50 protein-coding genes and 1 pseudogene (1 of these 51 only partly in view) are annotated in these 57,671 nt (G+C 70.1%); 22 read left to right on the top strand and 29 right to left on the bottom strand.

The annotated features are described in order from the left end of the window. Both mobF and E4P40_RS01115 read right to left on the bottom strand, forming a co-directional pair. Positions 1-2,495: the 5' portion of a MobF family relaxase gene (mobF, locus tag E4P40_RS01120; RefSeq protein WP_135156784.1), read on the bottom strand. The gene continues 1,135 nt to the left of window position 1, outside the view; the window shows 2,495 of its 3,630 coding nt (coding positions 1-2,495); its start codon is at positions 2,493-2,495; the stop codon falls past the left edge of the window. Between the two features lie 270 nt (positions 2,496-2,765). After that, entirely contained in the window at positions 2,766-3,293 is a 528-nt protein-coding gene (locus tag E4P40_RS01115) for a MarR family transcriptional regulator (protein ID WP_135156782.1), read from the bottom strand. Between the two features lie 101 nt (positions 3,294-3,394). On the opposite strand from E4P40_RS01115, the gene E4P40_RS01110 reads away from it, so the two are divergent. The 4 genes from E4P40_RS01110 (at position 3,395) to E4P40_RS01095 (ending at position 7,166) form a co-directional block, all read left to right on the top strand. Further along, entirely contained in the window at positions 3,395-3,964 is a 570-nt protein-coding gene (locus E4P40_RS01110; RefSeq protein WP_209305155.1) for an NADPH-dependent F420 reductase, read from the top strand. 186 nt (positions 3,965-4,150) lie between these two features. Next, on the top strand, positions 4,151-5,062 hold the full coding sequence (locus E4P40_RS01105; RefSeq protein ID WP_135156778.1) for a class III extradiol ring-cleavage dioxygenase: 912 nt from the start codon (positions 4,151-4,153) through the stop codon (positions 5,060-5,062). A 79-nt stretch (positions 5,063-5,141) separates the two neighbouring features. Beyond that, a complete protein-coding gene (locus E4P40_RS01100; RefSeq protein ID WP_135156776.1) occupies positions 5,142-6,005 on the top strand; it encodes an SDR family oxidoreductase in 864 nt (287 codons plus the stop codon). Between the two features lie 60 nt (positions 6,006-6,065). Further along, positions 6,066-7,166 carry an LLM class flavin-dependent oxidoreductase gene (locus tag E4P40_RS01095; protein WP_135156774.1) on the top strand — a complete coding sequence of 367 codons (1,101 nt, stop codon included), beginning with the start codon at positions 6,066-6,068 and terminating at the stop codon, positions 7,164-7,166. Between the two features lie 418 nt (positions 7,167-7,584). Here E4P40_RS01095 and E4P40_RS01090 read toward each other — a convergent pair whose 3' ends face one another. From E4P40_RS01090 to E4P40_RS01035, 12 genes are all read right to left on the bottom strand, one after another. Beyond that, complete coding sequence (locus tag E4P40_RS01090) at positions 7,585-8,376, bottom strand: alpha/beta fold hydrolase (protein ID WP_166486488.1); 792 nt, start codon at positions 8,374-8,376, stop codon at positions 7,585-7,587. 110 nt (positions 8,377-8,486) lie between these two features. Further along, a complete protein-coding gene (locus E4P40_RS01085) occupies positions 8,487-9,704 on the bottom strand; it encodes an alpha/beta hydrolase (RefSeq protein WP_135156772.1) in 1,218 nt (405 codons plus the stop codon). Next, positions 9,697-10,221: a flavin reductase family protein gene (locus E4P40_RS01080; RefSeq protein WP_135156770.1), complete on the bottom strand. Its 525-nt coding sequence runs from the start codon at positions 10,219-10,221 to the stop codon at positions 9,697-9,699. Before E4P40_RS01080 ends, E4P40_RS01085 begins: the two co-directional genes overlap by 8 nt. Positions 10,222-10,296: 75 nt before the next feature. After that, complete coding sequence (locus tag E4P40_RS01075; protein ID WP_014375241.1) at positions 10,297-11,376, bottom strand: LLM class flavin-dependent oxidoreductase; 1,080 nt, start codon at positions 11,374-11,376, stop codon at positions 10,297-10,299. A gap of 137 nt (positions 11,377-11,513) precedes the next feature. Further along, a complete protein-coding gene (locus E4P40_RS01070) occupies positions 11,514-12,824 on the bottom strand; it encodes an enolase C-terminal domain-like protein (protein WP_014375240.1) in 1,311 nt (436 codons plus the stop codon). After that, positions 12,803-13,684, bottom strand: a complete 882-nt coding sequence (locus E4P40_RS01065) for a fumarylacetoacetate hydrolase family protein (protein ID WP_245160077.1) — start codon at positions 13,682-13,684, stop codon at positions 12,803-12,805. The genes E4P40_RS01070 and E4P40_RS01065 overlap by 22 nt, the downstream gene beginning before the upstream one ends. Before the next feature lie 67 nt (positions 13,685-13,751). Further along, entirely contained in the window at positions 13,752-14,192 is a 441-nt protein-coding gene (locus tag E4P40_RS01060; protein WP_135156765.1) for a heme-binding protein, read from the bottom strand. A gap of 8 nt (positions 14,193-14,200) precedes the next feature. Continuing rightward, positions 14,201-15,289, bottom strand: coding sequence for an ABC transporter permease (locus E4P40_RS01055; RefSeq protein ID WP_167762070.1), 1,089 nt, complete (start codon positions 15,287-15,289; stop codon positions 14,201-14,203). Further along, complete coding sequence (locus E4P40_RS01050; protein ID WP_209305154.1) at positions 15,286-16,809, bottom strand: sugar ABC transporter ATP-binding protein; 1,524 nt, start codon at positions 16,807-16,809, stop codon at positions 15,286-15,288. The genes E4P40_RS01055 and E4P40_RS01050 overlap by 4 nt, the downstream gene beginning before the upstream one ends. Before the next feature lie 10 nt (positions 16,810-16,819). Further along, on the bottom strand, positions 16,820-18,481 hold the full coding sequence (locus E4P40_RS01045; RefSeq protein WP_135156759.1) for a GMC family oxidoreductase: 1,662 nt from the start codon (positions 18,479-18,481) through the stop codon (positions 16,820-16,822). Then, positions 18,481-19,041 (bottom strand): gluconate 2-dehydrogenase subunit 3 family protein, encoded by a 561-nt coding sequence (locus E4P40_RS01040; protein ID WP_135156757.1) that lies wholly within the window; start codon positions 19,039-19,041, stop codon positions 18,481-18,483. Before E4P40_RS01040 ends, E4P40_RS01045 begins: the two co-directional genes overlap by 1 nt. A gap of 110 nt (positions 19,042-19,151) precedes the next feature. After that, entirely contained in the window at positions 19,152-20,471 is a 1,320-nt protein-coding gene (locus E4P40_RS01035) for a substrate-binding domain-containing protein (protein WP_135156755.1), read from the bottom strand. Positions 20,472-20,589: 118 nt separating this feature from the next. On the opposite strand from E4P40_RS01035, the gene E4P40_RS01030 reads away from it, so the two are divergent. The 5 genes from E4P40_RS01030 (at position 20,590) to lhgO (ending at position 27,897) form a co-directional block, all read left to right on the top strand. After that, positions 20,590-22,395 carry a helix-turn-helix domain-containing protein gene (locus tag E4P40_RS01030; protein ID WP_135156753.1) on the top strand — a complete coding sequence of 602 codons (1,806 nt, stop codon included), beginning with the start codon at positions 20,590-20,592 and terminating at the stop codon, positions 22,393-22,395. Between the two features lie 281 nt (positions 22,396-22,676). Continuing rightward, positions 22,677-23,960: a bifunctional 3,4-dihydroxy-2-butanone-4-phosphate synthase/GTP cyclohydrolase II gene (locus E4P40_RS01025; RefSeq protein WP_014375231.1), complete on the top strand. Its 1,284-nt coding sequence runs from the start codon at positions 22,677-22,679 to the stop codon at positions 23,958-23,960. Between the two features lie 28 nt (positions 23,961-23,988). Next, on the top strand, positions 23,989-25,203 hold the full coding sequence (locus tag E4P40_RS01020; protein ID WP_014375230.1) for an iron-containing alcohol dehydrogenase: 1,215 nt from the start codon (positions 23,989-23,991) through the stop codon (positions 25,201-25,203). Beyond that, positions 25,200-26,660, top strand: coding sequence for an aldehyde dehydrogenase family protein (locus E4P40_RS01015; protein ID WP_014375229.1), 1,461 nt, complete (start codon positions 25,200-25,202; stop codon positions 26,658-26,660). Before E4P40_RS01020 ends, E4P40_RS01015 begins: the two co-directional genes overlap by 4 nt. 40 nt (positions 26,661-26,700) lie before the next feature. Then, the gene (gene lhgO, locus E4P40_RS01010; RefSeq protein WP_014375228.1) at positions 26,701-27,897 is read left to right on the top strand and encodes an L-2-hydroxyglutarate oxidase; all 1,197 of its coding nucleotides are present in this window, start codon (positions 26,701-26,703) and stop codon (positions 27,895-27,897) included. Positions 27,898-28,151: 254 nt separating this feature from the next. On the opposite strand, the pseudogene E4P40_RS01005 reads toward lhgO, so the two are convergent. After that, positions 28,152-28,528, bottom strand: a pseudogene (locus E4P40_RS01005) (transposase); the annotation flags it as partial. Between the two features lie 411 nt (positions 28,529-28,939). Between E4P40_RS01005 and E4P40_RS01000 the strand changes: the two are divergent. Continuing rightward, entirely contained in the window at positions 28,940-29,917 is a 978-nt protein-coding gene (locus E4P40_RS01000) for an MBL fold metallo-hydrolase (protein WP_135156751.1), read from the top strand. 10 nt (positions 29,918-29,927) lie between these two features. After that, a complete protein-coding gene (locus E4P40_RS00995; protein ID WP_135156749.1) occupies positions 29,928-31,049 on the top strand; it encodes an NAD(P)-dependent alcohol dehydrogenase in 1,122 nt (373 codons plus the stop codon). A gap of 37 nt (positions 31,050-31,086) precedes the next feature. Here the strand turns inward: E4P40_RS00995 and ygiD are convergent, their stop codons facing one another. From ygiD to E4P40_RS00950, 7 genes are all read right to left on the bottom strand, one after another. Beyond that, a complete protein-coding gene (gene ygiD, locus E4P40_RS00990) occupies positions 31,087-31,974 on the bottom strand; it encodes a 4,5-DOPA dioxygenase extradiol (protein ID WP_209305153.1) in 888 nt (295 codons plus the stop codon). 210 nt (positions 31,975-32,184) lie between these two features. Beyond that, positions 32,185-33,264, bottom strand: a complete 1,080-nt coding sequence (locus E4P40_RS00985) for a GMC family oxidoreductase (protein WP_135156747.1) — start codon at positions 33,262-33,264, stop codon at positions 32,185-32,187. 1,279 nt (positions 33,265-34,543) lie between these two features. Continuing rightward, a complete protein-coding gene (locus E4P40_RS00975; RefSeq protein ID WP_135156743.1) occupies positions 34,544-35,020 on the bottom strand; it encodes a hypothetical protein in 477 nt (158 codons plus the stop codon). A gap of 175 nt (positions 35,021-35,195) precedes the next feature. Beyond that, a complete protein-coding gene (locus E4P40_RS00970; RefSeq protein ID WP_135156741.1) occupies positions 35,196-35,444 on the bottom strand; it encodes a helix-turn-helix domain-containing protein in 249 nt (82 codons plus the stop codon). Positions 35,445-36,661: 1,217 nt separating this feature from the next. Further along, positions 36,662-37,294: a nucleotidyl transferase AbiEii/AbiGii toxin family protein gene (locus tag E4P40_RS00960; protein ID WP_135156739.1), complete on the bottom strand. Its 633-nt coding sequence runs from the start codon at positions 37,292-37,294 to the stop codon at positions 36,662-36,664. Further along, positions 37,291-37,644 (bottom strand): helix-turn-helix transcriptional regulator, encoded by a 354-nt coding sequence (locus tag E4P40_RS00955; protein WP_135156737.1) that lies wholly within the window; start codon positions 37,642-37,644, stop codon positions 37,291-37,293. The genes E4P40_RS00960 and E4P40_RS00955 overlap by 4 nt, the downstream gene beginning before the upstream one ends. Positions 37,645-38,002: 358 nt before the next feature. Further along, positions 38,003-38,491 carry a hypothetical protein gene (locus E4P40_RS00950; RefSeq protein ID WP_167762069.1) on the bottom strand — a complete coding sequence of 163 codons (489 nt, stop codon included), beginning with the start codon at positions 38,489-38,491 and terminating at the stop codon, positions 38,003-38,005. Positions 38,492-38,683: 192 nt separating this feature from the next. Between E4P40_RS00950 and E4P40_RS00945 the strand changes: the two genes are divergently transcribed. Then, positions 38,684-40,138, top strand: coding sequence for an Nramp family divalent metal transporter (locus E4P40_RS00945; RefSeq protein WP_245160076.1), 1,455 nt, complete (start codon positions 38,684-38,686; stop codon positions 40,136-40,138). Positions 40,139-40,302: 164 nt separating this feature from the next. Further along, positions 40,303-40,749 carry a hypothetical protein gene (locus tag E4P40_RS00940; protein ID WP_135156733.1) on the top strand — a complete coding sequence of 149 codons (447 nt, stop codon included), beginning with the start codon at positions 40,303-40,305 and terminating at the stop codon, positions 40,747-40,749. 298 nt (positions 40,750-41,047) lie between these two features. On the opposite strand, the gene E4P40_RS28735 is transcribed toward E4P40_RS00940, so the two are convergent. Next, entirely contained in the window at positions 41,048-41,404 is a 357-nt protein-coding gene (locus E4P40_RS28735) for a hypothetical protein (RefSeq protein WP_245160075.1), read from the bottom strand. Between the two features lie 878 nt (positions 41,405-42,282). On the opposite strand from E4P40_RS28735, the gene E4P40_RS00930 reads away from it, so the two are divergent. After that, positions 42,283-44,535: a LuxR C-terminal-related transcriptional regulator gene (locus E4P40_RS00930; RefSeq protein WP_167762068.1), complete on the top strand. Its 2,253-nt coding sequence runs from the start codon at positions 42,283-42,285 to the stop codon at positions 44,533-44,535. A gap of 104 nt (positions 44,536-44,639) precedes the next feature. On the opposite strand, the gene E4P40_RS00925 is transcribed toward E4P40_RS00930, so the two are convergent. Together E4P40_RS00925 and E4P40_RS00920 are read right to left on the bottom strand one after the other, a co-directional pair. After that, the gene (locus E4P40_RS00925; protein ID WP_135156729.1) at positions 44,640-44,867 is read right to left on the bottom strand and encodes a hypothetical protein; all 228 of its coding nucleotides are present in this window, start codon (positions 44,865-44,867) and stop codon (positions 44,640-44,642) included. Beyond that, positions 44,860-45,048: a hypothetical protein gene (locus E4P40_RS00920; protein ID WP_135156724.1), complete on the bottom strand. Its 189-nt coding sequence runs from the start codon at positions 45,046-45,048 to the stop codon at positions 44,860-44,862. The genes E4P40_RS00925 and E4P40_RS00920 overlap by 8 nt, the downstream gene beginning before the upstream one ends. A gap of 305 nt (positions 45,049-45,353) precedes the next feature. Here E4P40_RS00920 and E4P40_RS00915 point away from each other — a divergent pair, with 305 nt between their 5' ends. From E4P40_RS00915 to E4P40_RS00905, 3 genes are all read left to right on the top strand, one after another. Continuing rightward, a complete protein-coding gene (locus tag E4P40_RS00915) occupies positions 45,354-45,836 on the top strand; it encodes a DUF6325 family protein (protein ID WP_135156722.1) in 483 nt (160 codons plus the stop codon). Between the two features lies 1 nt (position 45,837). Continuing rightward, positions 45,838-46,107, top strand: coding sequence for an SHOCT domain-containing protein (locus tag E4P40_RS00910; RefSeq protein WP_135156720.1), 270 nt, complete (start codon positions 45,838-45,840; stop codon positions 46,105-46,107). 116 nt (positions 46,108-46,223) lie between these two features. Further along, positions 46,224-46,703: a DUF6069 family protein gene (locus E4P40_RS00905; RefSeq protein WP_135156718.1), complete on the top strand. Its 480-nt coding sequence runs from the start codon at positions 46,224-46,226 to the stop codon at positions 46,701-46,703. A 57-nt stretch (positions 46,704-46,760) separates the two neighbouring features. Here the strand turns inward: E4P40_RS00905 and E4P40_RS27865 are convergent, their stop codons facing one another. Further along, positions 46,761-46,928: a hypothetical protein gene (locus E4P40_RS27865; RefSeq protein ID WP_167762067.1), complete on the bottom strand. Its 168-nt coding sequence runs from the start codon at positions 46,926-46,928 to the stop codon at positions 46,761-46,763. Positions 46,929-47,138: 210 nt separating this feature from the next. Continuing rightward, the gene (locus E4P40_RS00900; RefSeq protein WP_209305151.1) at positions 47,139-48,359 is read right to left on the bottom strand and encodes an AI-2E family transporter; all 1,221 of its coding nucleotides are present in this window, start codon (positions 48,357-48,359) and stop codon (positions 47,139-47,141) included. 373 nt (positions 48,360-48,732) lie between these two features. Here E4P40_RS00900 and E4P40_RS00895 point away from each other — a divergent pair, with 373 nt between their 5' ends. From E4P40_RS00895 to E4P40_RS00880, 4 genes are all read left to right on the top strand, one after another. Beyond that, the gene (locus E4P40_RS00895; protein ID WP_167762066.1) at positions 48,733-51,330 is read left to right on the top strand and encodes a LuxR C-terminal-related transcriptional regulator; all 2,598 of its coding nucleotides are present in this window, start codon (positions 48,733-48,735) and stop codon (positions 51,328-51,330) included. Further along, on the top strand, positions 51,327-53,996 hold the full coding sequence (locus E4P40_RS00890) for a LuxR C-terminal-related transcriptional regulator (RefSeq protein WP_135156714.1): 2,670 nt from the start codon (positions 51,327-51,329) through the stop codon (positions 53,994-53,996). The genes E4P40_RS00895 and E4P40_RS00890 overlap by 4 nt, the downstream gene beginning before the upstream one ends. Positions 53,997-54,095: 99 nt before the next feature. Further along, positions 54,096-54,302, top strand: coding sequence for a hypothetical protein (locus tag E4P40_RS00885; protein WP_135156712.1), 207 nt, complete (start codon positions 54,096-54,098; stop codon positions 54,300-54,302). A 377-nt stretch (positions 54,303-54,679) separates the two neighbouring features. Beyond that, on the top strand, positions 54,680-54,925 hold the full coding sequence (locus E4P40_RS00880) for a hypothetical protein (RefSeq protein WP_135156710.1): 246 nt from the start codon (positions 54,680-54,682) through the stop codon (positions 54,923-54,925). A 31-nt stretch (positions 54,926-54,956) separates the two neighbouring features. Here E4P40_RS00880 and E4P40_RS00875 read toward each other — a convergent pair whose 3' ends face one another. Then, the gene (locus tag E4P40_RS00875) at positions 54,957-55,448 is read right to left on the bottom strand and encodes a hypothetical protein (protein ID WP_135156708.1); all 492 of its coding nucleotides are present in this window, start codon (positions 55,446-55,448) and stop codon (positions 54,957-54,959) included. 402 nt (positions 55,449-55,850) lie between these two features. On the opposite strand from E4P40_RS00875, the gene E4P40_RS00865 reads away from it, so the two are divergent. Continuing rightward, positions 55,851-56,801 carry an HAD family hydrolase gene (locus E4P40_RS00865; RefSeq protein ID WP_135156704.1) on the top strand — a complete coding sequence of 317 codons (951 nt, stop codon included), beginning with the start codon at positions 55,851-55,853 and terminating at the stop codon, positions 56,799-56,801. 203 nt (positions 56,802-57,004) lie between these two features. Here the strand turns inward: E4P40_RS00865 and E4P40_RS00860 are convergent, their stop codons facing one another. Then, positions 57,005-57,574: a dihydrofolate reductase family protein gene (locus E4P40_RS00860; RefSeq protein ID WP_135156702.1), complete on the bottom strand. Its 570-nt coding sequence runs from the start codon at positions 57,572-57,574 to the stop codon at positions 57,005-57,007. Between the last annotated feature and the right edge of the window lie 97 nt (positions 57,575-57,671).

Raw genomic sequence — 57,671 nt, 5'->3', positions numbered from 1 at the left:
GAGGAGGCGCCGGTCTGCTCACCTATCACCACGTGCGACGCCGTAACAGTGTCGCCCTGCACGCCGTACGCGGTGGTGGCGTAGGCGAGCTCGACGTGTTCGGTGACGTAGTCCGCGGGCAGTACCCGGATCCCTGGGCCGGCCGGGGTGACACCGCCGGACCCGTTCCCGGGGACGGTCCCGGTGGGGGTGACGGCAGGGGTGACGAGCAGCCCGCCGCGGCGGCCGACCGCGGTGACGACCCAGACGTCGCGATTGGCGACGTCGAGGTGGCGGTCGTTGCGGCGGGTGGCGATCCGGTCCCCGGCGCCGATCCGCTCGCCGGCGCCGGTGACGGCCAGCGTCCGGTCATCGACCCGGCCGGCGGTGACCAGCCGTTCGCGGATGGCGTTGTTGAGTTCGGCGGCCTGGTCGCGGGTGTCCACCACCACGGCCACCCGGCGGCCTGCGGCATATGACGAGGCGGCGGCGGCGGTGGCCAGCGTGTCCTGCCGCGCGGCGGCGTCGGGGTGCAGCTTGATCTCGCCGCGGGCGAGGAGGGCGTCGAAGACGGTGCCGGGGTCCTCGCCGGTGCGCATGGCCAGGGTCAGCTCGGCGTAGCCGGTGTCGGGTGTTGTGCGGCCCTCCTGTTCGGTTCGGGTGAAGCGGTGCACCCCGTCGAGGGTCAGGTGCGCCGCAGGGTCGACTGCGTCGGCGGCGAGGTCCAGGACGCCGCCGCGGCCGACCGCGGACAGCTGGTGCCGGTCGCCGAGCAGCGCCACCCGGACCTGGCACTCGTCGGCGACAGTCAGCAGGGCGCGGGCGGTGTCCTGATCGACCATGCCGGCCTCATCCACCAGCAGCAGATCGCCGGACCGCAGCCGCGCGGCCTCGCTCGGCCCGGCGTAGACCCGGCCGGTCGCCGGATCGTCCTCGCCGACGGCGAGCCGGGTCCAACGCCCCTCGTCGTTCCAGCGCCAGCCGTGCCCGAAGGCCAGGGACGCGGCCGATCCGGCGGCCGTCCCCAGCTCGCCGGCGGCCACCTTGGCCGCCTTCCGTGTGGGGGTCACCACCACCAGCCGGCGGCCCCGCGCCTCGAGCAGGTCGCGGGTGGCGGCCAGCGTGGTGGTCTTGCCCGCCCCGGCGGCGCCCTCGACCACCACCAGGGGCCGGTCGCCGGCGAGCGAGGCGACCGCCGCGGCTTGGCCGGCATCCAGCCGGCCGGCGGCGGCCGCGCGCTCGACCGGGAGTACCAGGTCGGTGTCCGATACGGCACGCGCGGCGAGCCGGGTGGTCAGGTCCGCTTCGACGTCGAGCACCGTCTGCGAGGTCCAGGCGCGGATGTGCTCGGGCACCCCGTCGCGGTCCAGCAAGGGCAGGCAGCGCTGCAGGGCGCGGGCGGTGAGGTCTTCGGCCAGCTCGATGCGCACCCCGGCGTCGGCGACGACCCCGCCCGCGGCGATCAGCCGCTCGGCCTCACCGCGGACGTCGGCGGCGTTCCACGCCGACCGCCCGGCCGCGAGCCGGGCCAGCGCGCGCTGCACCAGCTGTTCTCGATCGAGGGCCCCGACCGGGGTGGGAGCCAGGTCGACCGGCCTGCCCGGGTCGCGGTAGCCGAGGGCGGACAGCTCGGCCCGCCAGCGTTCCTCCAACCCGACCCCAGGCTGGGCAGTAACCTTGTCCGGGCGGCCGTCCGCCCACGCCCGGGCATCCCAGGCCCGCCGCAACGCAGGGCCGGGGGATTCACCAGGATGTGCTGCGGTCCATTCCCGTTCGTAGCGGTCCACATTCCGGGCGATCTGCGCGTGCCGCGCGCTGAACGGCCCCGTGTACTCGACAAGCTCCAGTATTTCTCCAGTACCGTCCTTTCGGTAGCCGTTCCGGGCGAAGGCGGCGTTCAATTCCGGGTCACACGCCATCGCGGCGTGCCCGATCCCGTTGATCGCGCCCAGGAAGTCGCGGACCCCAACGGTGTGCAGCCCGCGCCATTTCCCGGCGGCGAACACCCGGGACAGCAGCTGCAGGTGCAGATGCCAGTGGGGATCGTTCGCCCGGGAGGTGTAGTGCCGCACCGTCGCCGCCTCCAGCACCTCCAGCGCTACCTGCACCTGCCCGCCCCGCGGTCCCACGCGGGTGGTGGCGTGCTGCGAGAGCCAGCCGATGATCTGCCCGGCGGCGCGGTCCTGAGCCGCCTCGTACGCGAGGGCGATGTCCGGGTGCAACGCGGCGGCCAGTGACCAGGTCTTCGGGCCGTTGACCACCACCTCGACGAACCGAACGGCGTGCTCGTCGCCGCGCAGCTGCCCCCGCGGCTCGCCCGTCTCCGAGTCTCGGCCGGCCACCCAGGTCTCGTAGGTGTCCCCGGTCAGCGGCGCCAACTCGGCCACCCGACCGTCGGTGACGGTGTAGCGGCGGGCGAGGCCGGTGCCCTCGGAGAGGTAGTAGTCATCCGCCCGGCCGCGGTCGGCCTCCACGTAGTGCCGGGCAGCCGCAGGTGCGCCGGCATAGATCTTCATTCCGCCGTGCATATTCAACGCCACCCGACAATGACCAATGAGTCACCCCTAGAAACGCCGGCGGGGCCCCGCGAAGCGGGGCCCCAACTACCTCTGAAGGTAGCATTCGTGCCGTTCTTTAGTAAGCGCTTGAGAGCAGACGATAGGTGCTTTCGGCCCTCGGCCGCATGATCGAGAATGGCTGAACTCCAGCTCCGGCTGCACGTGCGGGTCGGCGGAGACGATCCGCAAATGACCGCGCGCGTCCTCGCGCTCGACTCCCTCCAGCCGTCAGCCGGCGGCAGCCTGCCCCTCGACCCCGTCTTCGGGATGGTCGTAACGGGTGTAGGTCGCGGCCATCGACCCGGTGGGGTCGAGCCGGGCGAGCAGCGCGTCGCCGATGGTGGCGAGCTGGTCGATCTGCTCGTCGGTGAGCGCGTCGATGACGTGCTGCCGAACGTTGATCACGTGGCCGGGGGCCGCCTCCTGCAGCTTGGCCCATCCCGCCTCGGTGAGGCGTGCGTTGGTCGCCCGCCGGTCCTCCGGACAGGCGCAGCGCGCCAGGAGTTCCCGGGCCTCCAGGCGGCTCACCACGTGGGAGAGCCGGGGCAGCGTGGCGTTGGTCTGCCGGGCCAGCTCCGTCATCCGCAGGGTCCGGCCGGGCGCCTCGGAGAGCATCGCCAGGACGTGATACTCGAATTCGGTCAGGTCGGCGTCCCGGCGCAGCTGCGCGTCGAGAACGGCGGGCAGCAGCTCCAGCACGCCACGAAGACGGATCCAGGAGCGCAGCTGGCGCCGGTCGAGCCACGGGGTGTCCACGGTCACATCGTTGGTCGGAATGGTTGTCGCAACAAGTTCGCTCTACCCAGCACGAACGTTGTAGCAACAACCAATCATCCCTGGAGGACGTTATGGCACGCGTGAGCATCATCGGTACCGGCAACATGGGACAGGCCATCGCCGGCATCGTCAGCAAGAGCGGCAACCAGCTCGAGGTGATCGGGGAGAACGACACCGAGAAGTCGGTCACCGGCGACGTCGTCGTCCTCGCCGTCCCCTACGGCGCGGTCACCGACATCGTTGCTACGCGCGGCGAGCAGTTGGCCGGCAAGGTCGTCGTCGACATCACCAACCCGCTGGACTTCGCGACCTTCGACTCCCTGGTCGTCCCGGCCGACGGCTCCGCCGCCGCCGAGATCGCTGGCGCACTGCCGCAGTCGCGCGTGGTCAAGGCGTTCAACACCACCTTCGCCGCCACTCTGGCCTCCGGCAGCGTCGGAGGGCAGCAGCCCACGACCGTGCTGATCGCCGGGGACGACGCCGACGCCAAGTCGCTGCTGGCCGGGATCGTCACCGCCGGCGGCCTGCGCGCGATCGACGCCGGCTCGCTGCGTCGCGCCCGGGAGCTCGAGGCGCTCGGCTTCCTGCAGCTGACCCTGGCTGCCGGCGAGAAGATCGCCTGGACCGGCGGGTTCGCGGTCATCTCCTGACGACCGCCCCCTCACGGGGTCACCACAGCGGGTGGGGCGGCGCGGGCCGGCCAGGTCCTCGCCGCCCCAGCCCGTCGGCGCCTGACACAAGGGCCGCCCGGAAGCCCGCACCATGCGATGGCTCCACACCGGTCGCTCCCCTGACCCCCAACTCGACCCACCCGCCACGGCCACCGAGGAGCCCGCATGAGCGCGCCCGTTCCCACCACGACCGCCGTCGCCGACGCCCGGATCCCGGCCGCGCACCCCTTCGCCGTCCACCTGCGCCGCGCCGAGTCCCTCGAGGCCGAGCAGCCGCACCGGCTCTGGACGCCGGCAGACGGGCCGCTGCCCAGCCTCTACCTGAGCCACGGCGGCGGACCGCTGCCCTTCGAGGACGACCAGTGGCTCTCCCCGCTGCACACCTGGGCCCGCGACCTGCCCAAGCCGAAGGCGATCGTGGTCGTCTCGGCGCACTGGGAGTCCGCGCCGCTGTCGGTCAGCGCCGCCCGGCCCGACGAACTCGTCTACGACTTCGGCGGGTTCTACCCGCTCTACTACACGTTCCGCTACGACACCCCCGACGCCGGCGACCTGGCCCGTCAGGTGACCGGCCTGATGCCGGACACCGAGCACGTGCACGAGCACACCCGGCGCGGCCTCGACCACGGCGCCTGGGTACCGCTGAAGATCATGTACCCCGGTGCCGACGTCCCGGTACTGCAGCTGAGCCTGCCCACCGACGACCCCGACGCCCTCCTCTCCCTCGGCGAGCGGCTGCGCCCGCTGCGCGAACAGGGCGTGCTCGTCGTCGGCTCGGGCCACATGACCCACGGCCTGCCGTTCCTCACCCGGGAGATGTTCACCGAGAACACGGTGCCCGGCTGGTCGGCCGACTTCGACACCTGGGCGGCCGACGCCCTGGCCCGCGGCGCGGTCGACGAGCTGGCCCGCTTCCGCACCGCCGCGCCGGGCATGCCCTACGCCCACCCCACGGTGGAGCACTTCACCCCGCTGTTCGTCACCCTGGGCGCCTCCACCGATCCCACCGCCCCGGTGGTGACGACCGTCGACGGCTACTCCGTCGGCTTCTCCCGGCGCTCCTTCCAGGCCGCGTGAGCGGCCCGGACTCCACCAGCACGCCGCCGCCCAGCAGGTCCCACGGCGGCCCCACACCCCCACCGAAGGAGCACACCCCATGTCCATCATCGTCACCGGCGCCACCGGCCACCTCGGCCGCCTGGCCGTGGAGGGCCTGCTGGCCCGCGGCGTCCCCGCCGAGCAGATCGTCGCCACCGGTCGCCGCATCGACACCCTCACCGACCTCCAGCAGCGCGGCGTCACCGTCCGGCGCGCCGACTACACCGACCCGGCCTCGCTCCGCGCCGCATTCGCCGGAGCGAAGCAGGTGCTGCTGGTCAGCAGCAGCGAGGTCGGCCAGCGCCTGCCGCAGCACCGCAACGCGATCACCGCCGCGAAGGACACCGGCGTGGGCCTGATCGCCTACACCAGCCTCACCCGCGCCGACACCTCGACCCTGCTGCTCGCGGACGAGCACCGCGGCACCGAGCAGGCCCTCGCCGAGTCCGGCGTGCCGCACGTGCTGCTGCGCAACGGCTGGTACACCGACAACTACACCGACCAGCTGCCCACCTACCTGCAGCACGGCATCGTCGGCTCCGCCGGCACCGGCCAGGTCAGCGCCGCCACCCGTGCCGACTACGCCGAGGCCGCCGCCGCCGTGCTCACCACCGACGGGCACGAGGGCGCGGTGTACGAGCTCGGCGGCGAGCCGTTTGCCATGCCCGAGCTCGCGGCGGCGGTGTCCGCGGCCACCGGGCAGGACGTGACCTACACCGACGTGCCGGTCGAGCAGTACACCCGCATCCTGGTCGACGCCGGCCTGCCCGAGCCGGTCGCCGCGGTCTACGCCGACGGCGACCGCGGTGCGGCCGACGGCGAGCTCTACGTCGAGGGCAACGACTTGGACAAGCTCATTGGCCGCGCTCCGACCTCGCTGACCGACGCCGTCACGGCGGCCGTCGCCCGCCTGCGCGCCTGATCCCGCCCGCTCCAGGGTTCCGATACCGGAGCCCTGGAGCCCGTCCGCCACGGAGCTCCCATGACGTCGCCTTTCGAGATCGGGTTGTTCACCTTCGGCGAGATCACCGCCGATCCCGCCACCGGCCGCCCGCTGGACCCGGCCGTGCGGCTGCGCGAGTTCATCGACCTCGCCGTCCTCGCCGACCAGGCAGGGCTCGACGTGTTCGGTGTCGGGGAGCACCACCGCCCCGACTTCGCCATCGCCTCACCGCCCGTCGTGCTCGCCGCGATCGCGCAGGCCACGTCACACATCCGACTCACGAGCACCGTCACCGTGCTGTCCACGGCCGATCCGGTGAAGGTGTTCGAGGACTTCACCGCCCTCGACCTCCTCTCCGGCGGCCGCGCCGAGATCGCCGCCGGCCGCGGCGCCTACACCGAGTCCTTCCCGCTGTTCGGCCACGACCTCGCCGACTACGACTCCCTGTTCGACGAGAAGCTCGAACTGCTCCTGCAGCTCAACCGGCACGAGAAAGCGACCTGGTCCGGGCGGCACCGCCCTCCGCTGCAGGACGCCGGGGTCTACCCGCGGCCGGTCCAGAAGCAGCTGCCCGTGTGGGTCGCCGTCGGCGGGACGCCGGCCAGCGTCGTCCGGACCGGCCGCCACGGTCTGCCGCTGTACCTGGCCATCCTCGGCGCGCCGGCCCGGTTCGCACCGCTCGCCGAGCTCTACCGGCGCACAGCCACCCAGCACGGCGTCGACCCGGGCAGCACCCGCATCGGCGTGACCAGTCACTTCTACGCCGAGCCGACCTCCCAAGGGGCGCGGGAGACCTTCTACCCGTACTACTCCAGCTACATCAGCGACAACATGCCCAGCGCCCGCGGGCACGCGTTGCCGCGGGAGGCGTTCGAGGAGTGGGCCGGACCGCGCGGCGCGCTGTTCGCCGGCAGCCCGGCCGAGATCGTGGACAAGATCCTCTGGGAGCACGAACTCCTCGGCCACGACCGCTTCCTCGCCCAGATCGGCCTCGGTGGCCTGCCCTTCGCCGCCACGGCGCAGTCGATCGAGCTGCTGGCCACCGAGGTCCTCCCCGCTGTCCGGCAGGCCCTCGCTCGGCCCGCCGCGACCGGACGAACTGCCCGCGAGACGACCGAAGGCCCAGGCGGAGCCCCGTAAGCGTCCACTACGACCAAGTGCCCTCTCGCCGCCGCCAGAGCGCCGGCGCTGAGGCAATCGGAAGGCACGGCCTCGACCTGATTCCCCATCGACCAGCGGAAACACTGCTCAAGGAACCCACCCTTCCAAGCTGACTGTGCGGGTTCGATTCCCGTCACCCGCTCCACCGCGGTGTCGCGGGACACTTTCCCAACCGCGGCGCTGCAGCGCCTGGCCGGCGCGGTCTTGGTCGACGCCCACGACAAATAGCAAGGCTCCGACCGGGCCTGATGCATCCGAACGGCGCCTCGGCCCAGTTCACGGTCGGTGCGCTGGTCCGTCAAGCGGTCGATGACGGATCCGGCGACGGCCAGAGACGATTGAGTTACGGCGTGAGGGCGTTGGGCCGACGCCGCCCCTGGCGGATGCCGCTGGCCGGTCAGCCCGCCGCAATCGACGTCGTAACGAATTCCCGAAAATGCATCAGCACCGCGGCCGGTTGCTGTTCAGGGATCCAGTGCCCACTGGGCTGGACACGCAGAACTCGCGGCCGGACCGCGATCCGGCTCGCCTGGCGCGACATCTCCGCGTGTGTAGCTGCATCCGCGAGGGCGAGGTACGGAATCGTGAGCGGGCCACTCGCGAAGAACCGCTCGTTGTCCACCATGTCGATGGGGAACTGCCGGTACCACTCCAAGGTGGCGGTCAGTGCGCCGGGTGCGGCATAGGCCCGCACGTAGACACCACGGTCGAACGCGCCGATGGAGGAGGTGTCGTAGTTGGTACCGGGATCGTGCCGATCGATGCGGTGGTCGATGTAAAAGGCCAGGTTGTCCCCGATGAGCCGGTCGGCGACGTCCTCGACCATGTGAAGGGCCCACCACCACTTCCACGGCTGCGCGCCGAACAGCCGGTAGTCCAAGCACGTCGCGTCCGGCACCTGCGCCGACATGATGACTAAGTGACTGACCAGCTCCGGATACTGCGCGGCACAGGCATAGGCGACCTGGCCACCGATATCGTGTCCGACGACGGCAGCTCGCTCATGCCCGAGGGTGAGCACGAGAGTCGCGATGTCGTCCGCCATAGTCTTCTTGTCGTATCCCCCCGCGGTGATGGTTGATCCTCCGACTCCGCGCAGGTTGGGCGCAAGGACGGTGTGACTCTCGGCGAGGCCGAGCATGACATGTCGCCACACCCACCAGGTCTGCGGCCAACCGTGCAGGAGCACGACCGCGGGTCCGCTACCGCCCACGACCGCGTGAATCACTCCGTCCTGGGTCGAGACGGCGACGCCACGGAACCCACGTGGGGGTTCCGGGTGCACAGGCACGGGCGCCGTCATGACGGTGCTCGCCCGTCGGTATCGATCCCTGTCACATCTTCGGGCGCTGTCACAGCCTCGGGCGGCCGCCGGAGACCGCGGAAGGGGCGCACGACCTCCGTTCCGTCCGCGCGGCGGATCAGCACGTTGCGCGGCCCTTTTCCCGTCCAGCTCAGCAATACCGACACCGGCTTGCCGCGTTCCAGGTACACGCGGCCTGCAAGCCTGGACATGGCCCGAGCTCGTGCCGATGTGGCGCGGGGCCGCTCGCAAGCGAACCTTCCGATCAGGTCGTAGGCCTCCCCCGCTGCGGAGCACACCCGATCGAAGCGGAAGAATCCGTGGATCATGCCTGGGAATCGGTGCAGCGTGACATCCACCCCCGCTTCCCCCAGGCGTGCGGCCCAGGCCTCCCCCTCATCCCGCAGCACATCATGTTCCGCGGTGATCACCAGGGTCCGCGGGAGGCCGCTCACATCGGTCCGATGCGCCGGCGAGAAGTCCGAGTCCACCGATCCGTACCGCGCGCCGAGGAAACTGCTCCAGTACCAGCGCATGGTGTCTGCGGTGAGGAAGTATCCGTTGGCGTAGCGCCGGAAGGACTCCGAGCTCATGGTCGCGTCGATGATCGGATAGACGAGCACCAGGGCCTCGATCGACGGCGATCCTCCGCCGTCACGGGCGGCGAATGCGACCAGGCTCGCCAGGTGACCGCCTGCGCTGTCCCCGGCGACGACCAGAGGGCCGCGCACTCCGTGCAGCTCGCCACCGCCCGAGGAGATCCACTCGGCAACGGCAACGCAGTCGGAGATCGCGGCCGGAAACGGGTGCTCCGGGGCTAGGCGGTAGTCGACGCTCACGACCGGAAGGCGGCATCGATTGGCCAGTGCGCGGCAGGCGGCGTCGAAGGATTCGATGCCGCCGACGACCCAGCCGCCCCCGTGCAGGTACATGAGGGCGCCGGGGCGGGCGCCCTGTGGTCGGTAGATCCGGATCGGGACCGGGCCGCCGTCGCCAGGGACGGCGAGGTCGATGACCTCGGCGACGTGCTCTCCCGTCCCGGACACCCACTCCACCGACCGGAGATGGGTACGCCGTGCCGCGACGTGCACTGGGACACCGCTGTCGGCCTCAACCTCGGGATCTGCGGCGAACATGTCCAGCACGACCTGCGCCTGCGGATTCAGGACGATCTGCTGGGACGCGCCGGAAAGGTCGGGATGCCTGTTAGGCATCGGCGACCTGCTCCCGCAGGTGGCGCAGGTTGCGCCCGAAGAAGACCGCGGGATCCCCGTCCGCCACCTCGGCTGCTACCACCCGTCCGATGAGGATGGTGTGATCGCCGGCCGGCAACCGCTGATAGGTCTCACAGGCCAGATAGGCGAGGGCGTCGGGAACCCGGAAGATCCCGAACGGGTCCGCGACGAAGGTGTCATCGAACTTGTCCTCGATCTTCGACGCGAAGCGGCGCGCGAGGTCCCAGTGATCGGGCCGAAGGATCGCGATACCAAACCTTTCCGTGGCCGCGAACACGTCGTGACAGCGGGCACCGACGTCGAGACAGGTCAGCACGAGTGGAGGGGCCGCGGAGACGGAGGCGAATGCACTCGCGGTGTAGCCGTGCGGTCGTCCGGATGGATCCCTGGTGGTGACCAGGGTCACGCCGCTGGGGAACCGACTCAGCGCCTCGCGAAAATTCCCCGGGTCCACCCCCTCGGTAACCGACCTGCCGCCGCCGTCCGTTGCATGCATTCCTGTCTCCTCTTCCATGGTCCAGTCGCCCAGGCGGGGCGGTGTTGCACGAGCCCCGCCCGGAGCGATCTTGGATCAGCTGATCTGTGGCGCGACTTTCTGCTTCAGCAGACGCAGCGAGTTGTTCCACGGCTCGGGGTCGGCGGCGTAGTGCAGCCCGAGGATGAGGAGGGTCTCGAAACCTCCGCAGGCGTCGTGCAGGCTGGTGAGCTTCTCGGTGACGGTGTCCACCGAACCGATTGCCCACTGGTGCTCGTACAGGTACTCGACGTCGACGTCGGCGTCGTCGACCGAGTCGTCGTGCTTGAGGTGCCCCAGGAAACCGAACTGCCGGTAGAGGGGCAGCATGTACTCGCTGTAGTAGCGGCCGAGCGCACCGTCGACGGCGTACTTGCGCGCTTCAGCGTCGGTGTCCGCTACGAAGACCTCCTTGACGACCCGCCAGTCCTTGCGGTCGGCCACCCGCCCGCCGATCTCGGCACCCTCCTCGACCGCCTCCCAGTGGCTGGCCATGTAGCGCTCGTTCATCGACAGCGACATGGGGATGTAGCCCTTCATGCCCGCGATCTTCAGGCTGCCGGAACGCTCGCTGAACCCGGCGAATGCGATCGGCGGGTGCGGCTCCTGATAGGGGTACATGTGCCAGCCGAGGCCCCCCTCGGCACCCCAGTCGTCGGCGATCCGCTCCACGGTCCAGAACTTGCCCTCGTACTTCCACGGGGTCTTGTCGGTCCAGAGCCGCTGGATGATCTCCAGAGACTCTCGGGCCATCTCGCGGTGCTGGCCGCTCATGCCGTCCACGCAGAAGGCGTTCCAGTCCGAGGGGATCGCGCCCGAGCCTGCCCCCATCAGAATGCGCCCCTCGGAGAGGTGGTCGAGGGCTGCGACGCGACAGGCCAGCTCCATGGGGTGGTGGTAGGGCAGCGCGTGTGCACCCACGGCGAGCTTGATGTTCGTGGTCTCGCGGATCGCCTGCGCGATCAGCAGATCCGGTGCGGGGTTGTTTTCGTACCGGCTCGTGAAATGCTCGCCTAGCCACACCTCGTCATAGCCGAGCTCATCCAGGAGCTTGATCTGTTCGAGGTCGTAGTCGTAGCCGGCCTTGTAGCTGTACTCCGGAAAGTGTCCCGGCTGGATGAACATCCCAAGACGCATGTGCTTTCCCTCCTGTGAGCGGCTGTTCTTCGGCAGAATTCGTAGTGCTCCGCAACGGCCATTTTTGGTGCTCCGCAACGGCCGGAGGTGTTGCAGGTTGCGACGGTTCTGTGTCAGAAGCACCCGTCCGCGCGTCGTTATCCGTCGGCGCTCGGGGTCCAGACGCGCCCGTCAGGGAACGCGTAGCGGGACAGCGAGTCAGGGACCATCTCTGCGCTGAAGCCGGGCCGCAGTGGCGCCAGGTAGCGGCCGTTGCGGACCCGTACCGGCTCGACGAAATGCTCATGCAGATGGTCGACGTACTCCAGCATGCGGTCGTCGAGACGCCCGCTCACGGCGAGGAAGTCGAACATCGCCAGGTGCTGGACGAGCTCGCAGAGCCCGACTCCTCCGGCGTGCGGGCAGACCGGGACACCGAACTTGGCCGCGAGCAGGAGGATCGCGATGTTCTCGGGCACGCCGCCGACCCGCGTGGCGTCCAGCTGGAGCACGTCGATGGCCGAGGCCTGCAGGAGTTGCTTGAACATCACCCGGTTGTGGACGTGCTCGCCCGTGGCCACCTTCACCGGCGCCACCGCGGCCCGGATGGTCGCGTGGCCGAGCACGTCGTCCGGGCTGGTCGGCTCCTCGATCCAAAACGGGTCGAAGCGGGCGAGCTCCCGGATCCACCGGACCGCGTCGCCGACGTCCCATCGCTGGTTGGCGTCGGCCGCGATCCGGATGCCCGGACCCACCGCCGCCCTGGCCGTCTCGAACCGGCGCAGGTCGTCGGCCAGATCCGCCCCGACCTTCAGCTTGATCAGGGTGAAGCCCTGCGCAACAGCCTGCGTCGCCAGCGCGGCCAGCTTCGCGTCGGAGTACCCGAGCCATCCCGGGCTGGTGGTGTACGCCGGGTAACCCTCACGCAGCAGCCGGTCCCGACGTGCGTCGAGACCAGGCCGGGCCGCCACCAGCAGGTCCAGCGCCTCCGACTCCCTCAGCGCGTCACGTAGGTACCGGAAGTCCACCAATGTCACTAGGTCTTGTGGGCTTAGGTCGGCCAGGTACTGCCAGAGCGGTTGGCCGGCCCGCTTGGCCACCAGGTCGAACGACGCATTGACGACCGCCCCCACGGCCATGTGCATGACCCCCTTCTCGGGGCCGAGCCACCGCAGCTGCGAATCGTGGCTCAGCCTCCGGGTGAAGTCGCTGAGCTCGGCCGCGGTCCCGGGCACCGGCTGTCCCTGCACGAGGGGGGCTAGGGCAGCGACCGCGGCGACCTGCACGTCGTTGCCGCGGCCGATGGTGAAGGCCAGGGCATGGCCGCTGTGGCCGTCGTCCGCGTCGGTCGTGAGAACTACGTATGCCGCGGAGTAGTCCGGGTCCGGGTTCATCGCATCCGAGCCGTCCAATTGCAACGACGTGGGGAACCGGACGTCCAGAGCGGTCAACGACGTGATGGTGGCCATACGCCCTCCGGGGAGGACCGGTGCTGCCCAGGGATGAGCCACGACATCGCACGTTTGCCCTCGACGACGGGGTTGTCGAGCCTGCCCACGCCAGGGATGGTGATCTCTACCCGGTCGCCAGCGCTCAGCGTGAGGCTGAGGTCGGGAACCAGCGCAGTGCCGGTCGATAGGACCGCACCGTCGGGAAAGTCCTGCTCGGCGTAGAGCCAGGCCACCAGGTCCTCGATACGGCGCCTGAGCAGCGCAGTGCTCGTGCTTCCCGAGAACACCGGCATGCCGTCGCGGTGGATCGTCATCACGATCTGCAGGTCGTAAGGGTTCGGCACCTCCCACCACGGGGTGATCAGGGCGCCGACCGCGCAGCTCCCCGCATACACCTTTGCCTGCGGCAGGTACAGCGGGTTTTCGCCTTCGATGCTCCGGGAGCTGACGTCGTTGCAGACCGTGTACCCCATCACCTCCCCGGCGGCGTTGGTGAGGACCGCCAGCTCTGGTTCGGGGGCCGAGGACCAGGAGTCGGCCCGGACGGCGACAGGCTCCCCGTCGCTGACGACTCGCCAGGGCACAGCTTTGAAGAACAGCTCCGGCCGTTCGCTGAGGTAGACCTGCTCGTAGACGGAGCCGCGCTGGCTCTCCTCGACCCGGGCGTCCAGGGACCGGGCGTAGGTGACTCCCGCCGCCCACACCTCCATGACCCCTTCGACGGGAGGCAGCCACTGCTGGGCGGAGGCGGGCTCCCCCGGACCGGCGGCGCACGCTTCGGTGACCAGGGCGCGGATGTCCGTCGCCGACAGGTGCAGCAGTTCAGCGAGACCGCCCACCGCCAGCGGGAACACGTCGTCGACCACGACGGCCCCCACGCGTGCCCGGTCGGAACCGGGACCAACGAAGCGCGCCAGCGTGAGGGCCGGTTCCGCCCGCGCCACGTCAGCGCCCGGACCCGGCCGCCGGGGCGGCGCACGACGCCGCCTCGGCGATCGTGCGGTCCTGCTCCGCACTGCCCCCGGAGACCCCCACCGCGCCGACCATGCGGCGGCGGTGGGTGATCGGCACGCCTCCGGCGAAGAGCACCATCCGCTCCGTCTGCGGCAAGCCGTGGACCAGCGCCGGGTCGTCGGCAATCCGCTCCCACCACTCGTGCGTGGGCACTCCGTTGAACGCCGCCACGGTGTAGGCCTTGTTCTCGGCCATCTGCTGGGACAGCAGGGGCGCGCCGTCCATCCGCACGAAGGCCAGCAGATGCGCGCTGCTGTCCACGACCGCCACGCAGGCCCTAACATCGAGGTCCTCCGCGGCGGCAACGGCCGCCGCGACGACGCGTTGCGCGACGACGTGCCCGATGGTGGCCGGACGCTGGATCTCATTCATCGGGCGGCTCAGCCGAAGTAGCCGAAGAGGAGGATGGCACCGAGCAGCAACGCCACGTACAGCGGTGCGCCTTTCCAGAGCCGGCGATCGGGACCGGTGTCGCTCTGCTGGCGGTTCAGCGCCACCACCACGATGATGATGACGCCGGTGACCATCAGGTTGGTCCACGGGTTGACGTTGAGCAGGTTGAGCAGGTTGGACACCAGGGCGATGATCAGCACGCCCACGCAGGCCCCGACGATCGACCCGCGTCCGCCAGAGAGCAGCGCGCCTCCCACGACGACCGCTGCGATGGCGCTGAGCTCGTAGCCGTTGGCGAAGTTCGGGTCTGCGGTGTTCAGCTGAGCCATGCCCAGCACCCCCGCCATCCCGGCGAGGAGCCCGCTGATCACGTAGACGCCCAGGCGGTAGGCGCGCACGTTGATACCCGACCCGAAGGCGGCGTCCTCGTTGCCTCCCACGGCGTACAGGTTGCGCCCCAGGACCGTTCGGGACAGGGCGACCTGTCCCAGGACGGCGGTCACCACGAAGATGACGATGGGGACCGCAATGGGGCCGATCGTGCCCGTGGACAGGAAGGACAGATTGGCCGTCTCAATGTAGACCGGTCGGGCGTTGGTGAGCTGAAACGCGACTCCGCGACCTATGGTCAAGGTGGCGAGCGTGACGATGAACGGCTGCAACCCGGCGGTGGTGACCCCGAGACCGTTGACCAGGCCGAAGAAGACACCGGTCGCGAGGCTGGCGACGATGACCGCAGCCGGCCCGTAGGACTGGAATGCCGCGCCGACGACCGCCGCGGCGGCAGCGACCGAGGCGACGGACAGGTCGATGCCGCCACCGCCGGACAGCACGACGAAGGTCTGTCCGATCGCGAGGAGCCCCAGCACGGCCGACAGTCGCAGGACGTTGGATAGGTTGGTCGAGGTCAGGAATGCCGGGGAGAGCAGCGACCCGGCGATGACCAGTACGACGAGCGCGGGCACCATGCCGCTCGTCGCGAACAGCTTCCGCGCCGTGGCGAACGGAGAGGTGCGATCCGACCGGGCGGCGGGCGACGTCGGTGAGGTGGTGGCCGGGGTATCGATCGCTGTCATGATCCCTGAGTTCCCATCGCGAGTTCGAGGACCGATTCCTCGGTGGCGGTTGCTGCATCGAGCTCTCCGACGCTCCGGCCGTGTCGCATCACGAGGATGCGGTCGCATATGCCGAGCAGCTCGGGCAGTTCGGAGGAGATGACGAGGACGGCTGCCCCGTGGTCGGCGAGTCGTCCGATCTGCTGGTAGATCTCTGCCTTCGCACCGACGTCGATACCCCTGGTCGGTTCGTCGAGGATGTAGACCCGCGGCTGCTTCGCCAGCCACCGGGCCAGGATCACCTTCTGCTGGTTGCCTCCCGACAGGTTGCGGACCAGGGTGCTCGTGCTGGGCGCCTTCACCCCGACCGCGTCACTGGCCTGCTTGCTGTAGGACCGCAGGCGCCGCCGTCGCAGGAACAGCGCCGTCGACATCGCCCGCAAGTGCGGAAGGCTGATGTTGTCGGCGATCGAGAAGCCGAGCACGAGGCCCTGCTCCTTGCGCTCCTCCGGCACCAGGGCCAAGCCGGCGTTGATGGCCTTGCGCGGCGAACGCGTCGTGACCGGACGGCCGTCAATGCGGATGGTGCCGTGGTGCAGCCGGTCCAGACCGAAGATCGCGCGTGCCACCTCGGTGCGTCCGGCACCCATCAGGCCGGCGATTCCCAGGACCTCCCCGCTGTGCACGTCGAAACTGACGTTCGAGAACACCCCGTCACGGCCCAGATCGTTGACCGACAGGACCACCTTCTTGTCGACGTGGTGCGCGCTCCGGGTGTCGAAGAATCGCTCCACCGGCCGACCCACCATGGCGCGGACCAGGGCGTCCTCGGTGGCCTCCTTGGCCGGCATGTGCCCGACGACGTGCCCGTCGCGCAGCACGGTGATGTCGTCGGCGATCTGCGCGAGTTCGGGCAGCCGGTGGCTGACGTACAGCAGCGCAGCACCGTTCGCCTTGAGCTCCGACAACACCGCGAAGAGGCGCTCGATCTCCGGGTCGGTCAGCGCTGCGGTCGGCTCATCCAGGATGAACAGCCGGCCGCGCAAGGCGATGCCCCGGGCGATCATCACCATCTGGCGCACCGCTGGTGGATGTGACGCCAATGGCGTACGCGGGTCGATCGACACACCCAGGCGGTCCAGCAGCTCGCTGGTCCGCTTGAGCAACTCTCGGCGGTTCACCAGGCCGGCCCGCCGCGGCAGGTGGCCCATGTAGATGTTCTCCGCGACGCTGCGGTCGCCTGCCAGTGAGAGCTCCTGCGGGATCAGGCTGATGCCGTGCCGGCGTGCCTCGGCCGGGGTGCGCAGGTGCACCGGCAGGCCGTCGATCCGGATCTCCCCTTCGTCCGGTGCCATGGACCCCGCGATGACTTTGATCAGGGTCGACTTACCTGCCCCGTTCTCCCCCACCAGAGCGTGCGAGCGGCCGGCGCTCAGCTCGAGGTCCACGCGGGTGAGCGCGTTGACCCCTGGAAACCGCTTGCTGATCTGGGTGAGCGTCAGCAGCGGCGCCGCCGCCGTGGCCGGGGGAACCGGGGCCACGGCGTGTGCGTCAACCGGCCGGGAGTTCATCGTTCCGGGGCGTGGTCTTCTGGCCGAGGATCTCGGCGTGGTTGTCCTTGATGTACTCCGCGCACCGGACGGCGACCGCCTGCAGCGTGCTTGTCGGGTTGACGGCGGCGCTGGTGGGCAGCGAACTGCCGTCGGCGATGAACAGGTTCGGGACGTCCCAGGTCTGGTTGAACTTGTTGGTCACCGAGTCCTCGGGCGTGTTGCCCATCCGCGCGGTCCCCATCAGGTGCCAGCCCGGTTGCGGGAAGTCGTCGCCGCCGCTGCCGCTGCTCGAGGAGTCGATGAGCCCTCCGGCCACAGCCGCCGCCTCCCGGGCCCGTTCGCGGCCGTACGCGAGCAGCCGCCGGTCGTTCTCGTGTAGCTCGTAGTTGACGTGCGCCGCGGGCAGGCCGCTGGAGTCGGTGACCGTCGAGTCCAGGGTCACCCGGTTGGTCGCGATCGGCAGGTCCTCGCCCTGGATGTAGACCAGGAGATGACTGCCGAAGTGGGTGTTGAAGAACTCGCGGTGGCTTGCGCCCCAGGGGGCCAGGTTTCCGCTGTTGGCGCCGAGCGCGCTGTGCGCAGCCCCGGAGGAGCGCCCGACCTGGATGGAGAACCCGTTGACGAAGCCGCGGTCGGGATCGCTGTTGTAGAACTCCTGGCTGTACAGGACCGCAGCCTCCTGGGCCTTGTAGCCTTCGATGGGTTCGTCGAACCAGAAGTCTTCGAAGGCCCAGGCGTGGAACATCAGATGGGTTCCTACGAGGCCACTGGAGTTGGCCAGCCCGTCCGGGTAACCGGCCTGTCCCGACATCAGCAGCAGCCGCGGCGTGCCGACGCCGTTGGCGGACAGCACCACGATCTTGGCTCGCACCTCGGAGCGTTGGCCGGTGCGGCGGTCGATGTACGTGGCCCCCGTCGCACGCCCCTTGTCCACGTTGATGCGCTCCACACGTGCGTTGGTGCGCAGGTCGACACCGTTGCTCAGTGCCTTGGGCCAGTACGTGACGTCCGGGGTGGCGATGGAGTGGCGAGGGCAGCCGGCCAGGCAGGGGCCGCAGGCGTTGCAGGCCAGCCGGTTGTCCTTGGGTCGGGTCAGGATCGAGTGGTCGGCCGGCCACCAGTGCCAGCCAAGGGTGTCGAACGCGCGCGCCAGGCGGTTGCCCACCTTGCCGGGCGGGATGGCCGGGCCCCAGCCGGGCAGCCGGGCCGGGTTGCCCGGGTCACCCGGTCGGCGGGCCACGCCCACCTCGGCGTCGTTGATGGCGTAGAACGGCTCGAGGTCCTCGTAGCTGATCGGCCAGTCGATCGTTCCCTCGAGGCCGTGCTCGGTGCCGCGCCGGAAGTCGACCGGCTTGAACCGCGGCCAGGCTCCGGCGTAGATGATCGCCGAGCCGCCGACCGCGTTGTACATCAGCGGTGGGGTGTTGCCCGTGGTCGGGTAGTCCTCGGGGAGCCGGCGAACGTTTGGGTCGTGTGACCACCCGCGCCGTTTCTCGATCTCCCATTCCGAGTGGAAGTGCGGGTGCTCTAGCGGGTGCACCCAGTCACCCTGCTCCAGGCAGGTTACCTTGATGCCGGCGTCGCTGAGCCGCTTGCTCACCGCCGCGCCGCCGGCGCCTGCTCCGATGACCAGGACGTCGGTCTCGCTGTAGCTGGCCATCAGTTCTCGCTCGCTTCCTCGAAGTTGGGCAGGCGGTCGAGGGGCTTCACCTCAGTGGTCGCCAGGAAACTGCCCCGCACCCTGCTGAACAGTTCGGAGTCCCACTCCTCGAGCCCGTCGAGGTAGCCGTAGGGCTGCGGGGTGTTGCGATAGTCGCGGGCCGCCGGGACGGTCGCGTTGATGGCCCGGGTCACCGCCGGGCGGCTGTAATAGCCGAGGTAGACGACGTCGCGCAGGGCGGTGAAGAAGGCGGGGTCGTCCTGCTCCAGCGCGGTCAGCGTCGCCACCGGGTCATCGGCCTGGGCCGACAGCGCGTCCAGCCGGGCCTTGAGGTCGTCCTCGGCCAGGTAGGGGTACCACCGGGGCAGTTGCCCCGTGGGCGTGGTGTAGCGGGCGACGAAGCCGGCCACGTCGACCTCGCTGGGGGCGGGGAAACCGCCGCCCGGCGGGACGAGCGCGTCGGCGAGAGCGTCCAACACGTTGTGCTGTACAGGGCTGAATCGGACACCCTGAGAGCCACCCAGGGGCGGCCGGTCGAGCTGAAGGTTGTCTACGGTCATGGTGGATCCTTCTGTCCTGACGCCTGCCGGGAGTGGTGGCGGGATGTGGGAGGCGGGTAGTCGCCTCCCACATCCCGCGGTCGATCCGGTCCGCGGCTACCTCTGAGGGGTCAGCCCGGCCAGGTCCGCTGCAGCTCCTCCGGAGCCGTCTCGGGGGTGATGAGCGGCGGCTGCCCCAGCGCCAAGTCGTGCGGGACCTCCTCGCCGGTCAGGTGGTAGATCGCCGCCCGCAATGCGACGTCCCCGTGGATCGGCGTCCATGGAGAGATGGCGAAGAACGTGCCGTCGATCGCCGCCTGCGTGGCGACCTTGCCGTCGACCACCGTGAAGTGCGGGATGTCGGTGCGGTCGTAGTCCTCCAGGGCCTGCGCCACGCCGAACCCGATTTCGCTGTACTGCGTGAACCAGGCATCGATCTCCTCCCCCTGACGGGACTGGAGGAAGTCGAGTGCAACCTTGTAGCCCTGGCCGCGGCTGTAGTCGGTCGGAGCGGTGTACTCGACCTTGATGTCGGGGTACTTCTCCCTGAGGTTCTGCGCCAGGAGGGTGCGCCACAGGATCTGCGGTGAGGACCCGAGGGCGCCGTCGGTTTCCACGACCGTGCCCTTGCCGCCGAGCTGCTCGCCGATCGCCTCGGCCATGTCGGCGGTGGCCTTGCGGTGGTCGAGGTAGATCCAGGTGTCATAGTCGCGGGTGGCGACGGTGCGCTCCATGCCGATGACGACCTGCCCGGCCTGGTTCAGCTTCTCGATCTCCGGCGTCAACGGTTCGACCGAGTGCGGCCAGATGAGGAACGCGTCCACCTTCTGGGCCAGACAGCTCTCGAGGTCGGCGACCTGCTTCAACGGGTCGTTGTTGGTGTTGTAGTACAACACCTCCACGTTGGGGTGACGCGCGGCCTCGATCATGACGCTCTCCTGCTGGGCGACCGCCCAGGTCGAGCCGGTCAGCGCCTGCGAGAAGCAGAAGGTATAGGTCTTGTTCGGATCCCCGATCGGACCGTCTGGCAGCGGCAGCACGTGGGTGTAGGGCAGCGAGACCGTGCCGCCCTGGATAGGTGCGGTGACGGGAGTGCCCGGCTCGGCTGCGAAGCTCTCCGCATCCCCGGGCGGCAGCAGGAACTCGTCGATCTTCGTGCTGTTGTCGGCGGCGGCATCGTCTGTCGAATTCGCCGTCGACGGGCTGCAGGCCACGGTGAAGGCCAGAACGCCGGCCACCCCCGTGACAAGTGCGGCGCGCCGCACTGGGCGTCTGTTACCCACTGATTCCTCCAAGGAGACGTTCTCCGGGCGCCATCTGCGCTGGGGGAGAACTCTCTGGGAGATGGCCGTGACGGGTTGTTGCTTCTTGCGACATGCCCGTCTCAGTTCGTGAGCACGGCAGGTATCCCCGCGGGCCGCAAGCACCCCTGCTGTCCGATCGATGCCCACGGACGGATGTCCAACGCGCGGCCAGCCGGTGACCTGCGTGTTTCAAGCTGCAACACTGCGCGCCCTGTGGATGGCCTCATAATCACGCAAAACGTGATTCTCGCCTCAAGGAGAATGCATGACGACGGTCGCTGCGCCATCCGCCGTTCTGCTTCGCATGCGAGAGCATCTGCTCGACACGGGCGACTTCTCGGAGACGCAGACCTTGCGGCCAGAGATCGCCGGCTCCTGGCGACGATGTGTCATGAACGGGCTCAGCCCGGACGTGGCGGCGCAGCCCGAGGCAGGATCAGTCAACCGGGACGGCGTCCTGGCACGTGTCGCCCGAGGCGTTCTCAGCAAGCGCGCCGAACAACTCGCCGGAACCGCAACCGGGCTCCTGGTCGCCGACCGCACCGGCGTCGTGGTGGACCGCTGGACCGGAGACGAGGGGCTGGCGAAGCTCCTGGATACCTCCGGTAGCGATCGTGGCTGGCTGCTGGACGAAGGCATCGCCGGGACCAACGGCATCGGCACGGTGCTCGAGGAGCTCAAGCCCGTGCAGATCATCGGTGCGGAGCATTTCACCGATGCCTTTCACCCGTTCGCCTGCGTCGGCGTGCCCATCCGGCACCCGATCTCCCGCCGCCTCGTGGGCGTGCTCAACATGACCTGCCGGGTCGAGGACACCAACAGCCTCCTGTTGCCCTTCGCGCTGGAGACGGCTCACGAGATCGAGCGTCGCCTGTATCTGGGGAGCTCACGGAAGGAGCGGCTGCTTCTCGAGCGATTCCTGCAGGTGCACAAGCGCAGCAACCACCCGGTGGTAGTGCTCAACGACCAGGTCATCATCAAGAATCCGGCAGCCGACCGGATCACCGACGAGATCGAGCAGGCCCTGTTGTGGGAGCACGCCTCACGAGCGATCCGCACCGCGAGCACCATCGAGATCGACATGCCGCTCAGGAGCGGTCGGCTGGTTCGGGTTCACTGCAGCACCGTGGAGGACGGCGGCGTCCCGATCGGCGCGGTCGTCGAGATCCCCGCCGGGATAGCGACGCCGCAGGCTCGCGTCATCACCCCACCCACCACTGGCCGGACACCCCTCGCGGGCCTCGCGGGCAACAGTCCTGCCTGGCGGCAGGCCTGCTCACAGGCCCAGCGAGTCACGCACAACCAGGCGCCGATGCTCGTCGTGGGACCCCCCGGCACGGGCAAGCTGGCGCTCGTCAGAGCGCTGTTCGCCGAGGATGACCGAGGGGGGCGACTGACCGTCTGCGACGCCACGCTCCAGCCGCTGGAGGGTGCTGCGGCGTGGCTCACCGGCGTGCGCGCGGCGATGGCATCTCCGGACCGCATCGTCGTGCTTCGCAGGATCGACGCCCTGGAGAGCGTGGTGGTCCGGGCGCTGTGCGGGCTCATGGACGCAGCTGTGGAGGGCGGCGCTCGTTTGATCGGCACCGTGTCTGCCGTCGACGACCTCACCGGTCCGCATCGCGAACTCAGCGACCGGCTGTCGGTCATCAATGTCGCCGTCCCGTCGCTGCGTGACCGCCTCGACGACCTACCGGCGCTGCTCGCAGCACTGACGCAACGGCATGCGCCGGGCGACCCGCCAAGGTGGCAGGCAGATGCGGTTCAGACGCTCAGCCGCTTCGACTATCCCGCTAACGTGCGCGAGCTAGAGAACATCGTCCGGCGGGTGCTCCTCGCTCGGCCCATCGGAGACATCCGTGCGACGGATCTGCCGGAAGAACTCCGCGGACGCGCACCGCGGCGCCGTCTGACGCTCTTGGAACAGATCGAGTGCGACGCAATCCTCGCTGCCGTGCGGCGCAGCAACGGCAACAAGTCGGAAGCGGCCGAGACACTGGGAATCTCGCGAGCGACCCTGTATCGCAAGACCCGCGCCTACGGCGTCGACCTCGGCTCGACTGCGTACTGACCGGCCCGGCGACCAAGCCTGTCCGCTTCACCAGTCCCGGCGAACGAGCACGGCCTCCTCCCTGCAGTGCTCGTTCACTCGTCGCACGGTGCGTGTGCCACCCGACCGACAAGCAGTCCGAGGGATCAGCCGCGCCACGGGGCCCAGCTGGCCGATCGCAAGGACCGGAACTGAAACAGACGCGTCGCGTTCTGCGACACCGTTGCCGCGTTCGCCGTTTGCAGACTCCAGACATGCACCACACGCACGTAGGGAGAAGCCGCGATGACAGGACACACCCCATGACGGGCCGGGTGCACGCGATCCGTCCCGTCGCGGAGCATGGCCCAGCCGAGGTCCCGGCGCAGCTGGCGAGCGCCCTAGCGGTCGAGGCAGCCGTGAGCGCCATCCGTCGCGGGGAGATGGTGATCGTGTGCGACGGCGATGATCGGGAGAATGAGGGCGACCTCATCGCCGCCGCCGAGCTGGTCACTCCTGAGCTCGTCGCCGACATGGTTCGACTGACCAGTGGCGTGCTGTGCGTCGCAGTCGACGGTCCCCGCCTGGACGAGCTCGCACTGCCTCCGATGGTGCTGCGCAACGAGGACCCCCGCGGCACTGCGTACACCGTGTCCGTCGACTTCCGGCACGGCACGACCACCGGCATCTCGGCGGCGGATCGCGCCGCCACGATCAAGCACCTCGCCGATCCCCGCAGCACGGCCCAGGATTTCGTTCGTCCGGGACACGTCTTCCCTCTGCGGTACCAGCCCGGAGGAGTCCTGTGCCGGCCGGGCCACACCGAGGCGGCGGTTGATCTGGCGCGTGCAGCCGGGGTCCAGCCGGCTGCCGTGCTGTCCGAGGTCGTGGGTTCCAACGGCGCCATGGCCAGGCGGCCGGAGCTTCGGACGCTCGCCGAGAAGAGCGGCCTCTGCATGATCAGCATCGAGGACCTCATCCAGTACCGCTGGCTCCGCGAGACGCTGGTCGAGAAGGTGGCGACGGCGCAGATGCCGACCGAGTTCGGCACCTTCACCGCGCACTCCTACCGCTCGCTGGTTGACGGGGTCGAGCACCTCGCGCTGGTCATGGGTGAGCCGTCCGGGCAGGACGTTCCGATCCGCGTTCAGTCCGAGTGCGTCACCGGCGAGGTCTTCGGCTCGCTGCGCTGCGACTGCGGCGACCAGTTGCAGTTCGCGATGCGCCGGGTTGCCGAGCTCCGTCGCGGTGTCATCGTCTACCTGCGCGGTCAGGAGGGACGAGGCATCGGCCTGGCGGAGAAGATCAAGGCGTATTCGCTGCAGGACCGTGGCTACGACACGGTCGAGGCGAACCTGCACCTGGGGCACCCGGTCGACGGCCGCACGTACGGCATCGCCGGTCAGATCCTGCGGGACCTGGGCGTCCGGGCCGGTCAACTCATGACCAACAATCCCGACAAGCTCGCCGGAATCCGTGCCTACCTGCCGGACGGTCTGGACCGTATTCCGCTCGTGATGCCGCGGCGCCCGGAGAACCTGCACTACATGCAGACCAAACAGCTCCGCCTGGGACACCTGACACAGGAAGAGAAGGACATCGTATGAACCGGCTCTCCACGAAGAGGATCGCGCGATGACGTCAGCATCCCTGCTTGTCGAGGACTCGCGGGACTACCTCTCGCCCCGGCAGGTGTTGGTCGGGGACGGCAGCGCTGCGCGGTTGGGTGACGCACTGCGGACATGGGGTGTGGCGGACGGAGCGGTGGCGGTGATCGCCGACCGCGCCGTCGTGAACTTCGGTGTGGCCGATCCTGTCCTGAACAGCGTGGCCGCCGCCGGCCTGGTCGCCCACGTCTTCGCCGACATCGAGGGCGAGCCGACGGTGGACACCGCCGAGCGCGCCACGGAATTCGCCCGCGGGCTCGGCGCAGCGGCCATCGTCGGCGTCGGTGGCGGAAGTGCGATGGACGTCGCCAAGATCGTCGCGATGGCTCTCGGCTCCGGCACCGAGGTCCGGGAGTGTCTGGGCATCGACATGCCGGGCCGCACCGTGCTGCCGCTGGCCCTCGTGCCCACCACGACCGGCACCGGCGCGGAGGTGACCCGCGTCGCGATGCTTTCCGAGGACGGGCGGAAGGTCATCTCCAGCCATCGCGCCCTCGTCCCCACCCTCGCCGTTCTGGATGCCGAGCTGGTGCGCGGCCTACCGGCAGGGGTGACGGCGTCCACCGGGATGGACGCGCTCGCGCATGCCGTCGAGGCCTTCCTCTCGACGAACCGCAGCGCCCTGTCGGTGGAGGCGAGCCTGCGCGCCGTCGCCCTGCTGCGGGATGCGCTGCCGCGGGCGGTGGCCGACGGATCAGACGTGCCGGCCCGGCGCGCCACCCTCTACGGGGCGCACCTGGCCGGCCTCGCGCTCAACGCGGGTGTGGTCCTAGGACATTCGCTGGCCTACACGATCGCCAACCGCGCGCCGTTGCCGCACGGAGTGACCTGCGGACTGGCCCTCCCCTACTGCCTCGCCTACAACGCGGTCGCAGACATCGACGGCGTCGAGGATCTCGCCCTTGCCCTGACTGGTGGCCGGTCGGCGCGGCTCCTGGACGCGGCGGACTGGGTCGCCGAGCTCGCCGCGCAGGTGGGACTCCCAACCTCGCTCGGCGCTGTCGGGATCCAAGCCACACAACTGACCGACATGGCGACCGAGTGCATCGAACGCTATCCCCGCGCGAACAACCCGGTGCCCTTCCACCACGCCCCCCTCACCCGGCTGCTCCAGGCGCTGCACACCGGCGATCTGGCAGCCGCCGACCCGAAGCACCTGTACCTCGAGGAGTCGAACGCATGACGGCCCTGATCGATAACCTGGTCGACGGCACGTGGTCCCAGAACGGGGACGGTTCTCCCCAGCCGAATCTGAACCCGGCCGACCAGCGCGATGTCGTGGGTGTCTACCCCATGGCGACGGAGGCGCAGGCTGCGGAGGTGGTGGACGCGGCGGTGAAGGCCTTTCCCGGCTGGCGGCGGACGTCGGCCATCGACCGAGGTGTTTTTCTCTCCCGGGCCGCCGACCTGTTGCGGGAACGCTCGGAGTCGATCGCGGCGGACATCACCCGGGAGAACGGAAAGACGCTGGCCGAGGCGCGTGTGGAGGTGATCAAGAGCGCCGACTTCCTGGACTACTACGCCGGCATCGCGCGGCTGCCCTTTGGTGATCTCCTCGACGACGCCCGCCCGAACGCCTTCGTGCTCACCCGTCGCGAGCCGATCGGCGTGATCGTCGCGATCACGCCGTGGAACGATCCGCTGCTGACCCCGGCGCGCAAGATCTCGCCGGCGCTGGTCACCGGGAACACCGTCGTCGTCAAGCCGTCGCCGGAGACTCCGCTGTCCATGCAGCACCTGGCGCGCGCTCTGCACGACGCCGGCCTGCCGGCCGGCGTCCTGAACACCGTCAACGCGGCCAACGAGGTCGTGGGCAGCGCGGTGCTGGCCGACGACCGGATCGCCGCCGTCACCTTCACCGGCTCAACCCGGACCGGCTTCGCGCTGCAGCGCGCGCTCGCCGGGCGGACGGTGCGGTTTCAAGCCGAGATGGGCGGCAAGAACGCCTCGGTCGTCATGCCTGATGCCGATCTCGATCTCGCCGTCAAAACCATCGCGGCCGCTGCCTTCGCGCAAGCGGGTCAACGCTGCACCGCGACCAGTCGCGTGATCGCGCACAGCGACGTCCATGACCTTCTGGTCGAACGCCTGGTGTCTGCCGCCGCCACCTACCGTCCGGGCGACGGTGCACGCGGTGCCGTGATGGGTCCGGTGGTGCACAGAGACCACCAGGCATCGGTTCTGCGCTTCGTGCATGAGGCACAGTCGCAGGGCGCGACGGTGCTCACCGGCGGCGATGCGCCGACGGACGACGACCGAAAGCACGGCTGCTTCGTCAATCCCACAGTGCTCGGCGACGTCACGCCAGAGATGACGATCTGGCGCCAGGAGGTCTTCGGCCCAGTCATCGCCGTGGTGCGCGCCGCCGATCTCGACCACGCGGTCGCGCTGGTCAACGAATCCGACTACGGCTTGTCGGCGGCAATCTTCACAGCTGACCTGCACGCAGCTCACCGGTTCATCGACGAGGTCGACACCGGACAGGTCTCGGTCAACTTGCCGACGTCGGGATGGGATGTCCACCAGCCCTTCGGAGGGTTCAAGCAGTCGGGCTCCTCGTTCAAGGAGCAGGGCCTGGACGCGCTGCGCTACTACACCAAGACCAAGACGGCGGCGATCGCACACGGAGTTCTGCCGTGACCTGCTCAGCGGGCGTGAGCGGAGGAGGGACGGACCCGCGATGAAGTACGTCGTGGTCGGCGGCGGGATCATCGGTCTCGCTGTGGCTCGGCAGCTCGTGCGCAGCGATCCGTCGAACACCGTGGTGGTGCTGGACAAGGAGCTGGAGGTAGCCCATCACCAGACCGGCCACAACAGTGGGGTCATGCATGCCGGCTTGTACTACCAACCGGGGTCGATGAAGGCTCGCCTCTGTCGGCGGGGAATCGAGCTCATGAAGCGGTATTGCCTCGAGCAGGGCGTCCCGTTCCAGGATGCCGGAAAGCTCGTTGTAGCGGTGGATCCGTCCGAACTCACCCGCCTCGCCGAGATCGAGCGACGGGCAAAGGAGAACGGCGTCGCCGACGTCCGGACGGTGAGCGCGGCAGAACTTCGCGAGATTGAACCGCACGCCGCGGGGATTGCCGCGCTGCACTCGCCGTCCACGGCCATCGTCGACTACGCCGCGGTGAGCCGCGCACTCGCGGCAGAACTCGAACTCGCCGGCGTGGAGATCAGGCTGGGTTGCGAGGTGCAGAACATCATCGCCGATGCGCCGCGACCTTCCGTCGAAACCACCGGCGGCGACCTCATCGGTGACCGCGTCATCGTCTGCGCCGGGCTGCAGTCGGCACGGCTCGCACGCCGCACCGGCGATGACCCCGACCCGCAGATCGTGCCCTTTCGGGGTGAATACTACCGACTGCGGACCGACCGGGCGGATCTCGTGCGCGGCCTGATCTATCCCGTACCGGACCCGCGCTATCCCTTCCTCGGCATCCATCTGACCCGGCGCATCGACGGTGGCGTGGACGTCGGACCGAATGCGGTCCTCGCGCTGGCGTTGGAGGGGTATCGCAGGCGCGACGTCTCACTGCCCGACCTGGCGGAGACGCTGACGTACGCGGGGTTTCGCGCGATGGCTCGGCAGCACTGGCGCACCGGTGCTCGCGAGCTGCTGGGCTCGGTCAGCAAGCGGTACTTCCTGCGTCAGGCACGACGCTACCTGCCGGAACTGACCCTCACCGACCTGCAACCGGCCCCCGCCGGCGTGCGCGCCCAAGCCGTCCGCAGGGACGGAACGCTGGTCGATGACTTCTGGATCAGTCAGCGCGGGCCGGTCACGTTCGTGCGCAACGCGCCCTCGCCGGCGGCAACATCGTCGTTGGCGATCGCCGAGCACGTGAGTTCTGTGGTGTTGTCCGACGCACCGGCGTAGCGCGTGAGCAGTCAGCGAGGCCGCCGCGCAGCTTGGCGGCCACCGCCTGACCCTTTGACGTTTGCGACGCGTCCAGGAATCGGGTGGCCTTCATGGACAGTCTGGACCGGGTCGGCGGAGTAGCCAGGGCACGGCGGCAATGAACCAGCTGCTTAGCTCTCGACGAGCTTGTCGGGGACCTTGCGGCTGTTGCGCGGTGCTCCTTGGCCCGTTCCCGGGGCGCGCTTGTCCTCGATATTGCGGATGGCCAGTCAGAGCGGTTTGATCAGCGCGTTGTCGCGGGAAGGTGCCCCCGGTTCTTGATGATCTTGCGGAGCTGGTAGTTCAGCGACTCGATCACGTTCGACGTGTAGATGATCTTGCGGACCTCGGGTGGGAACGCCAGGAACGGGATGAACCGCTCCCAGGCGCTCTGCCAGGTCGCCACCGTGGCCTTGTTCCGCTTGCCGATGTCGAACTCGGCGAACTCCAGCAGCGCGGTCTCCGCAGCCTCGGCCGTGGGCGCGGTGTCGATCGGCTTGAGCGCCGCGGCCATCTTCCTGCGGTCCTGACAGGCCACGAACCGCATCGAAGCTCGGATCAGGCGCACCACGCAGGTATGCACCGTGGTGCGTGGGAAGGTGGCCTCGATTCGGCCGAGAGGCACGCAGAAGGCACGGCATGAAGCAAGGAACGCTCCGACCAGCGGAAATGGCGCTCAGTAGCCCCAGCCTTCCAAGCTGGCCATGCCGGTTCGATCCCGGTCACCCGCTCCACATTCTGACCAGCCCGTATGTCCATCTGCGCAGCTCAGCGCGGCTTCGGCGCCGCTCCCGTGCCTTGAGGGTGCTGACCCCTGCTGACCCTTGACCACCGACTTTGGCCGGTGCTCAAGGCACGGATAACGATCCCCACGCAGCCCTGATGGCTCCGGGTGCGGTGGCCGGGGCTATCGGTCGCGAGCTCGACTCGCGGACCTGCGTGCTGGCTCGAATACTGACCAGACACTGATCCGGGGCGACCGGAGGTTCCGGCTCCCGAAGACCACCTACGGGAGTTCGCCATGGCCGACCAGTCATCTCCTCCGTCCACCGTAGGCGCGACCTACGTCGAGCCGTCGGCGGAGGAGGTGCTGCAGCCCGGGGTGAAGATCGGCGACCTGTACCGGCGGAACATGACCCAGCCCTACGTGCTGCAGCGGCTGACGGAGCGGTCGTACTGGGTGCAGTCGTTCAACTACGGCACCGTCTTCTACGTCGGCGATCAGGGCGTGTTGGTCATGGACACCCTGGAGGGTGTCTACGACAGCATCGTCCAGGGCATCGCCTCGGTCACCGACAAGCCGATCACCACGGTCGTCTACCCGCACTACCACGCCGACCACATCGGCGACATCGGCCAGTACGTCGGCGCCGCCGAGCAGCAGGGCCGGAGCCTGCGGATCATCGGCAGTGAGAAGACCGCCCGGGTGATGGACCTGAGCCACAGCTCGTTCCCTCCGCCGACCGAGGTTCTGGACTGGCCGCGTGGGCAGTTCGACTTCGAGGGGCTCACGGTGGAGGTGCACGGGTTCGAGTTCGCCGCGCACACCGACGACCATTCCGCCTGGCTGCTCGCCGACGAGCGGATCATCCACTCCTCGGACCTGATCAATCCCGACCAGCCGCCGTTCTGGAAGTTCGCCGGCAACGAGCGCTTCCACTGGCACGAGGACAACCTCCGGCAGATCTACGACCTGGGCTGGGATCATTTGTCCGGCAGCCACGGCAACGTGGGGACCCGCGAGAACATCGACTTCGAGTTCTCCTTCCTCGCCGACATGAAGGAGGCCATCGGCCAGGCGATGGCGGCGCACCCCTTCTCCGACTTCGCCGACCCGTCGGAAAGCGCACACACCGCCTTCCTGGCCAACTTCTTCGGGACGGTGTCCCGCGAGGCCACCGAGGCACTGCGGCCGAAGTACGGCCAGTTGTACGGCTTCGACTACGCCACTCCGCCCAACGCCGAGATGGTCGCCTGGGCCATGTTCGAGTACCGCTGAGCGGCACCCGATGACCGCCACGACCACTCGGGAGATCACCGCCGCCGTCGTCCGGGAGAAGGGACGGTTCGAACTCGCCCCCGCCCTGCTCGAACCGCCGCGCGACGACGAAGTGCTGGTGCGGATCGTCGCCACCGGCCTGTGCCACACCGACGTCGTGGTCCGCGACCAGGTCTACCCGGTGCCGCTGCCGGTGGTCCTCGGCCACGAGGGCGCCGGCGTGGTCGAAGCGGTGGGCGCAGCGGTGGAGAAGGTGGCGCCGGGCGACCACGTCGCCGTCAGCTTCCTGCCCTGCGGTCGCTGCCGACCGTGCCTGGATGGGTCGCCGGCCAGCTGCGCCAACTTCAACGACATCAACTTCGCCGGGCAGCGCCCCGACGGCTCGCACGCACTCCGGCTGGCCGACGGGAACGGCACGCTGCACGACCGGTTCTTCGGCCAGTCCTCGTTCGCCACCTACGCGATCACGAACGAGCGCAACACCGTCAAGGTCCGCGACGACGCGCCGCTGGAGCTGCTCGGACCGCTGGGCTGCGGCATCCAGACCGGCGCCGGCACGGTGCTGCGGGCGCTGCGGGTGGGCGTCGGCGACAGCTTCGCGGTGATGGGCGCCGGCGCGGTCGGCCTGAGCGCGGTGATGGCCGCCCGGGTCGCCGGCGCCACCACGATCATCGCCGTCGACCTGGTGCCCGAACGGCTCGACCTGGCCATCGAGCTGGGCGCGACACATGTGGTGAACGGAGGTGAGCAGGACGCCGTCGCCGAGATCAAGCGCATCACCGGCGGCGGCGTCGACTACGCCCTGGACACCACCGGCGTGCCCGCGCTCATCGGGCAGGCGGTGGAGGCGCTGCGCCAGCGGGGCAAGGCGGCGATCCTGGGTGCGTCGAAGCCGGACGCGATGATCCAGCTGCCGGCCAATGCGTTCATGCAGAGCTGCAAGGCGCTGATGGGGGTCGTGGAAGGCGACAGCGTTTCCGACGTATTCGTCCCGCAACTGCTCGACCTGTACATGCAGGGCCGGTTCCCGTTCGACCGGCTGGTCCGTTTCTACGACTTCGACCAGATCAACCAGGCGGCCGCCGACGCCGAGTCCGGCGCCGTGGTCAAGCCCATCATCCGGATCGGCTGACGGGGGCGACCGAGACGACGTCGCGGTGACCGCCCGGTCAGATGTTGGACTCGTCCGGCGGGGTAGCTGCCGGCGGTAGCGGGGCGCCTTCGTCGCCGGTGGCGGGCGAGCAGTCCATGCCGAGCGTGTACGCGGTCATCGACAAGGACCCGTAGGCGTAGCCGTCGATGAGCACGTTGGTGCCGTCGTGGCCGTCGGTTCCGGCAGCACCGGCCAGGCCGGCCAGGTACAGCGCCGGGATGAAGTGATCCGGAGTGGGGACGGCGTTGCGGTAGTCCGAGTGCGCATCCAGCGTGGCGAACTCGGTCGGGTCGGTGAGCATGCGCTGCTTGGCGTCCTCGTCGAACCGCTGCGCCCAGTCGAAGCCGTGGTCGGCCAGCTTCCAGTTCATCCCGCGCAGGTTGTGCACGACGTTGCCGCTGGCCACGATCAGCACCCCGCGCTCCCGCAGCGGGGCCAGCTTCCGGCCGAGCTCGAGGTGGTGGTCGAAGCCCTTGGCCGCGTTGATCGACAGTTGCACGACCGGGATCGACGCGTCGGGGAAGGCGTGCACCAGGACCGACCAGGTGCCGTGGTCGATGCCCCAGCTATCGGCGTCAGCTCCGACCCAGGTCGGGTGCACGACGTCGCTGACCTCGTCGGCCAACTCCGGCAGCCCGGGCGCCGGATACTGCACCTCGAACAACTCCTGGGGGAAGCCGTAGAAGTCGTGGATGGTCCGGGGTCGGGGCATCGCGGTCACCGCGGTCGCATTGATGTACCAGTGCGCGCTGACCACCAGGATAGCGCGCGGCCGGGGCACAGCCTTCCCGAACGCCTGCCACGCCGCGGTGTAGCGGTTGACCTCCAGAGCGTTCATCGGATTGCCATGCCCGAAGAACGCCGCCGGCATCAATCGCCTGTTTGGGGTCGCGGCCTGCGCCATGTCGCCTCCTGTAAAGATGGACGAGCGGCTCATATCTGCCAGGGCCGACTGCCGCCCGCACGTCGATTTCTCGGTGGATTCCGGTGACCGACGTTCACCGTGCGAGATATCCACCGTCGACCTGCAGCAGCGAGCCCATGTGCTACGAGCCGCTTCGGATCGACGCGCCTCCTTCCTCCTGACACTCCGGACGACCGGCTCAGGCTGTTCTCACCCCTCGAGGATCTTGTCCGCCGCGCGCCAGGCCATCGCGACCGTCGGGCCGGCGGTGTTTCCCGGCTGGAGCGGGAACACCGAGGCGTCGACCACGTCGTCGTCGGCCACGCCCATCCCCGCCGAGCCGGTCGCGTGGTAGACGTGCGGATTCATCCACGAGCTCGCGATGAGCTGCTCTGGCGTCGTGACGTCGGGCCCGGGTATCTCCTCCTCGCTGATGACGTCGGCGAGGGGTGACTGGGCGGCGGCCTTGCGCGCCCAGTCGATCAGCTTCGGCATCGCGGACCGGTCGTACTCCGTCTCGAGGTATCGCGCGTCGATGACCGGCGGCGCGTCGGCATCGACGTCGGTGATGTGCACCGAGCTCGCGGTGGTGGGGTGCGCCAGCTGCCCGTTGATCTGGAAGCCCGGGTGCTTCGCCGGCCCCAGCTTCTCCGCCGTCAGGTCGAACGAGAGCGGGTTGATGAACGAGATGAGATCGGCCGTGGGCGCCTCGGGCGACGACTTGTGGAACGCCACGAGCTCGTAGGCGCCGGTCGCGACGATGCCCGAGCGGGAGAGCAGGTACTTCGCCCCCTCGAACATCTGCCGCGAGAACGTGCCTATCCGCCTGTTGAAGCCCAGGTCCTTCGACAGCTTCGCCTGGTACCCGAGCATGCGCTGCTCGAGAATGCGCTCCCCGACCTGCGGGCTTTCTGCGAGGACGGGCACGCCGACCCGGCCCAGCACCTCGGGGTTGCCGACACCGGAACGTTCGAGGAGGAGCGGGCTCGCGATCCCGCCGGCCGAGAGGATGACCTCACGCCGAGCCTGCACGTCACGCAGCTTTCCCCGGTCGCGCAACCGGACGCCGCGGGCGCGCTTCCCGTCGAAGAGCACATAGCCGACGGGCGTCTTCGTCGCGACGGTCAGGTTCTTGCGGTTGCGCACGGGCTTCAGGAAGGCGGTGTCGGAGCTCTCCCGCAGGCCCTTGCGGATCATGTTCGGCACGAAGCCGACGCGCTCTTCGGCTCCGGGCTCGTTGACGTCCTCGACGTGCTTCAGGCCGGTGGCGACGGCGGCCTCGAGAAGCATCGCCGTGAGCTCCGTCGTGCCGGCGGTTGACGTGGATGTGCATCCGGCCCCCGGAGCCCCGGGTGGCGGTGGCGCCCAGCTCGTGGTCCTCGATCTCGCGGAAGACGCGCGACATGTGCGTCCAGCCCCAGCCGTCGTTGCCTCGCCGCTCCAGCTCGTCCCAGAACCAGGCGTCGCCGCGGTGATACTGCATCCCGTTGATGGACGTCGAGCCGCCGAGCAGCTTGCCGCGGATCCAGTGCTCGACCGTCTTGTTGGGGCCGGCCGGCAACGTCTGGTAGCTGTACGCGTACTTGCCTCCGCCGAGCAGGAAGTACAGGCCCTTGGGGATCCTGACCATCGGGTCGAGAACCGAACCGCCCGCCTCGACGAGGAGCACCTTGGTGGCGGGGTTCTCGCTCAGGCGGTTCGCCAGCACGCACCCCGCGGCGCCGGCTCCCACGATGATGTAGTCGTACTCGTCCTCCACGGCGGATCCCTCCAACGGGTCTCGGGAGCTCCGTCCTCCACGACGAATACGCCGGGCCATTCGGCCAGGGTCCTCGCTTCTCGGCGTCGCTACGGTCGATCTTGCACGCGATCGCCATCGGCGACCAGTGGAACGACGGACAAGCCGACGGCCGGGCCCAAGGACGCCTGATCCGCATGCGTGCGAGCGGCATCTGCGGGGCCGACGGGATGTACATCGGGTGGGGTGACGTGCCGCCCGTCGGCGCGACCGCCTCGGGCACGAACCCGCGGGTGAAATCATCGAAGTCGGAGCGGACCTCAAGGGATCTACTGTCGACGACCCCGTCGTCTTCAACACGATGGACGTTCACGGACGGGCTGCTCTGCAGCGGCGGCGCGCAGGGCGGCTGTCGTAGTACGGCTCGCGAGCTCACGAGCACCATGCCTCGCCGACCGTGGCAAATCCGCGCGGCGCGGGCCGGCTTCGTCGTCGCCGGGTGTGCCTGCGCCGTGGCCGTGGCCGTGGCCGTGGCGAGCATCGTGGCGCTGGGACGCGGCGCGGCCACGGCACGGAACGTGCTGGTGGCCGTGGCCCTGACCTTCCTGGAGGCACTCTGGAAGCCACTGCTGGCCTGGGTCCCGACGGAGCAGCTACCTGGCGCTCTCCTGGTTCTGCGGCACGGCAACGGCGGACGACGCCGCGCGTGCGTGGGCGGTGCCCGCGCAGCCGCCGGACTGGGCGAACGACCGGCGACGTGCACACGGGTGCTGAGGTGCTTGCCCTTTCAGGAGCGCGCTGCTGATCGGTGCGACGTAGACCGTTCCCGCCTCACTCGCGTGTAGGCCACGCCACCAGCGGCGGCACTTGCTCGCCGGGGTAAGGAACGCCGTCGTCATCGAAGCTGACGCGGCGGTGTTCGTGGCTTCCGGCGGCATGTGCGATCGCGGCGAGCACGAGGACGAGCGCCCGGCGGTCAAGGCCCCCGGCGAGGTCGCCGAGGTCGACGGGGCGACCGTCGGCGACGCTCGCGGCCGCGTGCAGCACCCGCAGTTCACCGCTGCTTCCCAGCAGGCGTCCGGCGCACAGCTCCGCATCCAGTTCGGGCCAGTCGATCCGCGCCCACATCCCCTCGGCCTCCTCCACGACAGTGATCAGCCCGGCGGCTTGCAGCTGCGGCAGCCAGTGGCCGAAGTTGATCAGAAGCAGGATCGCGGCCTCGTCGGCGTAGTCGCCGAATGCGGCGCGCAGCAGCGCGTTCTCGAGGTCGACCGGATCGAGATCTCCACCCCGTGGCTGGTAGATCACGGCATTCCTACCCCTCATCCACGATGGTGGCCGGGACGAACGGCGCTCCCAGGCCGGCTGCCAAAACGACCGGCCGCGCCCCGGTCGGACGAGCAAGTTCCACGCCTGACAGCGTCGCCCAGTTCAACACCGGGTAGGCACCGCCGCGGGGTGCCTGTGGAAGAAAGACGTGTGTTCACAACGCCGGCTTGTGTCCTGGCGCCCCGCTCGGTCGGTGCCGCAGCTCCGCCTGCTGCCGTTCGGCCACCCAGCGGTCCACGTCCTCGCGCCGATACAGGACGCGCCGGCCGAGGCGGAAGCCGTCCGGCCCGGTCCCGAGGTGCCGCCAGTAGCGCAGCGTGGCCGCCGGGGTGCGCAGCAGGGCCGCCGTCTCCTCCAGAGTCAGCAGCTCGGACGCCGCGGTGGGGGCGTTGTCAGCGGTCACGGCCGGTCAGCTCCAACGGTCGGCCTGGTCCGTGCTCGGCCGCTTGCGTGCCGACGACCGGGGCGGAACCGGTTCGGGCGTCTTCGGGCGGCGAACTTTGCGTTCACGCTCGGCGCGGAAGACGGGACAGTCGCCTCCGGACCGCACCGGATGCATCTCGCCGGCCTCGATGAGGGCGTCGATGGTGCTGCGCCCGACGGGCAGCAGCCCGGCGCCTCGGCCAGCAGCAGCCAGTCGCCGCCGCCCAGCAGGTCGTGCCGTCGATGTCGGTCATCGCCCATGTCACCCTCCTCGTTCGGCGTCCGCTTCCCACACCCCGCGCCCATCGAGGGACGTCCTGCCCTATACAGGCGCCGTTCTCCTCCGATTGGTGACAGTGCAGGCGCGATCTCCTGTTTTCCTCCAGTTCGGCCGCGCTGCAGCTCGTGCTCGACTGGACCGACTCCGCACGTGCACCCGTTTTGCATGGACTCGGTGGTCGACTCGTTGTCGGTCGACGACTGGGACGAGCAAGGCGAGACCGACGAGCGAAGGATCCGACTGTCCGCGTCCTGTCGCCGCGGTGCACGACTTCGGCGACGGTTGGACACGATGTCGAGGTGCTCGGACCGGTCGGCAAGGCCGTCGGCTGCGTCAGCGGCCATGGCGCCTGCCCACCGGAGGACTGCGGCCGCCCGGGCAACTACGCCGAGCTACTCACGGAACGGGAGCCGAAGCTGGTACGGGAGGAGCTACGGAACGGGTGTCCTGCCACCCATTCCCCCGGCCCGTCCGGCACAGAGCTCTGCTCAGGGGCCGGGAGCGACGGCGGGGGACGACCGGACCAAGACTGCTTTCGCAGCGGAGCGCCCGAAGGGCGGAAGGATCTTGGTCCGGTCGGGAGGAAACGGCGCGGGAGGTCCCTACGCTGAGCTGCCGGACGGGTCGGGGACGACAGGCACAGGCCCGCCGCAGGCGGACTTTGACGACGGCGCAGCCGGCGCCACGCGCAGCGTGGCCCAAAGGGTGCTCCTGTGCCCGCCCCGAGGACCGCGGTGCAACACCGTTGGCAACGGTCGAGGACCGCCAGTGGGCTGCCACGCCGCAGAAGCATCGGCCGGCGACGAGAGAAGGTCGCGGTCCGCCCTGCCCTGGAACGCGTCCCCGCCGGCAAACTGGAGGAAAACTGGAGGGCCTGCTGATAAGGGCTCAGCGGCCACGGACCTTCATCGCTCGGGTCAGGTCTGGTCGGGCCGGCGTTGGGCGGCACGCTGCCGTGCTGCGGTGATGCGCTCGGCACCGCTGAGCGGCGGGTTCGCCGGCGTGGTCTCCGACGGTGGCTGGGCGGCCCGAGGCCGGTGTGTTGCTCCGGCCAGCCGGTACAGCTCGGGCAATGCCTCTTGGTCCTTCCGGCGTGCCGCGGTCTCCTTGGAGCGGATGACGTCCTGGAGCGCTGCAACGAGCACCTCGACACCACCGATAATGCGGCGGCTAGCGCCAGGCGTCAGGTCGTCGTAGCCGCCCCTGAATGCGGCCGGGCGAATGGTCAGGTCGAGCTCGCCGTGGCGGGTCTGCAGATTCAGCACCCGCTGACCAGCCAGGGACTCGCCCGAGGTGCTGAACGGCAGCCCGTCCGGCTCGGCGTCGGTGCGAATGCGCGCATCAAGCTCGCGCAGTGCTGCGGCCAGCCGGTCCAGGTTCTCCGGAGTGGTAGCGGGGGTGATGTCGATGTCGCGGGTGGGCCGGGTGGCCCCATGGACGACCGCAGCGAAGCCACCTACCACGACGTACTCCACGCCGTGGCGCTCGAGACTGCTCAGGATGGGCGCGGCGTCGAACGGCTCTACGCTGGCTGCCTCGGGGCCGGTCACTGCTTTCCGGCGGCGGAAAAGGCATCGACCAGCGCCTCGTGACGTGCGTCGGTGGCCGCTTGCTGATCGGGGGGCATCGCGGCGTAGGTGGTGTCCAGGATGTCGTCGTGGTTGTCGTAGTCCTCCAGCCGAATGCGCATCTCCAGGTCGATCGCCGCGAGCAGCTTGCTGAGCGTGATCAGCGAGGGCTGCCGGGTGCCGGCCTCGATCCGTTCCACGGTGGAGCGGGGAACTCCGGCCAACTCCGCCAGTTGGGCCTGCGAGACGCTCTTCTTGGCGCGGGCGCTGCGCAGCAGATTGCCAGCCCACCTTTCGGTATCGCGTCGCGTCGTGAGCCCCATCGTCGCCATACGCTGAGAGTAGCCAACTGGCAGGTATGACGCCAGCTCTTCGACTGCAAGAGCTCCGGTAATGCGCACGAGCACCGGGGTGTGGACAAGCCTCCCATCACCCTCCCGGCATCGAGCCCCACACACCCACCGCGCCCACACCGCGCCCACACGACGCCCACAGAACGTCCGTATCGCACCGTCGGGAGTCAACGACGGTTAGCGTTGAAATCCCAGGTCAGCAGCCATTTTGTCGATATACGGGCAGGTCAGCGACACGCCCTGAGATATCTCATAATCCCTGGGTCGTGGGTTCGAGCCCCACCCGCCCCACACCGTGTGACCGCGCGAGCTGGGCTGAGCCTCGACCCGCGGATGATCATCTGTCGGTCCGGTCATCGTCACCGGCCACTGCCGCCTTGGTGTTCATGACCTCGCGCTCCAGTTCGGCGTCCACCAAGTTGTCCCCGCGGGCTCGATAGACAGCAGCGAAGCTCGTCGCATATGTGGCGAAGGTTCGGAGCTGAGCCCGCTCTCCTTTGGCGGCTACCAGTTCGGCGCAGAACTGATCATGGAGTGCGCGCATCGTGTTCATGTCGTTGCGTCGCTTCCGACGGTGGAGGAAGGGCTTGAACGTCGTCACCAGAGCACCCGCCACAGCCACGGAGCTGAGCAGGATCTGACCTGTCGTGGTCTCCGCCCGAACCAGACCGTTCGCCACGAGCAGCGGACCGAGTATGAGAACGAGGGTGCCGACGATGCCCAGGCCGCGATGGAAGAAGCGCCATCGCTTCATCCGGGCGATGTCCTTGCGCATTCGCTGACGCAAGGCATCGATCAGGGTTTCGCACGTCATCGGCTCCTGCATTGCGTCCCCCAGGAGCAAGCGCTGTCGAGTCAGCCGTCGCCATCGTGCACGGCAGGTCCACGCAACGGTGCGGATGCGGCGCCCGTTCGCCGGTTCGCAGAAGTCGCGACCCCGGAGCACAGTGGATCTTTCGCAGCCAAGAGCATCGCGGCTGGCTGCACGCCTGCCGGCGGCCGCGAGGAAGAGGATGCAGTGGCCAGCTCGCACGGTGCGGTGTCCGGACACGACCGGTCGACGGGTGTCGCAGCTGCGTTCCCCACCCGCTTCCTGCCCGCCCCGGAGGTCCGGGAGATGCCCCCGGAGCCGCAGCGGTTCTGGCGCCTGGTGGGTCCGGGCATCATCGCGGCCGGTGTCGGACTCGCGTCGGGTGAGTTCATCCTCTACCCGTACATCGCCTCGCAGGTCGGGCTGGTGTTCGTCTGGGCGGCGCTGGTCGGCCTGGTCACCCAGTTCTTCCTCAACATGGAGATCGAGCGGTACACGCTCGCGACCGGCGAAACCGCGCTGACCGGGTTCAGTCGGTACTGGCGGCACTGGGGTCTCGTCTTCGCGCTGCTCACCTACTTCGCGAACCTGTGGCCGGGGTGGGCCACCAGCTCGGCGACGCTGGTCACGTACCTCTTCGGCGGCGAACCGCGATGGATCGCCATCGGCATGCTGATGACCATCGGGCTGATCCTGACCCTCGCTCCCGTCGTCTACGTGGCGCTCGAGCGGGCGCAGATGCTGAAGGTCGCGGCGGTCCTCATCCTCTTCGTCGTCGCCGCCGTCGTGGCGATCGGGGCATCGGCGTGGAGCGACGTCCCCCAGGTCGTGACCCGGGCGACGATCCCAGCCGAGGAGCTCGGCTTCGCCCTGCTGCTGGGTGCCCTGGCCTTCGCCGGTGGCGGTGGTGGCCAGAACCTGGTCCAGGCGAACTGGATCCGCGACAAGGGCTTCGGGATGGGTTCCTACGTCCCGAGGCTGGTCAGCCCGATCACCGGGGAGCCGGAGGCGGTGCCGAGCACGGGGTACGTCTTCGAGCCGACCAAGGAGAATCTCCGGCGCTGGCGGGGCTGGTGGCGGTTCGCCAACATGGAGCAGCTCACGACCTTCGTGCTGATCACGTTCGTCACGATCCTGTTCACCTCGCTGCTCGCCTATTCCACCGTCTTCGGGCGCGACGACCTCGCCAGCGACATCAGCTTCATCGAGACCGAGGGCGAGGTGCTCGGCGAGCGGGTCGGGTCCTGGTTCCAGTACTTCTTCTGGGCGATCGGTGCCTTCGCCCTGTTCGCCGCGGCGCTGGGCATCGTGGACTACACCAGCCGGCTCGCTGCCGACGTCATCAAGACCTCGTACGCCCGGCAGGGGAACGAGAGCAAGATCTACGCCTCGCTCGTCTGGGGCCTGGTTGCCATCGGGATCGTCGTCCTGCTCGCCGGCTTCGCCCAGCCGATCGTGCTGCTGGTCATCTCGGCCGTCGTCGGCGGCTTCATGATGTTCCTGTACTCGGGGCTGCTGATCCTCATCAATCGCAAGATCCTGCCTGCGCCCATCCGGGTCCGCGGGGTGCGGCTGGGAGTGCTCATCTGGTCGATCCTGCTCTTCGGCACGCTGTCGGCGCTGACCTTCCGCGACCAGATCGGCACCCTCTTCGGCGAGTGACCGTGTCGGGGCTCGGCGCGCGGCATGCCAGTCGTCGAGGGTGGAGCTCGCAGGGGCAGCTGATGCGGGGGGTTCCCGGGGAGCTCCTCACCTCGGCCGGGTGACGCGGGCACGCCGGAGGGGCGCGACACTGGCGGCCTCCGGCGGACCGAGGGAGAGACCCGATGCTCTTGGCCCTGCTCGCGGCCTACCTGACGAAGCGGCCGCCCTGGGTTCAGGCGTGCGTCTTCGGGCTCTGCGCCGGACTCTTCGTGGCCACGGCCGCGAACGCCAACGAGCGTGATCCGCTGATCGGCTCGGTCCTCCTCCAGGTAGTGACAGTCGCCGTCGTCGCCGGCACGGCCTTCTTCGTAGCGCTGCGGAGCCGGCTGCGGCGCGGGCCGACTGACGGAGGTCCGCCCGCGTGGGTGCACTGCGCCTACGCCGGGGTGTGGCTGCTCGCCATCGGCGCCGCCGTGTGGGCACTCCTCGGCGACGGGGGCCTGAAGGTCGCGGTGCTGGCGATCGTCCCGATCGTGCTGCTCGCGCCCCCCGCACTTCTCGGCATCCGGGCGCTGGCGCACCGGGCGTCGCGGACCGGCGCGTCAGCGGCCGCCGAGCCGCGGGCCTGAACGGGCTCGGCGACCCGCGTCCGATGCAGTCTCTCCACGGCGTCGCGAACGCTCGGAACCGGTCGCCGTCCCCGAGTACGGAACGCGTGCCTCGTGGTCGGGTGTCCGACGCACATCGGCGTCCGCCCTCGCCAGGACGAGCCGGACGCCGTCCGGTGCCAGGACGTCGTGCAGCTCAGCAGGGCGTCCGCCCCCCGTGACATCGATCTGGCTCACTGCTTCGCAGGTGGGACGAGCGGGGGACGTCACGGCGAACCACCCGAGACTGGGCGCCGTCGGGCTGGCCGTGACGGGCGGCTCAGGCCGCCAACGACGGAACCGTCGGCACGAAGGGCCGGAGCTCGTCCCGACCGCCGCTGATCGTGACGCAGGCGGACTCCGGCACCTCGCGCCAGGCTCCGCGGAGGTCTCCGAGGGGTTCGGAGACGATCAAGCGGGCGTCGTCCGAGGCCTGGTGGAGCAGTGGGTTGTCGGGGTACTGCTGGCGCAGCGTCGACACGTCGACACTGTGGAAGAGGGACCGCGACCGACCCTCGCTGGAGTAGCGGAAGGCCCACGTGGTCTCCCCGTCCGTCGTCACCACGGTCATCTGGATCGGGAACTCCACCCCGCGGCGCCGACCGGTCGCCTCGACGAATCCGACCGCCCGGGCCACCGCCGCGGGGGGATCGGCCTGGAGCCCGTATGTCAGGGCGAGGAAAGAAGAGGAGCTCGGTGTCGGTCGTGCCCTCGATGTCCGGGAAGAGCTCGGGGTCGACCTCCATGGCCAGGTCCCGTCGCACGGTGCGCAATCCGTCGATGTAGCCGTTGTGCATCCACAGCCAGCGGCCGTGGCGGAACGGATGGCAGTTCGTCTGCTGGACCGGCGACCCGGTGGATGCCCGGATGTGCGCGAGCACCCTGGGGGACCTGATCTGCCCGGCGAGCTCACGGAGGTTGCGGTCGTTCCACGCCGGCTCGGTGCTGCGGAACACGCCGGGCTGCTCGCTGGTGCCGTACCAGCCGACGCCGAAACCGTCCCCGTTGGTGGTCTCGGCGCCCAACTGGGAGTGCAGGCTCTGCACCACCAGCGAGTTCGTGGGCTTGTACAGCAGCTCCTCGAGCAGGACCGGCGCCCCTGAGTACTCGCCCGGCCCCGGCCGCTTGCGATCAGCGGTGATGTGCGTTCCGCCGGATCAATGCCACGGCCCCTCCAGCTGCGACAACCACTCCGATGACCATGCCGGCGATCTTCATCGAGCCCTCCCTCGGTTGGACCAGCGTTCCCCCGCGTGCGCGGGGGTGCGCCCCGAGCACCGTGGAGCCTCCACCTGGACGCGCGGGGACCCCACGGAACTCTGCTCATCGGGCTCGGGTGGTGCATCACCCGCGGATGAGGATCCGGAGGGCGTTCGCGCCGCCCTGCATGAGGGAGACCCCGGATCACCGTCGAGGACAATTTCATGCCAGCCCACCGTTCTGGTCGCTACGTTGGCGTCAGCTGTCCCGCGACCCGAGGTGCCGATGCCCGCACAGCCCCATGGCGGAGGAGCGGTGCTCAGGCTGCCCACGGCTCGACCCGGTGGTCTACCCGTGGAGATCCTGGAGTCGAAGCTGTACCGGCCGACCAGCCGTCCGGGTGTGGTTCCCCGGCCGCAACTCCTGGCCCGTCTGCGGGCCGCCGGGACGGCGCCGACCGTCGTCGTCCACGCACCCGCCGGGTACGGCAAGACCACGCTCCTCACCCTGTGGGCCGAGGCCGACGACCGGCCCTTCGCCTGGTTGTCGCTCGATCCGCGGGACAACGACCCGATCGTTCTCCTCACCCATGTCGCCGTGGCCCTCGACCGCGTGAGTCCGCTGCCCGGCGAGGTCTTCGACGCGCTGCGCTCGGCCGGAGCCTCCGTCCCGGGAACGGTGGTCCCCCGGCTGGGAGCGGCGCTGTCGGTCGTCCCGCGCCCCGTCGTCCTGGTCCTGGACGACGTGCACCATCTTCTCGACGGCCCCTCGCTCGACGCGCTCGTGACGCTCGTCGGTCATGTTCGCGGTGCCAGCCGGATCGCCCTGGCGGGGCGGAGCATGCCGGTGCCGATCGCCCGGCAACGCGCTCAGGGTCGGACGGTGGAGATCGGGGTGGACGATCTGGCCTTCACCGAGCACGGTGCCCGTTCGTTGTTGCGGGCGGCCGGAGCCGATCTCCCCGACGAGGAGATCGCGCAGCTGGCGCGGCGCAGCGAAGGATGGGCGGCCGGGCTCTACCTGGCCGCCCTCTCCCGGACCCCGGCAGCGACCGCCCTACCCCTGCGCGACCACGGCGAGTGGCATGTCGCGGCCTACCTGCAGACCGAGGTCCTCGCCGGGCTGTCTCCGGACGACCTCTCCTTCCTGACCGGGACCGCGGTGGTCGATCGGCTGTCCGCGCCGTTGTGCGACGCCGTGCTCGGGCGAAGGGATTCCGCGGCTGTCCTCGATCGACTCCGGCAGGACAACCTCTTCCTCGTCCCCCTCGACGGCCGGGGCGAGTGGTACCGCTACCACCCGCTGTTCCGGGATCTGCTCCGCACCCGGCTGGACCGGAGCGGCCCCGAGCAGGCACCGGCCCTCCTCCGCCGGGCGGCCGACTGGTTCGAGGCCGACGGACAGCTCGAGACGGCCCTCCACCACGCCCAGAGCGCCGAGGACGTCGACCGCGTCGCACGCATCGCGATCGCCCTGAGCACACCGATGTACGCGTCGGGTCGCTGGTCGACCCTCATGAGCTGGTTCGACTGGGTGGATGCGCGGCAGGCGGTCGAGCGACATCCGGCGATGGCTGCCCGGGCCGCCTACATCTGCGCGCTCACCGGCCGGCCCGCTGCCGCGGACCGCTGGGCGGATCAGGCGGAACGCTGGTCCGACCGGATCACTGCCGGGGGCGGGGACGGCGCGTTCGGCATGGTGCTGACCACGACGCGGGCCATCATGTGCCGCGACGGCCTGGAACAGATGCGGCGAGACGCCGACGACGCAGCGGGGCTCGTCCGCGCGGCCGGGTCGTCGTCGGACACCGAGTACCCGATGCGGGTCTTCCTCAGCGGGGTGGCGAACCTCTTCCTGGGCGACGCAGGCGCCGCCGAGGAGCGATTCGCCGACGCGACGGAACTCACCGACGGGACGCTGCGGACCCCGCTGTTGTCCGCCGTCCTCTCCTACCGCGCGATGCTCGCGGTAGGACGCGGGGACTGGGCCGAGGCGGAGGTCCTCGCGGCACGGGCGCTGGCGGTCACGCGCAGCGCGCGGACCGAGTCGCACGGCACCAGCATCGTCGTCTTCACGATGGCGGCACGGGTGGCACAGCACCGGGGAGAGGTACGGCTGGCGAAGGCCCACCTCGGGGAGGCCCACCGGATCCGCCCCCTTCTCTCCCACGCGGTCCCGTGGTTCGCGGTCAGCGCCCTCCTCGAGATGGCCGAGGTGTCGATCGGCGTCGGAGACGCGAACGGTGCCCGACACCTCATCCGGGATGCCGAGGCCGTGCTGCGACGACGTCCTCGTCTCGGCACGCTGGTCGACCAGGCGAACGACCTGCGCCACCGGGCGGGAGCGCTGCAGGCAGCCGGCACCGGGAGCTCGACCCTCACGTCCGCCGAGCTGCGCATCCTGCCCCTCCTGCTCACCCACCTGACCGTGGCCGGCATCGCGGATCGGCTGTTCCTGTCCCGTCACACCGTCAAGGCGCAGGTGTGGTCGATGTACCGGAAGCTCGGGGTCCACTCGCGCGACGCCGCCGTCGCCCGGGCCCGCGTCCTGGGTCTGCTCGACGCCTGAGCGTCCCCGCTCATTCCCCCAGGCGTGCGACGCAGCGACCGGCCGGGGCACTCGACCAGCGCGCCGCGGGGCCCTGGCGGTCGCCACCCGATGCGCGGTGGCGGCTAGCCGCCGGACCGTGATCCGACGATCGCTTCGGCCAGCACGGTGGCCTGCTGCTTCATCTGGGCCCGCGGGCGCTGGTCGAGGAGTCCGTCGAGCACGCGCTGCGCCATGTCCTCGTGCCACCGCGTCGTGCTGTTCGCCGAGCACTCCACGACAGCGCGGGCGCAACGCAGTGCGGCCAGTGCGTCGGTGATGCGGCGGTCGAGGATCGCCAGGTCGTCAGCCACGGCGCTGCCCCCACACGGGCCGGGCCAGCTCGGTCACGGTGCCGAGCACCGCGCCGGCGGCGAAGCACTCACCGAGGAATCGTGCGGCCGCGCTGTGGGCCGGCGTCCAGCCGGCTGTCGTCACGCGCGGCGACGGGAGCCTCGACCATCTCGTCCGGAACTCGTACAGGCTCGTCGTCATCGCCGGGCTCCTTTCCCCCGGTACCGACGGTCCTGCGACACCTGCGGCGGGGCATCGTCCGGCGGGCATGAGCCGCCGTGCCCTCGATCGGTCCCCCAGCCCGTCACCGGCATCCCGGGGCGCTCCCCGACGACCGGGGAACGGGCCGGCGGTGGGGGCGGTTCACCCGGCTCGGGCGACGACGTCGCGGCCCAGCGACCGGATGCTGGCGCGGACGGGTCGGTCAGGACGACCTGCCAGATCGGCGTGACGGTGCAACGGCTGGCGTCGGAGGACGCCTCCGTCAGAGGGAGAGGAGAGCAAGGATGACCACGGCAGACGTGCACGGCCCCATCGACTTCGTGCTGATCGAATTCTCGGCCGAACGGCTCACCGGCGGCGCGGCCCAGGCGCTGCTCGATCTCGTGGACAAGGGCATCGTCACGCTGTACGACGTCCTGGTCGTGGGCAAGACGGACGACGGCGGCATCTACGCCCTCGACATCGGCGACGACGTGGAGCAGGTCGGCGGCTTCGCAGGACTCGCCTGGGTCCGTTCGGGTCTGCTGACCGAGGACGACATGCGCGATGCCGCGGAGACCATGCTGCCGGGCACGCTCGCCGTCCTGATCGTCTACGAGAACACCTGGGCCGTGCCCTTCGTCGCAGCGGCGCGGGAATCCGGCGGCGAACTGATCGCCAGTGCGCGCATCCCGGCCCAGGACGTCATGGACGCCCTCGATGCACTCGAAGCCACCGAGGTACCGGAATCCCGGCAGCCCGTCGCAGCAACCCCGTCAGGAGCCTGACATGCCCAGATTGCTGCGGATGGCCGCACGAACCGCCGTCGTCGCCGGCACCGCGACCGCCGTGAGCGGTCGCGTACAGCACCGGCAGGCGGCCCGTTGGGGCGCGCAGGAGCAGGCCGTCGAGGAGCCACAGCCGGTTCCGCAGCAGAGGTCGGCCCCGTCGACCACGGACACGCTGCAGCAGCTGAAGGTCCTGGGCGATCTCAAGGCCCAGGGCGTCCTCACCGAGGACGAGTTCGCCACGGAGAAGGCGAAGATCCTCGGCGGATGAGTCGGGCGGCAGCTTCCGCCCCGGCGCGGGTGCTCGCTCTCTTCGCCCGAGGAGGGCGGGCCCCTCGTCGGGCGACCGCTTGCCCTTGATCCGTCGACACCTGAGAGGGAGACCACGTGGTCCCCACATCAGGGCAGGCACGGCCTGGCCGGACGCGCGTCGAGGCAGGGCGGCTGTGGGCCGGCGGCGCCGCGACCGCCGTGGTCGCGGCCCTCGTCGCTTTCGTCGGCGTCATCATCGTCGAGGACGTCTTCGGCCTGCCGATGGTCCAGCCGCCACTGCTGCCCGTCGGCGACTCCTTCGCCCTGCGGTACGCGGTCACCGCGGCCGCACTGGCCCTCGTGGCCACGGGCGTCGGCCACCTGCTCGCTCTGACCACGCCGCGACCGCGGTCGTTCTTCGGCTGGATGGTCGGTCTGGCCACCGTCCTCGGCGTCGTGCTCCCCTTCGCAGCGGACGGGACACTCGGTGGCCGGCTGGCAACCGCCCTGCTGAACCTGGTCATCGGGCTGTGCGTGTTGAGCCTGGTGTCCTCGGTCCTGGCCAGGACGGTCTCCCCCGGTCCACGGTCCACGGGCACAGCGACCGCCATGTGACGGTGCCCTGTCGGTCCCTCCGGACGGTGGCCGTGCCACCGCAGACACCCGTCGCAGTCAGTCGGCTGCGGCCCGACCGGCGGCGATCCCTTCCGAGAGCGTCGCCTGGGTGGACCGACGAACCGGCGCCCCGGCGTCGTACCGGGCGGTCGCCGTGCGTCCCAGCGCCACGATGACCACCGTCTCGGCCACGAGCCCGGCACCGGTCAGAAGCAGCCAGGTCACTCCATCTCCTCCCTGCGGATCGATCGAGGAAGCGGGTGGATGCAGTGAAGCCCGTGCGGCGGCCGTGGCCCTCATCCGGAAGGCATGGCTCGGGCGGTGGGGGTCAGCAGCCGGCCGCCGAGCCACCGCGTCGCGACCTCGAGGATCGCTCCCGCCGCTCGCGGCGGCCTCCTCCGGGCGGGGTGAACATGACCGGGGTCGGCGCGTCCGTCAGGCTGCCGTCGCTTCCGCCGCCGCAGCTCTGGGGACGTCCTTGCGGAAGACGCGGTGTCGCCGCGGTTCCCTCGGTTCCGACGCCAGGCTCCCGGCGAGCGCCGTCGCCCAGCGCGCCGCCGGATCGACGTCGACGAGCAGTGCCTTCACCAGCAGGGTCAGCGGGATCGCCAGCAACGCTCCCGACGGCCCGAGCAGCCACGCCCAGAAGACCAGGGCCACGAACGTCGTCGTCATCGCCAGGCCGACGGAGTCCCCTACGTAGTGAGGTTGGATCAACGACTGGATGACGAAGTTGAGCACGCTGTAGACGGCGATCACCAGGAACATCTCGGGCAGCCCCAGCGTCAGCAGGGCGAGGAGCGCGGGCGGGACCAGCCCGATGATGAACCCGACGTTGGGGATGTAGTTGGTCATGAAGCTCAGGACCCCCCACAGCAGCGGCAACGGCACGCCGATGATCGCCAGCACCACCGCGTCGAGCACCCCCACGATGAGCCCGAACACCGTGGAGACCAGGAGATAGCTCCGGGTGCCGTGCGCGAAGGAGCGCAAGGCGGTCTCGAGTTGCGGTCGGTCGACAGCGACGGCAGCAAGTCGCCTGTCGATGCCCGCCGCGTCCACGCTGAGGAACAGCATCAGGCAGAGCAGGAAGACCAGCGACGACAACGTTCCCGACAGCGCGGCCAGCACGCCGCCGATGAGGGAGACCACCTTCTCCGGACTGACCGAACCGACTGCTTCCTCCAGTTGTGCCGGCTCGACGCCGAAGCCCGACAGGCTGCCCGCCAGCGACCCGAGCAGTTGATCGGCCCGGTCGGCGTAGTCCGGCAGGAGGGCGGCCAGCTCTGCCAGGGACACCACGACGATCAGTGCGAAAGACGCGAGCACCCCGACCACGAGCACGACCAGGACGAGCGTCGCGATCCCGGCCGGCCAGTGATGGCGGCGCAGCCAGCCCTGGACGGGGTAGAGCGCGATGACCACGATGAGAGCCAGGAACACGGGGCCGACCAGCCAGGCCGTCGCGCGGATGCCGCTCAGCACCAGGACGGCGGCACCGGCGCCGAGCAGCATCACCAGCGACCGGGGGAAGAAGGGCGGTCGAAGGCGATCCTCGGCCTCCGCGACCGCCGCCGGCCGCGCAGCCGGACCGGGTCCAGCCGGAGCTGCTGGTTCCGGGACCAGGGGCCGATCGGCCGGCACGGGCGTCGCCATGCGGTCACGGTAGGAGGACCGCCGCACGCGCGGACTCACCCGGAGATGGTGGAACTCCGTGATCCGCGCCGGAAATCACCCCTGCAGGATGAGACGCGTCCGGCCGTGCCGCGCAACGGTAGCGTCGTGCAGACCAGCCGCACCGGACGGTTCCGAGGCCTCGACGGGACAGGTCCGACGCCGGGCCGGCAAGCGCATGACCTTCGACTCTGTTTCGCGCGACAGGAATGAGAAGCCTGAGGCTGGATCTTGCACCGTCCCGATCCTCAGGACGCGTCGGCTCCGCGGCTCGACGTACGACCGGGTCCCCCGAGCACCCGTTCCGCGGACTGGCCAGCGCCCCGGTACCGCTCTCAAGAAGCGAGGAGGGGTAGTGGTGGTGCACGTCCCGCGCTCCAGGACGGCTGTCCCCGCCCTTCCGGCGGAGTTCGTGCCGCGTCCGGCGCTGCTCGCCGCGTTGGATCGGGGACTGGGCAGCACGCTCACCCTCGTCTGCGCCCCACCCGGCTACGGGAAGACGCTGCTGCTCGCGGAGTGGGTCCGCGGGTCGGACGTCGCCTGCGCCTGGGTGTCGCTGGACCAGGAGGACGACGATCCCCGGCGCCTGTGGACCTCGGTCCTCGCCGGACTCTCCGTCTGCCCCGCCGTACCGCCCGACAGCAGGCTGCACGGCCTCGTCGTGCCCCGCACCACGGTGGGCGTCGACTTCCTGACCGAGGTGCTGGATGCACTCGGAGAGCTGCCCGTTCCCGTGCGCCTGGTTCTCGACGACGCCCACCACCTCCGAAGCCCCGAGGCGCTCCGTGGCCTGCACCTGCTCCTGCGTGACCGACTGAGCACGGTGCGACTCGTGCTCGCGAGCCGGCTCGACCCGGCCCTCCCCCTGGCGCGGCTGCGCCTCGAGGAGCGGTTGTGCGAGCTGCGGACGGCGCAACTGAGCTTCTCCCTCGGCGAGACGGTGACGCTGGCCGACCGGTGTGGACTTCACCTGACGGCGGAGCAGGCAGGGGTGCTCCACGCACGCACCGACGGGTGGGCGGCCGGGATCCGGCTCGCGGCCCTGCCGCTGCGCGATCACCCGTCGCCGGACCACTTCCTCGACGCCTTCTCCGGGGACGAGCGTCCCGTGGCCGACTACCTCGCCGGCGAGGTGTTCTCCCACATCTCCGACGAAGACGGCGACCTTCTCCGGCGCACGAGCATCAGCGACCCCATCCCCACCGCACTCGCCGCGGAGCTGTCCGGGCGCGCCGACGCCGCCGACGTCCTGGATGCCCTGGAGCGCTCGACCGGTCTCGTCGTCGCATCCGGTCCCCACCGGACGGAGTTCCGGTTCCAGGAGCTGATGCGCACCTACCTGACGGCCGACCTCTACCGGCACGGACCGGCGGTGGCGGCGCAACTGCACCGGCAGGCCGCTGCCTGGTGGGCAGTGCGGAGGCGGCCGGTCGAGGCCTTGCGCCACGCGGCCCAGACGGGCGACCGCCCACTGCTGACGACGTTGCTGCACCGCTGGGCGCCGGAGTTGGTGGCACGGGGGGAGCACACCGAACTGCTACGGACGCTGCGACTGGTCGAGGTGGGGGACGACCCCATCGACCCGTGGCTACCGCTCGTGCGGGCCCAGATCCACCTCGGCAACGCCGACCGCGTCTCAGCGAGGGTCGACGTCGAACGGGCCGCCGGCATCACCGACGCATCCGACGACGAGGACCTCGCCCACTTCAGGGCGGCGACTGCCCGGTTGGCCGGCCTGGGCGGTCCGCCGGCCGATCAGGAGGCGACACCGGAGGAGACGGCGCTGGCAGCCCTCGCCCTCGCAGGGCGGGGCGTCGCCCGGATCTTCCCGACCGCCGCCGGGGGGCCGCCGGGACCCCCGAGCGTTGCCACGGACCTGGAGAAGGCCCTCGCGCTGGCCCGCGACCAGCACTTCGGCCTGCTCGAGGTCCAGTGTCTCTGCCTCATCGGCACGGCCGCAGTCGTAGCCGGCGATCTGGCCCGCGCAGCGGCGGCCGCGGACGCGGCTGTCGCAGCGGCGACGGTGCACGGCTGGCACGACTCACCATGGGCGGCCGCCGCGCACGCCGTGCAGGCGCAGGCCTCCCTGGCCCGCGCGATTCCCGGCCGCGCGCTCCAGGCTGCCGTCGACGGACTGCGGATCGCACCGGACGGGCAGGATGCCGTCGTCCGGTTCACCCTGCGATGCGCACGCGGGGGCGCACTGTTCGACCTCGGGGACCGGCCCGCCGGACTCCTCGAACTGCAGGAGGCCCAGGCCGAACTGGGCCCGACACCCGTTCCGGCGCCCGTCGGGGCCTCGGCGGCGCTCCTGGAACACCGGGCCGCCCTGCTCCTGGACTACCCCGTCGCCGCGGCCACGTCGCTCACGCGGCTGGCCGCCCACAGCGGCCACGACGGCGAGCTCGGCCTCATGCGGGCATGGTCCGCGGCAGCATCCGGGTCGGCGGTCACGGCCCGCGCGGCAGTCGCACCGCTGCTGGACGGCAGCGTCCGGCCGAGCCTGCCCTCCACCCTCGTCGACGCCTGGCTGGTGGAGGCGTGGGCCGCCCTCCGCCTGGGCAGTCGGCCCGCCGCGCGGCAGGCCTTGCAGGCCGCGCTCGCGCAGGCCGAGCCGATGGACCTGCTACGGCCCTTCGCCTTCGCCGGGCAGGGCCTGCGGGTCCTGCTCGTCGATCAGCTCGGCGGCGTCCGGGATCCGGATGCCTTCGCGTTCCGCTGCCTGGCCGCCCGGCGACGGGTCAGCCAGTCCGCGGCACCGGATCTGAGCGCGCGAGAGAGGGACGTGCTCACCCAGCTCGTCTCGCTCAGCAACCTGGGTGAGATCGCCGACGACCTGGCGGTGTCGGTCAACACGGTGAAGAGCCACGTCCGAGCCATCTACGGCAAGCTCGGGGTGAACACCCGCCGCACCGCTGTCCTGACCGCCCTCGAACGCGGTCTTCTGACGTGACCACCCAGGTCGGCCCCGACCACCGGGCGCACGAGGTCGGCCGGTCCCCCCGACCTGGGGCAGACGGTGTCCCGCTGCGCGTGCCGGCCGGCAAGACGGTCGTCCCCGAGCTCCCCTCCGAGTTCACGCCGCGTCCCCTTCTCCGGGAACGCCTCGATGTGGCGACCGCCGACCAGGTCATCGTGATCAGCGCGCCGGCCGGTTCCGGGAAGACGCTGCTGCTGACCGACTGGGTGCGCGCGGGTGGGCCGGAGACAGCCTGGCTCTCGCTCGACCGCGACGACAACGACCCCCGGCGGCTCTGGTCGGCGGTGATCGCGGCGCTCGTGTCGCTGCCCTCCGCCTCGCTCGGCAGTGGCCTCGAGCGCATCGCCGAGCTGGCGAAGCGGCCTCGGGCCGTGGACCTCGTCGACGAACTGGCCGATGCACTGGACGGCCTGGACCCGCCGGTGCGCCTGGTTCTCGACGACGTCCACGAGCTGACCGGGCAGGAGGTGCTGCGCGACCTCACCCGGCTGATCCACCGCCGGCCCGCCGGGGTGAGACTCGTCCTGGCGAGCCGGACCGACCCGCCGATCTCCGTCCCGCGGCTCCGGCTCGAGGGCCGGCTGCACGAGCTGCGGGCCGACGTCCTGCGATTCACCGTCGACGACACCACCGCACTGCTGCACGCTGCCGGCCTGCGACTGACGCCGGCGGAGGTCGGTGTGCTGCACGCACGCACGGAAGGCTGGGTGGCCGGACTCCGGCTCGCCGCGCTCGCCCTGCGACGCAGCGAGGACCCGGCCACCTTCCTCACCAACTTCTCGGGGGACGAGCGATCGGTCGCCGAGTACCTCACGGTCGAGATCCTCGACGGCCTGAGTGCCGAACTGCAGAACTTCCTCCGGGTGGTGAGCATCTGCTCCCCCCTGCCGGCGGCCCTCGGTGCCGAACTGTCCGGCCGGCCCGATGCCGGCAGCTTGCTCGACGGGCTGCGGCTGGAGATGCCCCTCGTCGAGCGCACGGTCCCCGGGAGCTACCGCATCCACTCGCTGCTGCGCTCCTACCTGGTCGCCGACCTGGCGCGGCAGCGGCCGGAGGAGTTCCGGCGCCTTCAGGCCCTGGCGGCCCGGTGGTGGTTCGAGGAGCACGAACCGGTCCACGCGCTGCGCCATGCCGAGCGCGCCGGCGATCCCGCGCTCATCGCCTCGCTGCTGCGTGCCGCCGGGGTCGGCCTGTTCCTGGGTGGCGATCTCGGCCCGCTGCGGCGTGCCCTGGCCGCCGTCGGCGCGGGCGCGCGCACCACGGACCCGTGGCTGGCCCTCACGGCAGCCATCACGCACCTGGACGCGCGGGCTCTGCCGGCTGCGGCGGTCGAGCTGCAGAACGCACGCAGCGCCTGGCCGGAGAACCCCAGCGCCGACCTCGGCATGCTGAGGGCGAGCGCCGAACTCCTGGCCACGACCCAGGGCCTGCCGGGCGGTACCGCCACCGGCATCTCCGGCGAAGCGACGGGAGCCCAGCCGGCCCTCGTGGCCCTGTGGCACGCCAGCAAGGGGACGGCGGAATTTGGCAATCCGGACGGCGCAGATTTCGACTTCGCCCGGTTCGAACTGCACCGGGCACTCGGCCTGGCCCGGGACCAGGACCTGGGCTACCTGGAAGTGCAGACCCTGTACATCCTCGCCACGGTGGCCGCCGCGCGAGGTGACCTGCCGACGATGAAGGCGACAGCCCAGGAGGCCCTGGCTGCAGCAGCCCGCCGAGGGCGGCACCCGTCGGGCTGGTCCGCCGGGCCGGCGGCGTTCGTCGCCTACGCCGACCTGCTGGGGGGCGACCCGGCAGCGGCGGCCCACCGGTCGGACGAGGCACTCAGCACCTGGGACCTGCTGCCCCCGGAGGCGGCGTACCTGTTGCACGCTGTACACGGGGCCGCCGTCGCCGATCAGGGGAACCGCTCGGCCGGACTGGCCGAGATGCGCGCCGCCAGGATCGAGTTCGCGGACACCCCGTCGGCGCCGTCCTCGGTCGCCGCGCTCGCCTCCCTCGAGCACCGGGTGGCGCTGGTCAGCGGGAACGGCGGTGCCGCGGCCGAGGTCGTGCGGTGGCTCAGCGCGCGGGCCCCCGGCACTGGCGAGCTCCTGGTGATGAAGGCGTGGACGGAGGCTGCCGCGGGCCGGAACGACGGCGCGCGGACCATCGCCGCCCGGGTGCTCGAACCGGACGCCAGGAACCTCCTGCCGTACACCGTCGTGGAAGCACACCTCGTCGAAGCAGAAGCTGCGCTGCTGGCCGATGAGCTCGAGATCGGCCGGGCAGCCCTCGAGGCTGCGCTCACCGCGGCCGAACCACTGGGCGTGGCCCGGCCTTTCGCCCTGGCGGGGACGTGCACCCGGCAGCTGCTGGACCGGGCGATCGGGGATGGCGGCAGGGGATCCTTCGTCGCCCGGGTGGCCGCTGCGCGCGCAGTGATCGACTCCGAAGTGGCCGTGCCGCTCAGCGAACGCGAGATGGCGGTGCTGGCCCTCCTGCCCTCGTTGCTGAGCGCCCGCGAGATCGCCGCGGAGTTCACCGTCTCGGTCAACACCGTCAAGAGCCACATCCGGTCGATCTACGCCAAGTTGGGCGTCTCCACCCGCCGCGAGGCAGTTCTGCGTGCCCGGGAGCGGGGACTCGTGCGATGAGCCGGTTCATCTGAGCCGGGTGAGGCGGAACCGCGAGCCCGCCGTGAGGGTGGGACGCACGCTGGGTGACGTGCACGGACGCTGCGACGGAGGTCGACCATGCCGGATCGGCGGTACGAGGTCCGCGTGACGGGTCGCCTGTCCCAGCGGGCGCGGGACGCGTTCGCGGACATGGACGTCTCCGAGGTGACGGCCGAGACGGTGATCTCCGGCGTGGTCCATCAGGACGAGCAGCTGCACCAGCTCCTCGCGGTGGTCCAGTCGCTCGGCCTGCATGTCGTATCGGTGCAGCAACTGGCGCCCTGACGTCGCCCTCCTTCACAGGAGCGCCCGGTCCCGGGCCGCTCGAACTGACGCCCGGAAGGAATCAGCCAGATCGCCTGATGTGCCTTTCGCGTGAGCCGCCCAGGGTGGTGTCCGGGGGCGTCGGGCTCCGCGTGCGCGAGGCCCGCTTCCCCGGCGAGTCGCGGTGCCGACCGGCGGGAGGCCTTGCCGTGATCGAACGGTCGTCGGACGTCCTGAGGGCCCGCCCATCCTGGGCCGGGGGGTTCCCCGGGACACGTCCGGTCGTCGGAGGAGGCGGGCGCTCGCGCAACGCGGGTGAGAGCACCTCAGGGACGAAGGAACCCCCGAACAGAGGGCCGCTGTCGCCACCTCGCGGGCTGGGCGCACCAGGAGGATTCATGCCCACCGACGACGAACTGCTCGAACGTGCTCTCGCGTTCTCGGGCACCTACGTCTCCGATGACGGGAACGTGACCGTCAGGCGCTTCGCCGTCGGCGCGTTCGAGTACTCGGGCGACCGGTTCCTGGGCAACTGCACCGTCTGTTCCCGAGCGCTGTCCCTTCCCGCCGCCGGGGAACCGCTCGCCGACGTCGCGGCCGCCGTCCGCTTCGTGTCGACGCACATCCACGGGGACGTGGACTGACCCGCACGGCAACAGGAGCGCCGTCTGGATCTCAGTGCAGCAGAGCCTTGACGGCGATGACGACGGCACCGATGGCCGCGACCAACGCTGCCTGCACCAGTGCGCGCGACACCGAGGCACCCGAGAAGCGTGCGGCCCAGAAGCCGTAGAAGCCGATCAGCCCGAGTCCGCCCCACTTGGCGATGGCGAACGCCGTGTCGATCTCGATCAGCCCCAGGACCACGAGCAGGAACCAGACCGCGGGGAATCCGACGCCGAGCCCGACCGCGCCGGCACTCTCGAGCATGTGCGCGAGCTGCTGGCGCGTGACGCGATGACGCTCGCTGGTCTCCGCCCCCACGACCTCGCTGTAGAGCTCTGCCAGTGCGACCGCGACGGCGGTCAGCAGCAGCCACGCGGTCATGACGCCGGCCGATGGAGGGTGCTCGTCCAGCGTGACGACCAGCGTCAGGCCGATGATCGAGCCGTAGACGACCCGCGCCACCTGCCGCGAGCCGAGGTGGGCCTCGAGGGCGGTGTGCACGCCTCGGCAGCCTTCTCCTGAACGGGGCGTGGGCGGATCATCCCGTCAAGGTGATCCCGCCCGGCGTCGTTGCCCGGGCCGGTCGGTCCGTCCGATGCCTGCGTCGGCCGGCGGTCGTCCCGGAGCGAACCGGCGTTCTCCTGCACCGACGGCTCGACCATGACGCCGCGAGGGTGACCCGCGCCGCCTTCTCGAAGGGGATCGTGTCGCCCGAGACCGCCATCGCCGATCGCGCGCTCATCGGAGACCTGCAGACCGCCGCGTTCGTCACCACGGACGGTTCGGTCGACTGGCTCGGTCTCCCCCGGTCCGACTCCCTGGCGTGTTCGGGGCCTGCTCCGACGGCGTCAGCCCTCCCTCCGGGGTGATCCGCCGGTCGACGAGCCTTCCTAGCGTCGGGACATGACCAGCCACCTCGTCCCCGACGCCCGGTCTGCGCCGCCCGACCAGGCGCTCACGAGCTGGCGCGACGGTCCCGCCCGGCGGGCCGTCGTCGACTTCGTCGCGCGGGCGGTCGAGGAGGTGCCGGTCGATCAGCGCGTCGCCGTGTTCGACAACGACGGGACGCTGTGGTGCGAGAAGCCCATGCCGATCCAGCTGGACTTCATCCTCCGTCGGTTGGTGGAGATGGCCGAGGCCGATCCCGGGCTCGGCGATCAGCAGCCGTGGAAGGCTGCTCGTGAACGCGACCACGCCTGGCTGTCCCAGGTCATGGTCGATCACTACGCCGGCGACGAGCGGCTGGTGACGATCATGGCGGCCGGCATCCTGGCCGCGTACGACGGGATCAGCGTCGAGGACTTCGAGGCGCAGGCCGACGCCTTCCTCCGGACCGCCCGTCATCCCACCCTCGACAGGACCTACCTGCAGTGCGCCTACCGGCCGATGGTCGAACTGCTCGGCCATCTCGCGGCCCACGGGTTCGCCACGTACATCGCCTCCGGCGGCGGCCGCGACTTCATGCGACCCGTCACGGCCGAGCTCTACGGCGTTCCCCGCGAGCGGGTGATCGGCAGCACCGCCGCGCTCGCCTACAGCAGCGACTCCGGTGGCGGCACGATCAGGCACACGCCCGTGCCGGACTACCTGGACGACGGGCCGCAGAAGCCCATCCGCATCTGGAGCCGCGTCGGCCGTCGACCGCTGCTCGCGGCAGGCAACGCCAACGGGGACACCGCGATGCTCGATTTCACCCAGCACGTGGACAAGCCGTACCTGCGCCTGCTCGTCCTCCACGACGATGCCGATCGCGAGTTCGCATACACGGCGGGCGCCGAGAAGGCGCTGGAGAAGGCTGAGCGGGACCACTGGACCGTCGTCAGCATGAAGCACGACTGGTCCACCGTTTTCTGACGGGGTGCGTCCCTTCGGCTGCGACTGCCCAGGGTCGGCACCGTGCATGTCGTACGCCGGTGACCTGACCGAGGGGCAGTCGGCACTGCGTCAGGGCCTGGACCGTGCTGCAGAAGGCGGCACGTGTGCGGCTCCCCGCGCATCGTGTAGTGCTCCCTACAGTGCGTCGGCCCGGGTGACCCGGCGCGCGAGACCCGGCGCTGTCAGACCGTCTGGTCGGACTGCTTGCGGACGCGGAAGCGGAGGATGGTGGCGTCGCCCGACCGCGTGCTGCTGATCGGTGCCAGGCCTGTCCTCGCAAGGCCCGGGGCCGAGAAGCGGATGCCGTCGCCGAGCAGGACCGGCAGTACATACACCAGGATCTCGTCGACGAGCCCCCGCTGCAGACACTGGCCGGCCACGTCGGCGCCGAGGATTTCGAGGCTCTTGCCACCGGCAGCGTCCAGGGCCGTGGCGACCGCTTCGCCGATGTCGCCGGTGAGGATCGTCACGTGCGGGTTCGGCGGCTCCAGCGGCCTGTGGGTGAGGAGGAACATGGGTCCGGAGGAGGGGTAGTCGACGCTGTCCGGCTTCTCGGTCTTCATCCGGTCGCCTACCTCCCACGTCCGCCGGCCGACGAGCATGGCGCCGGTGGCCGCGGCGATCTCCGCCAGATCGTCCGGTGCCACGAAGTCGGCGAGAGCGCGATCATCCCCCCAGTCCATGGAATGCCCGGGACCGGCGATGAAGCCGTCAAGGGACATACACCGGTTCACGACAACCTTGCCGCTCATGACCGACCGCCATCCCTGGGGCATCACCGCACGTCTGACCGTTGCCGACGGACGCCTTGCGAGACCCTAGTGCGCGCTGTCACGGTTCGGACCGTCC

It is taken from the genome of Blastococcus sp. CT_GayMR20 (assembly GCF_004570345.1).
This window is presented reverse-complemented; position numbering and strand designations above follow the sequence as displayed.

What these genes read in the sequence shown, in the direction of transcription:
- E4P40_RS00985 (WP_135156747.1), bottom strand. Translation starts at nt 33,264, where the DNA reads ATGCTTCTCGAGGCCGCCGTCGCCACCGGCCTGAAGCACGTCGAGGAC.
- E4P40_RS01075 (WP_014375241.1), bottom strand. Translation starts at nt 11,376, where the DNA reads ATGCGTCTTGGGATGTTCATCCAGCCGGGACACTTTCCGGAGTACAGC.
- E4P40_RS01025 (WP_014375231.1), top strand. Translation starts at nt 22,677, where the DNA reads ATGACGGGCCGGGTGCACGCGATCCGTCCCGTCGCGGAGCATGGCCCA.
- E4P40_RS01105 (WP_135156778.1), top strand. Translation starts at nt 4,151, where the DNA reads ATGAGCGCGCCCGTTCCCACCACGACCGCCGTCGCCGACGCCCGGATC.
- E4P40_RS01100 (WP_135156776.1), top strand. Translation starts at nt 5,142, where the DNA reads ATGTCCATCATCGTCACCGGCGCCACCGGCCACCTCGGCCGCCTGGCC.
- E4P40_RS01045 (WP_135156759.1), bottom strand. Translation starts at nt 18,481, where the DNA reads ATGGCCAGCTACAGCGAGACCGACGTCCTGGTCATCGGAGCAGGCGCC.
- E4P40_RS00880 (WP_135156710.1), top strand. Translation starts at nt 54,680, where the DNA reads ATGCCCACCGACGACGAACTGCTCGAACGTGCTCTCGCGTTCTCGGGC.
- E4P40_RS01085 (WP_135156772.1), bottom strand. Translation starts at nt 9,704, where the DNA reads ATGCCTAACAGGCATCCCGACCTTTCCGGCGCGTCCCAGCAGATCGTC.
- E4P40_RS01095 (WP_135156774.1), top strand. Translation starts at nt 6,066, where the DNA reads ATGACGTCGCCTTTCGAGATCGGGTTGTTCACCTTCGGCGAGATCACC.
- E4P40_RS01000 (WP_135156751.1), top strand. Translation starts at nt 28,940, where the DNA reads ATGGCCGACCAGTCATCTCCTCCGTCCACCGTAGGCGCGACCTACGTC.
- E4P40_RS00995 (WP_135156749.1), top strand. Translation starts at nt 29,928, where the DNA reads ATGACCGCCACGACCACTCGGGAGATCACCGCCGCCGTCGTCCGGGAG.
- E4P40_RS01060 (WP_135156765.1), bottom strand. Translation starts at nt 14,192, where the DNA reads ATGAATGAGATCCAGCGTCCGGCCACCATCGGGCACGTCGTCGCGCAA.
- E4P40_RS00900 (WP_209305151.1), bottom strand. Translation starts at nt 48,359, where the DNA reads ATGGCGACGCCCGTGCCGGCCGATCGGCCCCTGGTCCCGGAACCAGCA.
- E4P40_RS00885 (WP_135156712.1), top strand. Translation starts at nt 54,096, where the DNA reads ATGCCGGATCGGCGGTACGAGGTCCGCGTGACGGGTCGCCTGTCCCAG.
- E4P40_RS01055 (WP_167762070.1), bottom strand. Translation starts at nt 15,289, where the DNA reads ATGACAGCGATCGATACCCCGGCCACCACCTCACCGACGTCGCCCGCC.
- E4P40_RS00950 (WP_167762069.1), bottom strand. Translation starts at nt 38,491, where the DNA reads ATGCAGGAGCCGATGACGTGCGAAACCCTGATCGATGCCTTGCGTCAG.
- E4P40_RS01080 (WP_135156770.1), bottom strand. Translation starts at nt 10,221, where the DNA reads ATGCATGCAACGGACGGCGGCGGCAGGTCGGTTACCGAGGGGGTGGAC.
- E4P40_RS01070 (WP_014375240.1), bottom strand. Translation starts at nt 12,824, where the DNA reads ATGGCCACCATCACGTCGTTGACCGCTCTGGACGTCCGGTTCCCCACG.
- E4P40_RS01040 (WP_135156757.1), bottom strand. Translation starts at nt 19,041, where the DNA reads ATGACCGTAGACAACCTTCAGCTCGACCGGCCGCCCCTGGGTGGCTCT.
- E4P40_RS00940 (WP_135156733.1), top strand. Translation starts at nt 40,303, where the DNA reads ATGCTCTTGGCCCTGCTCGCGGCCTACCTGACGAAGCGGCCGCCCTGG.
- E4P40_RS01020 (WP_014375230.1), top strand. Translation starts at nt 23,989, where the DNA reads ATGACGTCAGCATCCCTGCTTGTCGAGGACTCGCGGGACTACCTCTCG.
- E4P40_RS00910 (WP_135156720.1), top strand. Translation starts at nt 45,838, where the DNA reads ATGCCCAGATTGCTGCGGATGGCCGCACGAACCGCCGTCGTCGCCGGC.
- E4P40_RS01015 (WP_014375229.1), top strand. Translation starts at nt 25,200, where the DNA reads ATGACGGCCCTGATCGATAACCTGGTCGACGGCACGTGGTCCCAGAAC.
- E4P40_RS00860 (WP_135156702.1), bottom strand. Translation starts at nt 57,574, where the DNA reads ATGAGCGGCAAGGTTGTCGTGAACCGGTGTATGTCCCTTGACGGCTTC.
- E4P40_RS00865 (WP_135156704.1), top strand. Translation starts at nt 55,851, where the DNA reads ATGACCAGCCACCTCGTCCCCGACGCCCGGTCTGCGCCGCCCGACCAG.
- lhgO (WP_014375228.1), top strand. Translation starts at nt 26,701, where the DNA reads ATGAAGTACGTCGTGGTCGGCGGCGGGATCATCGGTCTCGCTGTGGCT.
- E4P40_RS00915 (WP_135156722.1), top strand. Translation starts at nt 45,354, where the DNA reads ATGACCACGGCAGACGTGCACGGCCCCATCGACTTCGTGCTGATCGAA.
- E4P40_RS01030 (WP_135156753.1), top strand. Translation starts at nt 20,590, where the DNA reads ATGACGACGGTCGCTGCGCCATCCGCCGTTCTGCTTCGCATGCGAGAG.
- E4P40_RS00920 (WP_135156724.1), bottom strand. Translation starts at nt 45,048, where the DNA reads ATGACGACGAGCCTGTACGAGTTCCGGACGAGATGGTCGAGGCTCCCG.
- ygiD (WP_209305153.1), bottom strand. Translation starts at nt 31,974, where the DNA reads ATGGCGCAGGCCGCGACCCCAAACAGGCGATTGATGCCGGCGGCGTTC.
- E4P40_RS00955 (WP_135156737.1), bottom strand. Translation starts at nt 37,644, where the DNA reads ATGGCGACGATGGGGCTCACGACGCGACGCGATACCGAAAGGTGGGCT.